Source organism: Nocardia sp. NPDC059236 (assembly GCF_042754085.1).
Classification (GTDB): domain Bacteria; phylum Actinomycetota; class Actinomycetes; order Mycobacteriales; family Mycobacteriaceae; genus Nocardia.
The window spans coordinates 230687-285319 of sequence record NZ_JBHZAF010000010.1 but is presented as its reverse complement, the minus strand read 5'-3'; the positions used below and the strand labels follow the sequence as shown (position 1 = coordinate 285319).

Sequence of the window (54633 nt, the reverse complement as noted above, 5' to 3'; positions counted from 1 at the left end):
CCACGGCCCGCCGGTGCCCGCCTGCGATGCCGGGAACGACTGCGCGACAGCAGCATTCAGGATATCCGACAGTCCCCGGTCGACCATCGACGGACGCCCGGGCCCGGTCGTGACCGGCACCGCCGAGCTACCGGCCGCGAACACGGACCGGTCCGAAGCGACAGCCGGCCGGCGCATGGTCTCCCCGGCACCACCGGGCGGCGCGAAATCCTGCACCAGCACCGCGGTCGTCGCCCCGATCACGGCCTGCCGCAGGATCGGCACGTGCTCGCCGATGATCCGTACCGCGTCCGCCGCGCCCGGCCCGGCCACCGCCAGCACCCGCGTCGCCCGCGCCGGATCCAGCCCGAGCAACCGCATGGCCCGCACGCGATCCTCACGCCGTTCCTTCTCCGACAGCACCACTTCCAGCAATGCGGGATCGTCCATCCGGAGCGGATTGGCCGCTTGCCGCACCGACACCACGCGCAGACAATGCCGCAGCCGATCCAGCACCACGCCGTCCAGCGGATGCGCCGCGGCCGGCGCCACCTGCCGCTCCAGCCAGACGGCGAGATCGGTCCCGACCGCGTCGGCGGGTGTGCCCGCGGCGGGCAGCAGGCGGCCCGCGGCGTCGTAGCGGATCACGGTCCCGGACGGCCAGCTCGCCCCGACCGGGCACTCGGCCAGCAGCGCGGCGGCTCGCACGACCGTGTCGGCATTGGCGGCGGACTCGTCGAAATCGTCGAAGTGCGCGATGACCCGCAATACCGCGGTCGAATCAGCGCCGAGCTCGGACAGTCGCAGCGGGTTCGGGGTCGGCGCAGGCTCCATCCCGCTGCTCCCTCCACTCTGATGGGATATCCCCCAGACTCGCAACCGCTCGGCCGAATTCGTCACGAATCAGTCGAACCGTCCAACTGAGTGGGACGCGACAACGCCGAGTGGTCAGGCGCGAAGGAACAGTCTGAGCGATTCGTCGACCACCGCATCGCGGGTGCGGTGGTCCGGGTCGGCCTCGGGGCGCAGCCAGATGGAGGCGTGGTTGAGGATGCCGTGCAGGCAGTGCAGGGCCACCGAGGGGTCGGGGCAGTCGAAGGCGCCGGAATCGATTCCGCGGTCGATGACCTCGCGGAAGAGGCGGTCGTGGCGGCGGCGCATGGTCTTGATGGCCTCGGAGTGCTCGCTCGGCCAGGGGGCGGGGAACGAGAAGAGCTTGCCGACCTCGGGATACAGCACGGTCAGCACATGCAGCTGGGCCCCGATCAGGACCCGCAGCTGCTCGGCGGGCGGCGCGTCGGCGGCGGTGTCCAGGGCCGCGCGGAGGCTGGTCAGGACATCGGCGGTGAGTTTCTCCAGGGCCGCGGACACCAGCGCGTCCTTGCTCGGAAAGTAGTGGTAGAGCGTGGCTTTGGCGATGTCGGTGCGCTCGGCGACGTCCTCGAACCGCATGCCCTGATAGCCACTGCTGGACAGGATCTGCAGCGCGGTCGCGATCATCTCCGCCTTGCGGCGGTCGCGCCGGCGTGCCGCGCGCCCGGCGGGGGCGGCGTCCGCGTCCACGGTCGAAGTCATCGCTCGATCATAGGCGGCGCTCGGGTCGGTTGTTCCGACCACAAAGATGGTTTACCGACTAGCCAGATCAAAACTCGACCCATAGGTTGGGAAACGTGACGGAGACGAGCGCACCCGAGTCCAGCTACTTCCGGCGAGTCGGCGAACACCGATTCGCCCCCACCCGCCACGCGGGCGGCGCATGGGCCGACGACGAACAGCACTTCAGCCCGGTCGGCGGCCTGATCGTGCACGAGATCCTGCGCGCCCGCGCCGATCGTCCGGGTCTGGTGCTGAGCCGCATCAGCTTCGACATCCTCGGCCGGATCGGGTTCGAGGAGTTCGAGATTCGCGTCGAGACCGTCCGGCCCGGCCGCACCATCGAGCTGGTGCAGGCCACGGTGACCATCGGCGGCCGCAGCGTGGTGAGCGCCCGGGCCTGGTTCCTGGGCGTCCAGGACACCGACAGCGTCGCCGGCGGTGAACCGGACCGGCTGCCCGCGCCCGATGAGCTGGAGTCCTGGGAGCTCGGTTCGCTCTGGTCGGGGGGCTACATCGCCTCCATCGACACCCGGCCGGTCGGTATCCCGCAGCCCGGCCGCACCACGGCCTGGATCACCACCTCCCTGAACCTGGTCGCGGGCGAGCGGTCCGAGGCTCTCGCCTCCTATATCGCACTGGTCGACACCGCCAACGGCATCGCGGTCCGGCAGGAGCCCACCAAGTGGATGTTCCCGAACGTGGACCTGACCATCCACCTCTACCGGCAGCCGGAGGGCGAGTGGACCGGCCTCGATACGACGGTCGCCTTCGGCCACACCGGGCAAGGACTGACCAGCACCGTTCTCCACGACGTCCGCGGCGCGGTCGGTTACGCCCAGCAGATCCTGACCGTGCGCCCGCAGCCCTGACCGATCGGGCCCTATAGTCGATGGGCATGACCTTCCAAAGCGACAGCAGCACAGTGCCGTCGATCGTCCTGAACGACGGAAACGCGATTCCGGCGCTCGGTTTCGGAGTGTTCCAGGTCGCCGACGCGGAGGCGTTCGACGCCGTCACCGCGGCACTCCAAACCGGTTACCGCAGTATCGATACCGCCGCGATCTACGGCAACGAGGTCGAGGTGGGCCGCGCCATCCGCGAGTACGGGCTGCCGCGCGAGCAGGTCTACGTCACCACCAAACTGTGGAACTCCGAACAGGGCTACGACTCCACCCTGCGCGCCTTCGACGCCAGCATGGCGCGGCTCGGAATGGACTATCTGGACCTGTATCTCATTCACTGGCCGGTGGCGCAGGCCGGTCGGTTCGTCGATACGTTCCGGGCCTTCCAGACCCTGAAGTCCGAGGGCCGGATCCGGTCGATCGGCGTCTCGAACTTCAACCGCGATCACCTCGAGCGCGTCATCGACGAGACCGGCGAAACCCCGGCGGTGAACCAGATCGAACTGCACCCGCACCTGGCGCAGACCGAGCTGCGGGCCTTCCACGCCGAGCACCGCATCGCGACCGAGGCCTGGAGTCCGCTCGGTCGGGGCGCGGATCTGAAGGATCCGGCCATCGTCGAGATCGCGGAGGAAACCGGCCGGACCCCGGCGCAGGTGATCATCCGCTGGCATCTGCAGCTCGGCACTGTGGTGATCCCGAAATCGGTGACCCCGTCCCGCATCCGGGAGAACTTCGATGTCTTCTCCTTCGAGCTGACGCCCGGCCAGCTGGCCCGCATCGACAGCGTCGACCGGGGCAATCGGATCGGCCCCGACCCGGCCACCCTCACCGCCGGCCTGGACGTCTGAGCCCGCCGGCTATCGAACGGCCTGCTGCTGGTGGGCGATTCGATAGCGGCCGGGGGTGGCGCCGACGAGGGCCGTGAAAGCGGTGATGAAGCCGCTGGGATTCGACCATCCGCACGCGTGCGCGACCTGCGTCGTGTCATGGCCGTCGGCGAGGAGGACGAGGGCGTGATAGACCCGCACCTGGGTGCGCCACTCGTAGAAGGTCATGCCGAGTTCGTTGCGGAACAGCCGACTCAGGGTGCGGGAGCCGGCTCCGGCCGCCCGGCCGAGATCCGCCAATGAGCTGTTGTCCCCTGGGTTTTCGTACAGCATCCGCGCAAGGGCCTGCAACCGATCATCGCGGGGCTCCGGCAGTTGCAGTGGCTGCTCGCGCGCTTCGCGCAGTTCGTCGACGAGGACGCGATGCAGCCGGGCCCGCGCGGCGCGGTCGTACTCGCGGGTGCCGGTGAGTGCGAGCACGACTTCGCGGGCCAGGTCGGAGGCCAGGAACACGGCGGGATGGTCCGGTATCAGCCCGGCGAGCGCGGGCGGCAGGAAGACGATCCGCATGTCGGTGTGGCCGTGGGCGCGGTGGTAGTGCGTGAATCCCGCCGGCGTCCAGGCGATTCGATTGGCCGGGACGATCGAGGTGCCGCGTTCGGTGTGCACCGACAGCACGCCGCGCGCCGCGTACACCAGGTGCCCACGCGAATGGGAATCGGCCGAACTCGCCGCCCCCGACGACCAGAGGTGGGCTCCGCCGGACGGCCACAGCCGCGACTCGAGAGGTTGGCGGCTATCGGGCATAGCTTGGCATTCTATCGGTAGCCCGCCAGCCCGCCGGTCGGCAACAGTGGATGCATGAACACGATGACGCGAGTGAATACGACTATGCGAGCGGCGATCTGCGGCCGGGCCGGCGACCCCGAGGTTCTGGAAATCCGCGAGCTGCCGATCCCCGAGGTCCGGGAGGGCTGGAGCCTGGTGCAGGTGAAGGGCGCGGGTCTGAACCGGTCGGAGCTGCGGACCCGGCAGGGGCATTCGCCCAGCGTGCGCTTCCCGCGGGTACTCGGCATCGAATGCGTCGGAATCATCGCCGCCTCCACCGATCCCGCGCTCCCGGAGGGCTCGACCGTCGCCGCGGTCATGGGCGAGATGGGCCGCGATTTCGACGGCGGCTACGCCGAGTACGCCCTCCTGCCGAACTCCCTCCTGATGCCGATCACCACCACCCTGCCGTGGGAGATCCTGGCCGCCCTCCCCGAGTCCTACCTGACCGCCCAGGGCTCACTCGACGCGCTGGGAATCGAGCCGGACACCAAGGGCCGGTTGCTGATTCGCGGCGGCACCTCCTCGGTGGGCATGGCCGCCGCGTCGATCGCCGTCGGCCACGGCATCGAGACCGCGACAACGACGCGGCAGCCCAGCAGGATCGACGCCCTGCGTGCGACCGGCGTCGACCATGTGCTCGTCGACGACGGCGAATCACTGGCCGCGAGCGTGCACGCGATCTGGCCCGACGGCCCGGACTACGTCCTGGACCTGGTCGGCGCCCGCACCGCGGTGGACTCGCTCCACCTGGTCCGGCGCGGCGGCACGGTCTGCGTGTCGGGCTCGCTCAGCGGATGGCTCATCTCCGATTTCGAACCGATCGCGATGATCCCCTCCGGCACCAGGCTCACGGCCTTCCACAGCAAGAACCGCGAAGGCGGTGCGGGAACGCCTGTGCTGCAACGGATCATCCACGACATCGAATCCGGCGCCTACCGCCCCACCATCGACCGCAGCTTCCGGCTCGACGAGATCGCCGCCGCCCATCGATACATGGAAAACAACCAGGCCACCGGCAAAGTCGTGATGCTGCCCTGAGCCGCCGCGCACCGATGTTCAGGCAGGCTGCCAGAGCTCGATCCGATTCCCCTCCGGATCGGTCACCCAGCCGAACCGCCCGACCCCCGCCATATCCTGCGTCTCCTCGGCCACCTCCGCCGCGCCCTACACGTCCCCGCCTCATCAACCGTTGGTGGCACGTCCACACGATTCAGTCGCCGCTGGGGCAAGATGCCTGGCATGAAGGTGATCCTCTTCGGAGCGACCGGCATGATCGGGCACGGGGTTCTCGACGAGTGCCTGCGGGACGAGCGGGTCGAGCAGGTCCTCGCCGTCGGGCGCAGCTCGCTCGGTATCGAGAACCCCAAGCTGCGCGAGCTGGTCCAGCCCGACCCGACCGATCTCTCCGCGATCGCCGGCGAGCTGCCGGAGTTCGACGCCTGCTTCTTCTGCCTCGGTGTTTCCTCCGTCGGCATGGAAGAGGAGGACTACCGCCGGATCACCCACGACCTGACCCTGAAGGTCGGTCGCACGCTGGCGGCCGCGAACCCGAAGCTCACGTTCATCTACGTCTCCGGCCAGGGCACCGACAGCAGCGAGAAGGGCCGCTCGATGTGGGCGCGAGTGAAGGGAAACACCGAGAACGACCTCCTCGCACTTCCCTTCCAGGCGTACATGTTCCGCCCCGGATTCGTCCAGCCCATGGACGGCGTGATCTCCAAAACCCCGCTGTACCGCGCCGCGTACGCGGTCACCGGCCCACTGATCCCGCTGCTGAAGCGGCTGGCCCCGAACGCATTCAACGACAATCGCGAAATCGGTCGCGCCATGATCACCATCGCAGCCTCCGGAGCGGACAGCCACGTCCTCACGCCCCGGCAGATCTCCGCACGAGCCGCGCAGTAGCGAGACCGTCCACTCCGGCCGGTTGCCGCGCGAGGCCACGACTTCGGCGGTCAACGAGGCCCTCGAACTGACCGCCGCCATGTCACCGGCGGCGGTGTGCCAGATCAGCCGTTGCACTGCGTGGTCACGGTGCGCCATTCGTCGTGCGTGCCGACCGCGCTGCCGACGGGCGGTAGGCCCGAGGGCCCGGTCGGCAGCGCCACACATGACCGGTCGTCAGCGGAAGCCGCCGTAGGGCACCGTGATGATCTCCAGTCCGTGGCCGTCGGGGTCGTTCCAATAGAGGCCGCGCCCACCGTCATTGGTGTTGATCTCACCCTCGAGGGTGTGGTGGGGGTCGGCCCACCAGGTGAGGCCGCGGTCCTTGATGCGGGCGTGGATGGCGTCGAACTCTGGCTCGGAGACCAGGAAGGCGTAGTGCTGGGGGTGCGGGGTGCCGCCGCCGTCGGCGAAGTCGAGGGAGACGCCGTTGTCCAGGACGACCATGAGGAACGGTCCGGCGACGACGGGGGCCGGGAGGCCGAGGATGTCGGTGTAGAAGTGGGATGAGACCTGCTTGTCCGAGCAGCGGACGATGGTGTGGTTGAGGTGAACACTCACAGTGCTTCTCCTGATCGTGTTGTGCCGGTTGGGTTCCCGGTTCATCTGGGTCGACGCCCTCATCCGCGCCCTGCAACTCGCGCCCCGAGCCGGCTTCGCGAAGCTCGGCGCCACGCTCGGCATGCACGAGCGCACCGCCACCCGCCGCTACCGCCGCCTCCGCCGGGGGGAGCCTTGCGTATCTTCGGCATGGTCGACCCGATGGCGGCCGCACATCAATTCTGGCAGGTCCGCGTCCGCTGCCGTCCCGACGCCTCGGAATCCCTGGCCACCGCACTGGCAGCCCGCGACGACATCACCTGGGCCGTGGTGACCGCCGCCTGTCCACCCTGATCCGCACCCGAACCAAGAAGTGGCCGAGTCTGGAACACGGACCGTTCGACACTGGTGATCAGCAAGAGTGGATGCTTGTCCAGTCGCGCTGGGCAGTGCGGTGGACGGGTGTTCGTCGTGCTGATCTCGGGCGTCAGTGGTTGCGGGGCAGAGGAGGACGTGCGTGGTAGGTGTGGATTTGGAAATTCAGCAGTGGCTTTCTCAGCACCGGACGCCGGTGCTGACGACGGTGGCACGGTGGGTCATGGATGCCGGGATGAGCGGCGCGGGCGTGGTTGCGGTGGGCGTGGCAGGGCTGGTGGTTGTGGTCATGAAACGCTGGTGGTGGCAAGGGATTACGGTCGGCGTGTCGGTGGTGGCGGCGCAGGCTGCGGCCAGGGCGCTGAAGCAGATGATCCAGCGGGGGCGTCCGTCGGGGGATCTCACGGTTGTTCAGGTTGGTGCGTTTTCGATGCCGTCGACCGTGGCTGCGATGACGGCGGCTGTCGCGGTCGCCGCGTATCTGGTGCTGCCCTGGCCGGCGGAACGGCGGCGCTGGGTCGCGGGACTGCTTGCCGCGTGGCTGGTATCGATCGGCGTCGCGATGGTTTATCTGGGGGCGCACTGGGCGACCGATGTGGTGGCCGGATGGGGTGTGGGGGCCGGAGTCGCCGGAGTTGTCGTGAGTCTGGCGCGAGTCGCCGCATCGAATGTCCGCGTAGACGGCGGGCAGGACGCTTCGGCCAGGGCCTGAGCCCGTCCGGCCTGCGGATATCAGAGATGCCACACCCGGCTGTCGATGAAGGACCGCCAAGCCTCCTCCGGGAACCAGAGTTCCGGGCCTACAGCCTTCGAGTCGCGGACGCCCACCTTCCCATCGCCGAGAAAAACCTCGACGCACTGTTTGGCGGCATCCGACCTGCTCGACTTGTACCACGTGCCGGTCAGCGGGAGCTTCGTCACAGCGCGTACTCCTTCGCGCGCCCGAGCACCAGCTCTCTGGTGTCCGTCTCCGACAACGCTACCGCCCGCATGGACGCGACCGCGCGCCGATATCGGTCGATCTCCGTGGCACGTTCGTGGTAGAGACTGCCGATCGCGCCCTCGACGAAAACGACTGTGGGCAAGGCTGTTCCGCTCGAACCGTGCGGGAATTCGAGCAGGGTGAAGGGCTGGATCGTGAGGCCGCGGTGCGGGCCGGCCGACCATGGGATGGCGCGAATGCTGATGTTCTCCCGTTCACCGATCTCGGCGAGCCAGCGCAACTGGGCCGCCATTGCCGCCGGAGTGGCCGGGCAGTGACGCAGAACGGCCTCGGAGATCAGCGCGTCGAGACGAAAGCCGGGCTCGCTCAGGCGAACTTGCCGGCGCGCGGTGAGTTCCAGCAGGCGTTCGACATTCACGGCCGACAGATCCGGTTCGTCGATCCGGATGATCGCGCGCCGGTAGTCGGGAGTTTGCAGGAGGCCGGGCACGATGACCGGCTGATGGACGAGGACTCGATTCGCCGCTCCCTCCAGGCGGAGGAATCGGGGAAAAGCCGGGACGACCTGATCGGTGTAGGCCTTCCAGAAGCCCTTCGAGTTCCCTTGCGCTTTGGCCATTTTGTCCTGTTCGGCGAGCTCCGACCACAGCCGGAGCGCCTCGTCACGAACCTCTGCCGACGCCCCGTAGTTGGCGAGCAGAAGTTTGATCAGCGGCCCGGTGAGTTTGGTGGGACTCCCCTCCTCCATTCGCATGATGACCTGCCGGGACACCTCGAGGCCCGCCGCGGCGGCGAGGAGCGTCTGATGTGCGTCTTCACGTACTCCGCGCATGAAGTTCCCGAAATCCATGCGAGAGACCGTCAATTCAGTCATTTCCTAGCCTCGCTATCAGGGAAATGTCCGCCACGGACACCGCCGAGACGGACTTTCATCGTATTTCGTGAAATGTCCGCGAGGGACTCACTCCGGCAACGCGTTTGGATGTCTACTTATCACAGAGCGTTCAGCAAATCAGATTCGACCGCAGGTTCATTCGCAATCCGAAGAAACAGTGGGAGTCGTAATGCCTTGGGATGCTTGGGTTTTGTCGCTGATGACCGTTTTGGGCGGAATATTGCTCGCCGCTTGCCTCGTCGAAGACATCAGGAGTTCCGCCGCTCGCCGCGCACGGGCGGGGCGGCACCGTGCGGAGCGGCGACAGGCGAGGAGCTGAGCCCCAGCGATGACGCCGGACACGCCACAGCCGGAGGTAGTCGGATACCTCCGGCCGGGCGGGTCAGGAGGGTTGCGAGCCGTTGAGCGAGCCGCCCGCGTGGGCGAACTCGGTCAACTGGCCGGCGAGAGCATCCGGGACGCGGGCGTGGACCCGGGTGCCGGACTCCTGGTGTTCGGAGCTGAGGATCTTGCCGTCGGCGTGGATGCGGGCGAGCAGGTCGCCGCGGGTGTACGGCAGCAGGACGCTGACCTCGACATCCAGACCGCCGAGGATCTGGCCCAGGAGGTCGCGGAGCTGGTCGAGACCCTCGCCGGTGCGGGCCGAGACGAAGGCCGCGTCCGGCAGCCAGCCGCGCAGCTGGGTCAGCTCCAGCGGATCGAGCGCGTCGATCTTGTTGACCACCAGGAACTCCGGCGGCGCGGGCAGCTTGGACTCGCGCAGCACGTCGGTGATGACCTCGCGGACCGCCTTGATCTGCTGATCCGGCAGCGGGTCGGAGCCGTCGACCACGTGCAGCAGCAGGTCGGCGCCCGTCACCTCTTCCAGGGTGGACCGGAACGCCTCGACCAGCTGGGTGGGCAGGTGGCGCACGAAACCGACGGTGTCGGTGAACACCACTTCGCGGCCGTCCTCCAGGGCGGCGCGGCGGGTGGTCGGATCCAGGGTGGCGAACAGCGCGTCCTGCACCAGGATTCCGGCATCGGTCAGCGCGTTCATCAGCGACGACTTGCCCGCGTTGGTGTAGCCGACAATGGCCACCTGCGGGATGCCGCTCTCCGAACGCTTGGCGCGCTTGGTGTCACGGGCGGTCTTCATTTCGCGAATCTCGCGGCGCAGCTTGGCCATTCGCTCACGAATGCGGCGACGGTCGGTCTCGATCTTGGTCTCACCGGGACCACGCAGACCCACACCGCCATTGCTGCCGGCGCGACCACCGGCCTGCCGGGACATGGACTCACCCCAGCCGCGCAGCCGCGGCAGCATGTACTCCATCTGCGCGAGCGAGACCTGCGCCTTGCCTTCGCGCGAGGTGGCGTGCTGGGCGAAGATGTCCAGGATCAGCGCGGTGCGGTCGATGACCTTCACCTTCACGACCTTCTCCAGCGCGGTCAGCTGCGCGGGGGTCAGTTCACCATCGCAGATGACGGTGTCGGCGCCGGACTCGAGAACGATGGCGCGTAGCTCCTCGGCCTTGCCGGAGCCGATATAGGTGGACTTGTCGGGACGGTCGCGACGCTGGATCATCGCGTCGAGCACCTCCGAACCCGCGGTCTCGGCCAACGCGGCCAGCTCGGCCATGCTCGCCTCGGCCTGCGTGGCCGTGCCCTCGGTCCAGACGCCGACCAGCACCACGCGCTCCAGGCGCAGCTGCCGGTACTCGACCTCGGTGACGTCGGTGAGTTCGGTGGACAGACCCGCGACACGGCGCAGGGCGCTGCGGTCCTCGAGCTGCAGTTCACCTACCGTCGGCGCGGCCGACCAGCCGTTGCGGCCGGTCTCGGTGGCGTCGTTGATCTCCTCGTCGAGGTCTTCGGCGGGAGTGAACTCATACGTTTCTGGCTTACTCATACACCTCCATGTTCCCACGTCTCAACGAATGACCGCATTCGGTTATTTCGCGGCGAAGCGTTCCCCGGCTCGCGAGATGACATCGTCGAGGACTTCGCGGGAGCGCAGGAGGTCGGCAATGGTGCGGTCGATGCGGTCGCGTTCGGCAACCAACTCGTCGACGAGCTCGGGCGTGGCTCGCTCGTTGGCGCCGCCGTCGGTGTCACGCATGCAGGGCAGGATCTCGAAGATCTTCTTGCTGTTGAGGCCGGCGGCGAAGAGTTCCTGGATGTGGATGACGCGGTCGACGGCGAGGTCCGGATAGTCGCGCTGGCCACCGGGGGTGCGGGCGGCGACGAGCAGGCCCTGCTCCTCGTAGTAGCGCAGCGATCGTTCGCTCACGCCGGTGCGTCTGGCCAGCTCACCGATTCGCATGCGGCACTCCGGATTCCGAGGCTTGCACCTCACATCAATGTCAGGTTCTACCTTACGGGCATGACGAACACGGACCTCTTCGACACCGGCCGGATCGGCCGGCTGGAACTCCCGAACCGGCTGGTCATGGCCCCTATGACCCGCAATCGCGCCGCCGCCGACGGGACCCCCACCGAGCTCATGGCGACCTACTACACGCAGCGCGCGGGAGCGGGACTGATCATCGCCGAGGCGGCCACCCCGAACCCGGCCGGGCTGACCTACCCGAACATCCCTGCCCTCTACACCGATTCGCACCTCGCCGGCTGGCGGCGCGTCACCGACTCGGTGCGGGCCGCGGGCGGGCGGATGTTCCTGCAACTCCAGCACGGCGGGCGGGTCGGGCACCCGGACAACAGCGGACTGACCCCGGTCGCACCCTCGCCCATCCCACTGCCGGAGACCATCCACACACCGTCCGGCCAGCAGGAGGCGGTGACTCCGCACGAGCTCACCCATGACGAAATCCAGCACACCATCGCCGATTTCGCGACGGCCGCCCGCAAGGCGGTGGCCGCCGGATTCGAGGGCGTCGAGATCCACAGCGCCAACGGCTATCTGCTGCACCAGTTCCTGTCGGGCAATACCAATCACCGCACCGACGCGTACGGCGGCTCGATCGAGAACCGGATCCGGTTCACCCTCGAGGTGGTGGACGCGGTGATCGCGGCCATCGGCGTGGAGCGGGTCGGGGTGCGGATCGCACCCGGCGTCACCGTCAACGGCATCGCCGAAACCGATACCGGCGAGCTGTATCCGGCACTGGTCGCGGCGCTGGCGCAGCGCCATCCGGCCTACCTGCACGTGGTGTTCGCGGACCCGGAGAGCGCGCTTTTCCAGCAGATTCGGAGCCTGTGGCCGACCACGCTGATCGCCAATCCGAACCTCGGCTGGGGCATCCCGCTGCCCGCCGACGGCGGCGCCGCCGCGGCCCGCGCGCTGCTCGCGGCGGGCGCGGACCTGGTGTCACTCGGCCGGTCGTTCCTGGCCAACCCGGATCTGGTGGACCGCCTGCGGATCGGTGCGCCGCTGAACCCGGTGCGCGACGCACATCTGATGTATGTCGGCGGCGCAGCGGGCTACACCGACTATCCGGCACTCGAATCCGCCGCCGACGCGGCGCTCGGCACCACTGCGGCGTGATCAGCGGGTCAGGCGTCCTGCCACCACTTGGCCGCGATGCGGCCCGTCGCCACCAGCTCCGACGGGCCGCGCAGCCAGGCCGCCCCGTTCTCGATGCCGACGGTCACCACGCCGCCGGGAATGCGGACCTTCACATGCCCGACATCGGAGGCCAGGTCGAAGCCGTCGCGGGCCAGGGCGGCGGCCGCCGCGGCCACGGTTCCCGTTCCGCAGGAGCGGGTTTCGCCGACGCCGCGCTCGTAGACGCGCATGTCGACGCCCCGCTCACCGTCCGAGCCCACGGCCAGCGCGGTGAGGATCTCGACGTTCACGCCGTTCGGGAACAGGGTGTGGTCGAAGCCCGGCAGCTGCTCGAGGTTCAGTTCGGCGAGCGCGGCCGTGGTCAGGTCCGGGTCCACGCAGGCCAGGTGCGGATTGCCGACATCGATGCCGAGGCCGGTGAATTCGCGTCCGCTCACCGTCGCGGTCGAGACGCCGAGCGTCTTCACCCGGCCCATGGCCACGGTCACCTCGCCGTGCACGGGATCGGCGTGGTGCACCACCACCGGCCGCGCGCCCGCGCGCGAACCGACCACGAATTCCGCGCTCTTCTCCATCCCGGTCGCGACCAGGTAATGCGCGAACACGCGCACCCCGTTGCCGCACATCTCGGCGATGGATCCGTCCGCATTGCGGTAGTCCATGAACCAGTCCCCGGCGCTGACGCCCTCGGGCAGCCCGGCCAGCACACCGGTTTCGATCAGCGCGCCCGCGCGCGCGACCCGCAGCACCCCGTCCGCGCCGAGCCCGCGCTGCCGGTCGCACAGCGTGGCGACCCGGGACGGCGTGAGCTCCAGCCACGCGTCCGGGTCGGGCAGCACCACGAAATCGTTCTGGGTGCCGTGGCCCTTGCTGAATTCGATGTCAGCGGCGCTGTTCTCGGTCGTCATAGTCCTCACCGTAGCGCCCGGCGCTGCCGGGATATTTCGTAGAGGGCCACCGCGGCCGCCGCGGGCGCACCGAGGGTGCCGTCGGTCGGGATGCAGATCAGCTCGTCGCACACCTGCCGCCAGGCGGGGGCGAGCGATTCGCTCTCGTCACCCAGGACCAGGACGGTGCCGCCGTCGAACTCGGCGTCGTCGAGGGCCAGGCCGCCGTGGTCGTCACTGCCGACGATACGGGTGGCGACGCCGCGGGCCCGCTGCCGGTCCCGGAACGCGCCCACCTGCGCCGGGCCCGAGGCGCGCAGCACGGGGACGGCGAAGAGCGCGCCGTCGGAGGCGCGCACGCTCTGCGGGTCGTAGTGGTCCACGCCGGAACCGGTCACGATCACCCCGCCCACCCCGAACGCCGCCGCCGAACGGATGAGCGCCCCCAGCCGGATCGCCGACGCGGGCCGGTCGATGACCACCACGCTGGCCGGATCCTCCGGCGTGCCCGGCGCGAAATCCTCCAGCTCGGGCCGCTGGGCCACCGCCACCGCCACCAGTTCCGGCACCGGCTCACCGAGTTCGGCCAGCCCGGCCATCACCTCCGGCACCAGCCCGACACTGGGCACGCCGCTCGAATCGAGCACCTGCCGCGCCCACGGCGACGGCTCGGGTAGCCGGTACACGAGAGTCTCCAGCGGCCAACGGCATTCGAGGGCGCGGCTGATGGGCCGCATGCCCTGCACCAGGAATCGATTGTCCCGGATCCGGGCGGCACGGGTGGTCAGGTAGGCCTGCCACACCTGAACCGCCGCGGTGCGAGTGTTCGCGCGACGCGTCACTGGGGTTCCTGTTCGTCCCTCATCGGTGAGGAGTTGACGAGGGCCAGCGCGGTGTCCGCCAAGGCGGGATCCGCGCCGTCCACCCATCGCACCCGCTGGTCTCGACGGAACCACGAACGTTGTCGCCGGACATAGCGCCGGGTGCCGATGAAGGTGCGCTCCTGAGCTTCGTTCAGCTCGTATTCGTTGTCCAGGAAATCGAGGACTTGCGCGTAACCGATGGCGCGCCGGGCGGTTTGGCCGTGGCGCAGGCCCAGCGCGATGAGGCCCTCGACCTCCGCGACGAGACCGGACTCGAACATGGTCGCGGTGCGCACCTCGATGCGGGCATCCAATTCGGCCGTGTCGCGATCGACGCCGATAATGACCGTCCCCCACCGTGGTTCACCGATCTGGGGCGCCGAGGCGGCGAACGGCTCACCGGTCAGCTCCACCACCTCCAGCGCGCGCACCATGCGGCGGCCGTCGGTGGGCAGGATGGTCTGCGCGGCCACCGGATCGGCCCGCTTCAATGCCTCGTGCACGGCGACGGTGCCGCGATCGGCCAGCACCGCTTCCCATTTGGCGCGGATCTCCGGGTCGGTGGCCGGGAAATCCCAATCGTCCAGCAGCGCTTGGACATACATCATGGAGCCGCCGACGATGACCGGGGTGCGCCCGCGCGCCATGATGGCCTCCACATCGGCGCGGGCCGCCGCCTGATATGAGGCGACGGTGGCGGTTTCGGTGATATCGAGGACGTCGAGCTGGTGGTGCGGGATGCCGCGGCGTTCGGACACCGGCAGTTTGGCGGTGCCGATGTCCATGCCGCGGTAGAGCTGCATGGCGTCGATATTGACGATCTCGCCGTCGAGCCGCTGCGCCAGATCCAGGGCCAGATCGGATTTCCCGGTGGCGGTGGGGCCGACCACGGCGATGGGCCGGGTCATGTGGCGGCTCCGCCGCGTTCACGCGGACGCCACACGCTGACGTGGTAGGCGACGCCGAACGGGGCTGCGGCGTAGAGGGTTTCGACGCCGGGGTCGGCGGAATCGGTGCCGAACAGCCCGGCCAGCACCTGGTAGGCGGGACGGCCCTGCACCTCGATCTCGGCGCACAGGCGCGTGTCCAGGGCGGCCAGGGCCTGCCGGTCCCCTGCGCTCAGCGCCCGGTCGATGGCCTCCTGCACGCCCGCGGCGCGCTCGTCCAGATAGCGGGGGGCCTTGAGCGACAGGGTTGCCGCGCCGTCGCCGACGACCAGCACGGCGATCGGTTCCGGCTCGGCGTCGAGGTCGGCCCGCAGCTGCCGGCCGAAGGTCAGGCTCTCGTCGACGGAGGCATCGGCCGAGATCAGACGGCATTCGGCGGTGGCCTCCGGCGCGACCTGCTCGCGCAGCCAGCCCGCGATCAAGGCCGGCAGCGGCAGCATCGGGTCCGCGACACGCTCGGCAACCACCCCAGACAAACCGACACGCAGGTCCACCCCGTATCCCCGGAATGTGCCCACCGCATCGGAACCGATCACGCGGCCGGAATCGCCGCCGCCGGAATCCTCCTCCGGCTCCGCCACGCCGACCACGATCCACCGCGACGCGCGGGCCGCCAACTCCCCCGCGGCCCGCAACACCGCAGCTCGCAGCTCCGCGACCGTTCCTTCGGCCGACGCACCGGCCGCGCCCCCGAGTTCGGGCACCAGCACGGGCGGCGAAGGGACCAGTGACGCAACACAGAACACGCCGACAACCGTAGCGCTAACGCACCTCACCAGCCCCACCCCCACCGATCGCCGCGCCGCCGAAGCGGGCTCAAAGACAGCATTTCCCATCTCAGCCTGGTTGAATGGGATGAGCTAGACCGATGAGCTAGGGCGTAACCAGGCAGCCGTGACGCGCGGCAGGGACGAGGAGCAATGACCGACAACAACGGAAACGAGAAGGCTACCCACCCGGAGTCGACCCCGACGCCCAAGCCCGGCGCGCCGATGCCCACCCCGAGCGAGGGCGCCAAGCCATCACCGGCGGCCGCCACCGCACCCCGTCCTGGGGGCCCGCGCCGCAAACCCGAATCCCCCAAACCCCATGCCGTCAAGCCCGCGCCCGGTGCGGCGGCACACCATCCTCATCCGGTCGTCGTACCGAGCGTGAGCGACCCCAGCCAGTGGGGAAGGGTCGACGACGACGGCACCGCCTGGGTGAAGACCGCCGACGGCGAACGCGTCATCGGCTCCTGGCAGGCGGGTGACGCCGCCGAGGGTCTGGCCCACTTCGGCCGCCGCTACGACGATCTGGCCACCGAGGTCGCCTTGCTCGAGGCCCGGCTCGCCGCCGGCACCGATGCCCGCAAGACCAAGACCGCCGCCACCGCGATTGCTGAAACGTTGCCAACGGCCGCAGTCATCGGCGATATCGATGGGTTGACGGCCCGGCTGCAGGCCATCATCGAACACTCCGACGAGGCGGCCGCGCACGCCAAGGAGGAGAAGGAACGCACCCGGCACGAGCAAACCGAGCGCAAAGAAGCCCTGGCCGCCGAGGCCGAGCAGATCGCCAACGACTCCACCCAGTGGAAGGTCGCCGGTGACCGGCTGCGGGAGATCCTGGACGAGTGGAAGACCATCCGCGGCGTGGACCGCAAGGTCGACGACGCGCTGTGGCGGCGCTTCTCCAAGGCCCGCGAGGCCTTCAACCGCCGCCGCGGCGCTCACTTCGCCGAACTCGACCGGGAGCGTGCCGCCGCCAAGGGCCGCAAGGAAGAGCTCTGTGTCCGCGCCGAGGAGCTGTCGGGTTCGACCGACTGGTCCGGCACCGCGGCCGTCTTCCGCGACCTGCTGACCGAGTGGAAGGCCGCCGGCCGCGCCCCGCGCGAGGCCGACGAGCAGCTGTGGCGTCGGTTCAAGGCCGCGCAGGACGTCTTCTTCGCCGCCCGCAATGCCGCCGCCAGCGAACGCGACCACGAGTTCGAGGAGAACGCGTCCGCCAAGGAAGCGCTGCTGCACGCCTACGAGCACATCAACCCCGATGCCGACCTGGACGCCGCCCGCAGCGCCCTGCGCGAGCTGCAGGAGAAGTGGGACGCCATCGGCAAGGTCCCGCGCGAGCGCATGCACGATCTCGAATCGCGCCTGCGCGCCATCGAGAGGAAGGTCCGCGAGGCCGTCGACGCCCAGTGGCGTCGCACCGACCCCGAGGCCATGGCCCGCGCCGCCCAGTTCCGCGAGCGCGTCGCCCAGTTCGAGGAGCAGGCCGCCAAGGCCCAGGCCGCCGGCAAGACCCGCGACGCCGAGAAGGCCCTCGAACAGGCGAAGCAGTGGCGCGAGTGGGCCGAGGCCGCCGAGGGCGCGGTCAGCCAGCGCTGAGCTGATCGCCTGGGTTCCCTTGTCGCCCAGGCGATCAGCATCCCGGGCGCGCGGTCGTGATCAGGCTCGGTGCATGGCACCGAGTCGCGAAGAGCTGATCGCGCACCTGGTGACCACCGGCATGGCCGGTCGGGTCGACCGGCCCTGACCCCCCGATGCCGAATCTGGTTGTGGCCGACCATGGTTGGTGTGGTGGCACAGCCATCCGCGGCCGGGGCTTCAGTTGAGCTGGGCAGGGGCGGGTTCGGTGATGATCTCGTGGCGGGTGGGGCGGTGGGAGCGGCGGTATTCGCTCGGGGGGAGGCCTACTTCGCGGTTGAAGTGGGTGCGGAGGTTGGCCGCGGTGCCGAGGCCGCAGCGGGCGGCGACGACGTCGACGGGGAGGTCGGTGAGTTCGAGGAGTTCGCGGGCTCGGATCAGGCGTTGGGTGAGCAGCCACTGGAGCGGGGTGCCGCCGAGTTCGGCGTGGAAACGGCGGGCCAGGGTGCGCTCGCTGAGGTTGGCATGGCCGGCGAGATCCGCGACGGTCAAGGGGTGTTCGAGATTGGTGAGAGCCCATTCGAGGGTGGCGGCGAGGCCGGTGTCGGTGGGCTGGGCGGGGACCGGGGACTGCAGGTATTGGGCCTGGCCGCCGGCGCGGTGCGGAGACACGACCAAATAGCGGGCGGCGGCATTGGCGGCCTGGGAGCCGAGGTCCTTGCGGATCAGGTGGATGCACAGGTCCATGCCGGCCATGGTGCCGGCGCTGGTGAGGATGCGGCCGTCGTCGATGTAGAGAACGCCGGGGTCGATGTCGAGGTGGGGGTGGCGCTCGCGCAGGGCGGCGATGTGCCGCCAGTGGGTGGTCATGCGGCGGCCGTCGAGCAGGCCCGCGGCGGCCAGCACGAAGGCGCCGGTGCACAGCGAGGCGATGCGGGCGCCGCGCTGGTAGGCGGCGCGGACCGCCTCGACCAGGTCGGCGGGCGGGTCCTCGCGGACGTTCGGGGTGGACGGCACGATCACGGTGTCGGCGCGGATCAGGTCGTCGTAGTCGTGATCGGTCAAGGCCACGAAGGGATCTCGCAGCGTGGCGTGCCGGGTGTCGCGCGGGCCGCAGAGCTGGAAGTCGTACCAGGCGGCGGGGTCGACGCCGAGAGGCGGCTCGTAGAAGACCTGGTACGGGATGGCCACCTCGAAGATCGGCATGCCGGGCGCGACGGCGACGGCCAGGGTTCCGGGACCGGTCGATTCCATGGCTCGAATCTAACGCCGCAGCGTGTCAGAAATCTAGCGCAGTGTGGCATTCCTGCCACTCGTGGATCGTGCTGCCGCTTCGCATAGTCGAAGACATGACCACGACGACCGACGCCACAACCGCACTCCCCCAACCGGATACGGCTCCCGACCCGCGCCGATGGCGGGTGCTGGCGATTGCCGCGATCGCCCAGTACCTGGCCATCCTGGATCTGTTCGCGGTCATCGTCGCCTTCCCGGCGCTGCAGCAGTCCTTCGGTCACGCCTCGACCGGCGCGGTGTCGTGGACGTTGAACGCGTACACCATCGTCATGGCCGCCCTGCTGGTTCCGGCCGGCCGGTTCGCCGACGACACCGGCCGCAAACGCGGATTCCTGCTCGGTATAGCGCTTTTCGGGCTGGCGTCCATCGCCTGCGGCCTCGCCCCGAACCTGGCCGTGCTGATCGTGGCCCGCGTGCTGCAGGCCGCGGCCGCCGCCCTGCTCATACCGACCGGGCTCGGCCTGGTGCTGCCGGTGTTCCCGAAGCGCGAGCACGCCACGGTCATGGGCATCTGGACCGCGATCGCCGCGGCGGGCGGCGCGAGCGGCCCGGTCATCGGCGGACTGCTGCTACAGGCCGGCTGGCGCTGGATCTTCCTGCTGAACGTGCCGTTCACGGTGGTGGCCTTCGCCTTCGGGCTGCGCGTGCTGCCCGATATCCAGCAGCGCGCCAGCCGGCGGCTGGACCTGCTGGGCGCGGCGCTGATCCTCGGGGCCACCGCCGCCTTCACCACGGTGTTCGTGCAGGCCACCGACTGGGGCTACACCGCCCCGGGCACCCTGGGCTGCCTGGTCGCCGCCCTCGCCCTGACGGCCCTGTTCGTCCGCCACGTCCGCCGCCACCCGGACCCGGTAGTGAGCCCGATCGTGTTGCGGCACCGCCTGTTCCGCACCGCCACCCTCGGCGTCTTCTGCTACTACCTGGCCTTCGCCGCCATGGTCCTGGAGGCCACGCTGTTCATGACCGAGGAGTGGCGGTATTCGACCCTGTGTGCCAGCCTGGGCGTGGCGGCCATGCCGATCAGCTGCCTGCTGCTGTCGCCGCTGTCCGGCCGCTTCGTCGCGCTGGTCGGGGCGCGCGCCTCGGCGGCGCTGGGCGGGGCGGCCATCGCACTGGGCTGCGCCTGGTGGGTACTGGCCAGCGGCTTCTCGAATTCCTATGCGGTGGTGATGGTTCCGGGCGCGATCCTGGCCGGGGCCAGCACCGCGCTGCTGCAACCGCCGCTGTTCGGCGCCTCGACCCTGCTGCCCGCCGACCAGATCTCGCTCGGCTCCGGGACCCTGATGATGGCCCGCCAGACCAGTTCCGCCCTCGGCGTCGCCATTCTGACCGCCATCCTCGGCGACGCCGCCCACCGCACCATGACCGAGTTCCGCACGGGCTGGCTGTACATGGTCGCGGCGGGCCTGGCGGCCATGGTCGCCGGACTCGCCTACCGCCCCGACCGCGCCGCCGCCTGACCTCGCCCGTGGTACGAAAAAGGCCCGGTGGCAACCGCATTCGGTTGCCACCGGGCCTGGAGCGGTTGCTCAGTCCTCGCCGAAGAGGCGGCGGCGCTGCTGTTCCTCGGCCTTGGCCTCGGCCAGGCGGCGCTGTTCCTCGGCGGCCAGCTGCACGGAGGTGCGCGCCCACACCACCCGGACCCAGTGGAAGGTCAGCACCACGATGGCGATGGTGGCCACGATCAGGCCGATGCCCGGGCCCGCACCGTGGTAGTTGCCGAGGCCCGGGGTCTGGCGGTGCCAGATGGACAGCACGCCGAACACGCTGCCGATGGCCGACCCCGCGACCGCGATCCAGGCCAGCAGCCAGCGGCGGGTGATGAGCGCCAGCACCGAGAACCCGATGCCGAACACCACGACGAACCAGACGAAGACCCGCGAGGGCAGGCCGATGTGGTCGGCCTGGGCGACCGTGTCGTACAGCAGCACGTCGAAGCCGCGGGTCTTGCCCGCGTGCGGCAGCACCAGCGAGGCGAGCAGCACGAACACCGAACCGGCCACGACCATGGCGCGCATGCCCGGGTCGATCTCGCCGGCGATCTTGCGTTCGACGGCCTCGAGGTCCGCGCGGAACTGCTCGAAGTCCTGACTGTTCTCGGCGGCCTGCATGCTCTCCTCGTTCGCCTCGGGCGTCGGTTCCGACGCCGGTTCCGATTGTGCTGCTTCGTCTTTCGGATGCTCCGGCCGGTCACGAGGCTCGTCCGGGCCGGTGGGCTGCTGCTCGGTCATACCACTCGAGATCCTTGCTGACGGCTAGCGCTCCCGCGCCGGGGATGTGGTCAGGCGGTGTGCGAGGAGTACCCGTGACAGGTCGATCCCTCGCACGTACCCCAGCGATCCTGCCCTATGACGCTGTGTAGTTGACAGCGACCCCACCATTCGCCGCCCGAGGTGGCGCCGACCGGCCCGGTAGCCGCGCGACGGACTACTCGCCGCAGGCCGGTCCGCAGCCCGCGGCCGCGGTCTCCACCACGACCGGCGCGCCGATGCTCGGCAGGCCCAGGCCGACGCCGATCGGCGCGGTCTTGGGGGTGACGCCACGCTCGTGCGCGTCCCCGGCAGGGGTGCGGCGGTGCGTCAGCACCTTGCCGTCGGCGATCAGGTAGTGCGGTGCCGCACCGGTGACATCGACGGTGATCACATCGCCGGGCCGAATCTCGTTGCCGGGAGCCGGATCCACCGGCGGGCGGAAGTGCACGAGCCGGCCGTCGCGGGCGCGACCGGACATGCGCGCGGTCTTGTCGTTCTTCTTGCCCGCGCCCTCGGCGACCAGCAGCTCGACGGTCGAGCCGATCAGCGCCTGATTGCCCTCCAGTGAAATCTGCTCCTGCAGCGCGATGAGCCGGTCGTACCGTTCCTGCACGACCTCCTTCGGCAGCTGATCGGGCATGGTCGCCGCGGGCGTGCCGGGCCGGATGGAGTACTGGAAGGTGAAGGCGCTGGTGAAACGCGCCTGCCGCACCACATCCAGGGTGGCCTGGAAGTCCTCCTCGGTCTCGCCCGGGAAGCCGACGATGATGTCGGTGGTGATGGCGGCGTGCGGCATGGCCGCGCGCACCTTCTCGATGATGCCGAGGAACTTGGCGCTGCGGTACGAGCGGCGCATGGCCTTGAGCACGCGGTCCGAACCGGACTGCAGCGGCATGTGCAGCTGCGGGCAGACATTCGACGTCTCGGCCATGGCCTCGATGACGTCGTCGGTGAACTCGGCCGGGTGCGGGGAGGTGAACCGCACCCGCTCGAGACCCTCGATGTTTCCGGTGGCGCGCAGCAGCTTCGCGAAGGCGCCACGGTCGCGCTGCTCCTCCGGATCGGCGAAGGAGACGCCGTAGGAGTTGACGTTCTGACCCAGCAGCGTCACCTCGAGCACGCCCTGCTCGACCAGTGCCTGCACCTCGGCGAGCACGTCGCCCGGACGCCGGTCGACCTCCTTGCCGCGCAACGCCGGAACGATGCAGAACGTGCAGGTGTTGTTGCAGCCCACCGAGATCGACACCCAGCCCGCGTACGCCGACTCGCGCTTGGCGGGCAGCGTCGACGGGAACGCCTCCAGCGATTCGATGATCTCGACCTGAGCCTGCTCGTTGTGGCGGGCCCGCTCCAGCAGCACCGGCAGCGAGCCGATGTTGTGGGTGCCGAACACCACATCCACCCAGGGCGCCTTCTTGACCACGGTGTCGCGGTCCTTCTGCGCCAGGCAGCCGCCGACGGCGATCTGCATGCCCGGGCGGTCGGCCTTGATGGGCGCGAGGTGTCCGAGGGTGCCGTACAGCTTGTTGTCGGCGTTCTCGCGCACCGCGCAGGTATTGAAGACGACCAGGTCAGCGGTATCACCGGCCACGGCCTTGACGTAACCGGCGTCCTCGAGCAGACCCGAGAGGCGCTCGGAGTCGTGCACGTTCATCTGGCAGCCGTAAGTGCGTACCTCGTAGGTCCGGGCCGGGGAATTCACCCAACCAGGGTAATAGGTGCCCGGCGCAGGCCATAAACCCCGTCCGCGCCGGGTGACCCGAGGATCGCGGCGGCCGGGTGTACGCCCGGACGGATGGTCGTCGAATTGTCGGCGAATCATCGTCCGACCGGGCGATGGTGGTCTCAGCAGCATCAATCGCTGGTTACGTGGGGGTGTCGGGTCCTGCCACAGTTCGAGCCGCCCTGGCAAAGACGAGCATTTCGGGCAGGACATGATTAGGGTCACTGGTCATGACCGACGTGGCCGATTCCATCAGCACTCCCGCGCCGATGATCTCGATGCGGAATGTGGACAAGCACTTCGGCTCGCTGCACGTGTTGCGTGACATCAATCTCGAAGTGCCCAAAGGGCAGGTCGTGATCGTGGTGGGGCCCTCCGGCTCCGGCAAGTCGACCCTGTGCCGAACCATCAACCGGCTCGAGACCATCGACTCCGGTGAGATCGCCGTCGACGGCGTGAAACTGCCCGACGAGGGCAAGGCCCTCGCGAAGCTGCGCGCCGATGTGGGGATGGTGTTCCAGCAGTTCAATCTATTCGCGCACAAGACGATTCTCGAGAACGTGATGCTGGCGCCAGTGAAGGTGCGGCGCGTCGACAAGACCCAGGCGCGCGCCCGGGCACTGGAACTGCTCGACCGGGTCGGCATCGCCAATCAGGCCGACAAGTATCCGGCGCAACTGTCGGGCGGTCAGCAACAGCGCGTGGCCATCGCGCGGGCGCTGGCCATGAACCCCAAGGTGATGCTGTTCGACGAGCCGACCTCCGCGCTCGACCCGGAGATGGTGTCCGAGGTGCTCGAGGTCATGGTCGGGCTGGCCAAGGACGGCATGACCATGCTCGTCGTCACCCACGAGATGGGCTTCGCGCGGCGCGCGGGCAATCGGGTGCTGTTCATGGCCGACGGCCAGATCGTCGAGGACACCGAGCCCGAATCCTTCTTCACCGCACCGAAATCGGATCGCGCCAGGGACTTCCTGGGCAAGATCCTCTCCCACTGACTCCACTCCACTAGGGAACACTCCCGCACTCCACGAGAGAACAGGACGTTCGATGAGGATCAACCACGCAATCCGGATCGCCGCCGGAGTGGCTGCCCTGGCACTCGCCGTCACCGCATGCGGCGGCGGCAGCAACAAGACCGCCAGCCAGCACGCGGCCGACGGCAAACTCACCATCGGCATCAAGTTCGACCAGCCGGGCCTGGGACTGCTCAACAAGGACGGCAGCTACAGCGGTTTCGACGTCGACGTCGCCAAGTACGTGGCCGACAAGATGGGCGTGAAGCCGGAGAACATCACCTTCAAGGAATCGCCGTCGGCGCAGCGCGAGACGCTGATCCAGAACGGGCAGGTCGACTTCATCGTCGCCACCTACTCCATCACCGACGCCCGCAAGCAGAAGGTCGACTTCGCGGGCCCGTACTTCGTGACCGGGCAGTCGCTGCTGGTGCGGTCGGACAACACCGACGTCACCGGGCCGGAATCGCTGACCGGCAACAAGAAGCTGTGCTCGGTCAAGGGCTCCACCCCGGCGCAGAACGTGAAGGACAAGTACGCCAAGGAAGTTCAGCTGCAGGAGTACGACACCTACTCGCTGTGCGTGGAGGCGCTGAAGTCGGGCGCGGTGGACGCGGTCACCACCGATGACATCATCCTGCGCGGTTACGCGGCGCAGTCGCCGGGCGCGCTGAAGGTGGTCGGCAAGACCTTCTCCGTCGAGAACTACGGCATCGGCGTGAAGAAGGGCGACACCGAATCGCGCGGCAAGATCAACGACGCCATCGACGCCATGATCACCTCCGGCGCGTGGAAGGCGGCGCTGGAGAAGGAATTCGGCAGCACCGGCTTCCAGATCCCGGAACCGCCCAAGGTCGACCGGTACTGATTCGCGGGCGCGCCAGGTGATTTCAGGTCTCGCGAAATCACCCGGCGTGCTTCGTCTTCCGATCGGAGGAATGGGGCAGTCGTGTTCGACTTGATCTCCAACTATCACACCAAACTGCTCGACGCGTTCTGGGTGACGATCAAACTGACGCTGTATTCGGCGTTCTTCGCGCTGATTCTCGGCACCATCGTGGCGGCCATGCGGGTGTCGCCGATTCCGATCGCACGCTGGATCGGCGCGCTGTACGTCAACATCATTCGCAATACGCCGCTCACGCTGATCATCGTCTTCTGCTCGCTGGGCCTGTACCAGACCCTCGGGTGGCGGCTGGCTTCCGAGGGGCCGAACAGCATCGCGGAGAACAGTTTTCGCTTCGCCATCGTCGGATTGAGCGTCTACACAGCGGCTTTCGTGTGTGAGTCGCTGCGGGCGGGTATCAATACGGTGCCGTTCGGGCAGTCGGAGGCGGGGCGCTCGCTGGGACTCACCTTCGGGCAGAATCTGCGGCTCGTGGTGCTGCCGCAGGCGTTCCAGGCGGTCATCGCACCGCTGGGCAGTGTGTTCATCGCCCTGACCAAGAACTCGACCATCGCCTCGGCCATCGGCGTCGGTGAGGCCGCGCTGCTCATGTCGGAGATGAACGAGAACGAGGCGGCGCCGCTGAGTGTCGGCGCCATCTTCGCGCTCGGGTTCGTGATCCTGACATTGCCGACCGGTCTGTTCTTCGGTTGGCTGGCCAAGCGATTCGAGGTGGCGCGATGACCACGTCCGTGCTCTACGACGCGCCGGGACCCCGCGCGCGCCTGCGCTACCGCGTCTACTCGGTCGTCGTCATCGCGGCCGCGGTGGCGGCGGTTTGGTTCGTCTATCACGGGCTGGCCGACAAGGGGCAGTTCACCGCCGACAAGTGGAAGCCCTTCACCGAGGGCGATACCTGGCGCACCTACCTCCTGCCGGGTCTGCGCGGCACACTCGAGGCGGCGGCGCTGTCGATCGTGCTGGCGCTGGTCCTCGGAATGGTGTTCGGCATTCTGCGACTGTCGGACCACCGCGCGGTGCGCTGGTTGGCCGGTGTGGTGGTGGAGATCTCGCGGGCCATACCCGTGCTGATCCTGATGCTGTTCCTGTTCACCCTGTTCGCCCAGCAGAACGTCTTCCCCTCCGACCAGCTGGCGCTCGCGGCCGCGGTGGCGGCGCTGACCATCTACAACGGATCGGTCATCGCCGAGATCGTGCGTTCGGGTATCCGGGCGCTGCCCCGGGGACAGACCGAGGCCGCCGTCGCCCTGGGCATGCGCAAAACCCAGGTGATGGTGACGATTCTGCTGCCGCAGGCCGTCACCGCCATGCTGCCGGCGCTCATCTCGCAGATGGTGGTGGCGCTGAAGGACTCCGCGCTGGCTTACCAGATCACCTATCTGGAAATCGTGCGCAGAGGCACGCAGCTCGGTGCGGCGGAAAAGAATCCGATCCCGTCGCTGATCGTGGTGGCCATCATCATGATCGTCATCAACTACGCGCTGACCGTGATCGCCACCCGGGTCGAGAAGTGGCTGCGCACCCGCAAGCGCGGCTCCCGGGCCGTGCTCGCAGCGGGTGCCGTCACCCCTCCCCCGGGCATGGATGTCGTCATGGGGGACCAGTCCGCATCCGGCGTGTGATCGGCGACGCGTGGTCGGGGAGCTGACCTCGGACCCCGGTTCGGGAGCCGTGACTGCCGAACCGGGACCGGGCGTTCCGGGAATGCTCAGCCGACCCCGGGACAATTGCTCCATCCAGCTCGCATACTGGTCTTCATGAACGAAGACGACAGCGCTCGAAGAGAATTCGTCTTCGGGCTGTTCCTGACCACCATCGTCACCCCCCTCCTCGCCGGCCTCACCGCCTTCGCCGCCGTCATCGGCACGCTCGCCATCCACGAGGCCGCAGGCCGCCTCCTGGCCTCCCGCCGCGACAAACCGCCCCGCCCATCCGCACCCCACATGGCCACCCCCCGCACCCTCCGCCACACCAACCACCGCCACACCCGCCGCGCCCTCTCCACCCGCCGCCCAGGCGGCGTCCTGCACTGAAGCCAGTACGTACGGCTCGAGCGTGACGCGATCCCGAATCCAGTTGTTTTCGCCCTCGTATACCCCTCATATCTGTAGTCGTGCCGCATTACCCAATCCTCTTTCTCGACATCGACGGACCACTACTGCCGTTCGGCGGACCGCCCGGGAATGACGCACCGACCGGGCAGGACGGGACCAACCCGCTGGTGACACGACTCGATCCGGCACTCGGGCCGCTGCTGTCCGCACTCCCCTGCGAATTGGTGTGGGCGACGACGTGGACGCACGAGGCCAACCGGGTCGTCGGTCCGCTGCTGGGATTGCCGGACCTGGCGGTGGTGGAATGGCCGGAACGGGCGGATGAGCAGGTCGACGAGTGGTTCGGACTGCACTGGAAGACGCGGACGGTGGTCGAGTGGGCGGCGGGACGGCCTTTCATCTGGGTCGACGACGAGATTCGGGACCACGACCGGGAGTGGGTGTCGGCGCAGCACGGCAGATCGGCTCTCCTGTACCGCGTGGACCCTCGGACAGGGCTGCGGCGCAAGGACTTCGCTGTATTCACCGAGTGGGTCAATGGTGGTTTCAGGTCACAGTGACCACACGTGTGAGGACGTGAGTACGGGGCTGTCAATTCGGCTCGGAACTCGCTCGTGCGGGCGATTGAACCGACTCGGGGGCCGGCGCGTATTCCTCGGTGGGACGGGAAGACACGTTGTTTCATCAACCGGCTTCATCACACGAAGTGGGACGTCATGACCACCAACGTCACCGATAGCAACGTCAAGAAGGATCCGGGCAAGAATATCGATTCCATTGGGGTCGATGTGGGGCTGCTGGTGTTACGTGTGTTCTTCGGCGGGTTGTTGTTCGTGCACGGCAGCCAGAAACTGTTCGGGTGGTTCAATGGCGAGGGCTGGCACCAGACCACCGCGGGGTTCGAGAAGCTCGGGTATCACCCTGGCAAGGTGTTCGGCACGCTGGCGGGGCTGTGTGAATTCACCGGCGGCGCGCTGCTGTTCCTCGGGCTGTTCACGCCGCTCGCGGCGGCGATCGCCATCGGCACCATGATCAACGCGATGAATGTGACCTGGCATCACGGGCTGATGGGCTACGAGAGTGCCCTGCTGTTCGCCGTGGCCGCGCTGACGCTGGCGATCGCCGGGCCGGGCCGATTCTCCCTCGACCACAACCGGCCATGGGCACGCCACGGCGTCCTATGGGGCGCCGCCGCCCTCGCCCTCGCCGCGGTGGCCGCGGTGATCACCCTGGTCATCAAGTGGTCGGGATAGACGCCGAGTTCTCGGATCGAGCCGAGAGCGCAGTCAGGCATCGAATCCATTGGCGGCCAGTTCGGATTTCACCACCGAGTAGGCGGTGGATTGGCTGAAACCGCGGCGGGCCAGGAGACCGATCAGACGGCGGATGGCTTTGTCGCGGTCCAAGCCTCGGGGCAGGGTGCGGAGTTTGGCGCGCACCAGTTCGGCGGCACGATCCTGCTCGTCTTCCGGCGAGTCGGTCTCTGACGCCGACTCTTCGGAGTCGCTTTCGCCGAGGGCGCGACCGCCCAGCACGGTCCTGCCACGCGGCCCGGCCTTCGCGCGACGCATCGGCGATGAGGCCATATGGTCGGAGTTGTTCTCGTCCTGGCTGTCGTAGTTCTGCTCACGATGAGCGTCGATCCGCTCGCTCATGTGAAGTGCACCCCACGCTGCAAGCTCCGCCGCCACCACCTGATACGCGGTGCCGGGACTGTAGCCGCGACGCGCCAGCAGGCCGACCAGCCGGCGGGTGGCCGTGTCGCGGTCGAGTCCGGGCGACAAGGTACGGAGCTTGGTACGGACCAATGCGGCCGCGGAATCGGTGTCGTCAGCGGCGAATTCGCGGCGGGATGCGGTGGGCTTCGCACGCGCTGCAGGGGCGGACGGAGCGGGCGCGGGCGGTGTCCGGGTATCGGGTGGCTGTTCCTGGGCGCGTCGGGTCGCGAGCGCGGCGAGTTCGCCTGTCACCACCTCGTAGGCTGTGCCCGGAGTGTAGCCGCGGCGCGCGAGCATGGCGACCAGGCGACTGATCGCCTTGTCGCGGTCCAGGTCCGGGGACAGCGTGGTCAATTTCCGCCGCACCAGCTCTCCGGCGCGGCCATTCTCGTCCTCGGCGGTCACCGACTCGAGCGCCGGTTCGGCGTCCTCCGGCGCAATGCCCTTGCGCCGCAATTCCTCGGCGAGAACCTTCTTGCCCTTACCCGAGTAGGTGTGCCGTGACCGCACCCACTGCTGCGCGAACGCCGCATCATCGATCAGCCCGACCTCGGTCAGCCGATCCAGCACCCGCTTCGCCACGGCAGCAGTGAAACCCCGATCCGCCAACCGATCCGCCAACTCGACCCGGCTCCGAGCCCGATCGGTCAGCAACCGCAGGCACACGTCCTTCGCCTGCGCCTCGGTCCCCCCGCCGCTGACACCAACCGATCCCCCCGGCTCCCCTCCGGATTCCGAATGCCGACGACCACGTCCACGCCGCCGCCCACCCCGATCGAACTCCTCCCCCCGATCAGCCGAGACTTCCGAACCGACATCGGCCGAATTACCACGACCGCCGTCGTCCCCACCCCTTGACTCATCTCCACGTCTCGGCTCGTCCCCGCCGATCGACTCGTCCCCGCCACGTCGCCGCCGGGCCCGACGACCTCGCCGATCCGATTGCGCGCCACTTCGTTCCGAGAAATCTGCTCCACGACCTGCGCCGCCTACCGCGTCCCCTCGCCTCGAGAGCTCATTCAACTCACCCAACTCGCCGTAGGAGTCCGTAGACACCCGCTCGACCGAAGTTGAGCCGGACCCGCGAGTATTTCGACGACCGCGCTTCTCCGTACTCGCCCCGCTCGCTGCCGCTTTCGCAGCCACGACCGCATTCGCCTCGGCCAATGCTGCCCGCGCGGCCGCCAGCCTGTCCCGCGGAGCACCGCCGACCGAGTTCTGGGCCGTACCACCGGCAACCCCCACAGTCGCGGCCGCGCAGTCACCGAGCCGGCGCTGGCCGGAGTCCGACCCGGCGTCGAGCTCGTTCGATCGAGCCTCGCCATTCGCCGCCCGACCGAGACGTGCGGAATCAGCGGCATTCGCCTCAGCCGATTCGGCCCCGGTGGTGTCCCGGCTGGCCGGGGGTGCGATCGGCCCGGTCACCGCATCCGAAACGGTTGCGGTCGAAGAGAACCCACTGCTCGGACCCTTGATCGCGAGGTCACCTCGGGCGACAGAATCCCGCTGCTGCCACGGCGCGATCGCGCTCTCGGCCGCTTCGGCCGGCTGCGATCGACCGGCATCCTTGGGCTCGGCAACCGTCGAGATCGGTTCTGCGGTTGGGCGGTTCGACGCGCCGGAGAGCTCCGGTCGGTGCGATGGGGGCGATTCGGCGGGGGTGGTCGCGTCGCCGGTGGTGCGCCAGGTGGAGTGATCGGTGTCCGGCGAATTGTCTTCGGGGACAGGGTGATAGGACGCGGCGGGGGTGGATGGACCGTAGTTCCAGGTGCCGACGCCGGCGGTGTAGGGGTCGGCGGAGCCGAAGAGGTCGTGGCCGGGCTCGGGGGTTCGGGGCCTGGGAGCGGTGGGGCGGGACGCGCGGCCGGCGGCTCGGGCGGCGGAGGACTCCAGTTGGCGGCGGAGGCGTTCCACCGCGTCCAGGCGAGCGGGCCCCGGCGAATCAGGCCGGGGCCCTTCGGGTTCCCGAGGGGTCATGGATCAGAAGTCGGCGGGGGCCTCTTCGGCGGTGACGTCCGCGCCGATGCCGAGCTTCTCCTTGATCTTCTTCTCGATCTCGTCGCGGACATCGGTGTTCTCGAGGAGGAACTTGCGGGCGTTCTCCTTGCCCTGGCCGAGCTGGTCGCCCTCGTAGGTGTACCAGGAGCCGGACTTGCGGATGAAGCCCTGATCGACACCCATGTCGATGATCGAGCCCTCCTTGGAGATGCCGATGCCGTAGAGGATGTCGAACTCGGCCTGCTTGAACGGCGGGCTCACCTTGTTCTTGACGACCTTCACGCGGGTGCGGTTACCGACCGCGTCCGAACCGTCCTTGAGGGTCTCGATACGGCGGACGTCCAGGCGGACCGAGGCGTAGAACTTCAGCGCCTTACCACCGGTGGTGGTCTCGGGGGAGCCGAACATGACGCCGATCTTCTCGCGCAGCTGGTTGATGAAGATGGCGGTGGTGCCGGAGTTGTTGAGCGCGCTGGTCATCTTGCGCAGCGCCTGGCTCATCAGGCGGGCCTGCAGACCGACGTGGCTGTCACCCATCTCGCCCTCGATCTCGGCGCGCGGCACCAGGGCGGCGACGGAGTCGATGACGATGATGTCGATGGCGCCGGAACGCACCAGCATGTCGGCGATTTCGAGGGCCTGCTCACCGGTGTCCGGCTGGGAGACCAGCAGCGCGTCGGTGTCGACACCCAGCTTGCGGGCGTAGTCGGGATCCAGCGCGTGCTCGGCGTCGATGAAGGCGGCGACACCGCCGGCGGCCTGCGCGTTGGCGACCGCGTGCAGGGCGACGGTGGTCTTACCCGAGGATTCCGGACCGTAGATCTCGACGATGCGGCCGCGCGGCAGGCCACCCAGGCCCAGCGCCACATCCAGCGCGATGGAGCCGGTCGGAATCACCGAAATGGGCTGACGCGCCTCTTCGCCCAGACGCATGACCGCGCCCTTGCCGAAGCTCTTCTCCACCTGCGCGAGCGCGAGCTCGAGCGCCTTGTCACGATCGAAAGCCTGTGGTGCCATCGTCTGATCCCCTTCTCAACGGGTATGTCTCATGCTGTGGTTGGCGCCCACGTTAGAGGGCGGCACCGACAAGTTCCGACGACGAGCTTAGACGAACAGATGTTCGATGCAAGCGACGCGCTGGGCGACACGCGAAACACCTGGTGGCAAGCATTCGGCAATCAGGGCAGCACCGCGAGTTTTTGCGCGTCTACCAGCGTCTGCGACTGTTTGAACACCCGCAACGCCGTCGTCACCTCGATATCCCGGATGCCGGGCAACGCACCGAGCCGTTCGGTCACGTAGCGGTACAGATGGGCATTGTCCCGGCAGACCAGCGACGCGGTCAGATTGGCCGGCCCGGTGATCGCCGCCAGGTAGGCGACCTCCGAATGCTCCGAGATGGCCTTGCCCACCTCCTCCAGCCGCGCCGGATCCACCCGCATCCACAGCACCGCGCGACACGTGTAACCCATGAGCTGCAAAGCGAAGTCGAGGTCGAAGTAGAGCACGCCGGACTCGATGAGCTCGCTCATCCGCCGGGCCACCCGGGTCGCGCTCCAGCCGGTGGCGGCCGCCAGCCGCGCGTAGGGCGCGCGCCCGTCCCGAGCCAGGATGGCCATCATCGCCTCGTCCTCGCGCGACAGCGTGACCTGGGTTTCCGGACCCACGGGCTCCCACATCGGCGGCCGCGGGCCGAGTTCGCGCAGCTGCTCCGCGGTGAAGAACCGGTCGTAGCGGGGCCACTCCTCGGGGAACGGAAACTGCCGCATCACCTCGTGCACCGTCAGCCCGACCACCGAGCTGGCACGCGGAATCACGCGCAGCAGCAACTCGTCCCGCCGCTCGATCGACCGCGTGCGGCCCGCGCACATGATCTCGAAACCACTGGTCAGCAGTGATACCCAGCTCAATTCCGGTACCCGCGCGAGAGATTCGGCCAGGGCGACGGCCTTGGCGGGCGTCGAGGTGATGCGCATGACCCAGCGCGGCTGCCCCAGCGGCACCGTGTTCACCTGGCCCGCCACATGAATCATGCCGCGCGAGCGCAGTGACCGATACCGCCGCGCCACCGTCTGCTCGGAGACGCCGAGGATCGCCCCCAGCCGTGCGAACGGGATGCGCGCATCGGTGACCAGACCGTGCACGATCTGTTTGTCGAGCACGTCCAGGACGGAGGAATCATCCAGCTCTTCCTCGAACATAGGAGGAATCTACCGCATCGACGGAGATAGCTAGGTGGATCCAAGCGCCTATCTCATGCTTGGAGACGAAATCGTTCGTTCTCTGGAGGTTCTCATGCGGAAGTGGTTGCCCCTCTTCGCCGCGTGCCTGGGCTCACTGATGCTGCTCATCGACGTCACCATCGTGAATGTCGCGCTGCCGGACATCGCCGCCGACCTGGGCACCGGCCTGTCCGGGCTGCAATGGGTCATCGACGGCTACGCGCTGGCGCTGGCCGCACTGCTGCTCATGCTCGGCTCGCTCGCCGACCGGTTCGGCGCGAAACCCACCTATCTGATCGGCCTGGCCCTGTTCGCGGCCGCCAGCCTGGCCTGCGGTGTCGCCGGGTCGGCGGGCGTGCTGGTGGCGGCACGCGCGGCGCAGGGCATCGGCGGCGCGGCCATGCTGGCCACCACGCTGTCGCTGCTGCACGCCACGTACACCGGTCGTGATCGCGGCATCGCCTTCAGCGCGTGGGGCGCGGTGTCGGGTGCGGCGGCCGGTATCGGCGTGGTGCTGGGCGGCGTGCTGACCGATCTGCTGTCGTGGCGGTGGATCTTCTTCGTCAACCTGCCGATCGCCGCGATCGCGATCGTGTTGTCCGCCTTGGCGTTCGGGCCGTCGCCGCGGCACGCGGACCGGCGCATCGATATCGGCGGGATGCTGAGTTTCACCGTCGCGGCGACAGCCGTCACCTACGGCATCATCCGGGGCGGCGAGCACGGCTGGGGTGATCGCGGGGCGGCGGTGGCACTGATCGCCGGCGCGTTCTCGCTGATCGCGTTCATCATGCTCGAATCCCGCAGTGCGGCACCGATGTTGCCGCTGCCCCTGCTGCGCAGCGCGGGCTTCACCGCGACACTGATCGCCGCGGTCGGCATGAGCTTCGCCGCCTTCGCGTCCAGCCCGCTGGTGTCGCTGTGGCTGCAGCAGTACCTGCACCTGACCCCGCTGCGGGCCGGGTTGTCGATGCTGCCGATGTCGGTGTGCGCCTTCCTGACCTCGGGCATCTTCGGCCGGTTCCTGCACGAGGTGGCGCCGAAGTGGACGATCGGCGGCGGCCTGCTGACGATCGGCGCGGGCAGCTCTCTGCTGACCCTCATCGACTCCGGATCCTCCTGGACCGCCGCCATTCCCGGCTTCCTGGCGATCGGTGTCGGCGTGGGCGTGATGGCTCCGCCGCTGATGGCGGTAGGCATGGCGGCGGTCCCGCCGCGTCAGAGCGGCACCGCCGCCGGTGCGATCAACACCGCGCGGCAGCTGGGCCTGGCGCTGGGTGTCGCGGTGCTGGGCACCGTCTTCCGCAACACGAGCGATGCGCATTCGATGACTCACGGCTTCGTGGACGGCCTGAACTCGGCAACGCTCACTGCGGGCGTCTTCGGAATCGTCTCAGCCGCAGTGGTTTTCGCCCTCTACACCCGCGCCTCCCGCCCCACCCCCGAGACCCCGGTCCTCGCCCCGCCCGAGCCCGCGGCGGTCGCCTGACCGGCAGATCAAGATCAGGGAGCTCTCACGGTGGAATTCGCCCGAATTCCCGCAGTGAGAGCTCCCTGATCTTGTTGTCACCGGAGGGGGAAGCCCAGGGCGTCCTCGTCGGGGGTGCGGGGGCCGAAGATGCGGCGGTCGGACTCGGCGATGGGGACGTCGTTGATGCTGGCCTCGCGGCGGGACATGCGGCCGTCGGGAGCGAATTCCCAGAGTTCGTTGCCGTAGCTGCGGTGCCACTGGCCCTCGTCGTCGTGCCATTCGTATTGGAAGCGGACGGCGATGCGATTCTCGGTGAAGGACCACAGGTCCTTGCGCAGGGCGTAGCCGTTCTCCTTGGCCCACTTGCGCTTCAGGAAATCGACGATTTCGGCGCGGCCGGTGAGGAATTCGTCGCGGTTACGCCAGACGGAGTCCTCGGTGTACGCCTGGGCGACCGTCTCGGGATCGCGCGTGTTCCAGGCGTTTTCGGCAGCGCGGACTTTGAGTTTGGCGGATTCCAGGTCGAAGGGAGGAAGCGGAGGACGCATGAGGGAGACCTTTCGATTCGGTGCGGGCGGGCTTGGCGCCTTGCCGGCGCGCGGCGTGAGGCGGTGGATGGGTGCAGGACCGCTGGATGCAGGCGGAGTCGATGACCGGGGACGGAGTTGCCAGGCAGCACGGCGGATGCGCACGGTATCGGCTATGGGTTGGCCGGGGACAGTTCGGGTTCACTCCAGCGCAAGGGTGTGGCGTTCGTGATTTCGACGACGTCGGTGAGGGTGAAGTCGATGGCGCATTGGGCACCGGCCGTGAAAGCGGCTTCCTCCCAGGTGATCTCGGCGGTACCGGTGAGTTGCAGGGTGGTGCCGGTACGCCAGTCCGGAATCAGGAGGCCGCAGCGCGGGTCGGCGGCGATATTGCCGAGGGTCATGAACATGGAGTTGCCACGGTAGTCGGGCCAGCGCAGGCGGGTCGGGGAAAGCACCTGCAGGAAGCCGGGATTGCCGCCGCGATGGGACGCGTCGGCATCGCCGTCGACATCGGCGGACGCGATGAAGAACGCGTCGGCGCGGGCGATGAGCTGCCGCTGAGACTCGTCCAGCGCGCTGGTCCGGCGCACCGTGGGAGCCCCGCCCGTCGCCCACTCCTCGATGCCGCGGCGGGAGATGTACTTCGGGCAGTTCGAATACACCTGCTCGGTATCGATGTGCAGCCCGGTCGCGGTGGGTGCGATCACGCCATTGACGCGCATCCGCCGCCGCAGTTGCGGCTGCAACGCGATCATGCCGACATGCCGTGCGCCGCGCAGCGATTCGGCGAGCGGGTCACCGGCCACCGGCAATGCCTCGACCTCGATCGCCCGCTCCCCGGAGGCGTACACGAACCCGGGCGGCCCAACCAACTGGCCCGCCCACATCCGACCACCGTCATCGGCAGCAGCCACCACGATCATCGGCTGCTCCGCCAGGAATTCCGCAGCCGCAGCCGGAATATCAGCGCGAATCATCCGCCCGACCCGCTGAGCAATATCTTCCTGCCCCATACGCCGCTGCACGGCCAATTCCCCAGGGTGATAGCCGATCCCGCTCGCCGCCACGGCACCGCCCTTCGGCATGGCGCCACGGGCAGTCACCGAGTCGGTGGCCGATCCGGGCTCGGAGGCCTGCGCGCCGGGCTCATCTGTGGCCGACGCCTTGCCGCCGTGCTGCGCATCGCGTGTCGAGACGGCGTTCATGTGAGCTCCCATCGGGCCGCCTGCGGAGGTGACCGGTCTTCTCGGGTGAATTCTGGTGCTGGTGGCGGTATTCCGGATCAGAAGAAGCCGCAGGTGGGGGCGGCGCCGGAGGGGGCCGGGGCGTGGTCGGCGCCGGAGGGGGCATAGATCTCGAGGCGGATGCCGTCGGGGTCGATGAAGAAGATGCCGCCGGAGGAGGCGCCCTCACCATGGGCGACCACGCCGTCGTGGGCGAAGGCGACATTCAGGGCCTTCAGGACGGATTCCACCTCCCGGACCTGGTCGATGGTGTCCACCTGGAACGAGAGATGGTGCAGGCCGGGGGTTTTGCCGGAGAACTCGCCGTCACTCTGCTGCCAGAGGGTCACCTGAAGTTTGCCGTCGCGGCCGAGGAAGGCGAAGCGCTGGGCGCCCTCGCCGCCGGCGCCGAGCTGTTCGAAACCGAGGGCGCGGCGGTAGAAGTCCACCGAGCGGTCGAGGTCGGTGACATTGAGGCCGACGTGCCCGGTGGCGAGAACAGGTGCGGTCATGGGAACCCCTTAGGAAGTTTTAACCATCATAGTTCATTTGACAGGTTAGAAGTTAGTGGCGGCGCACACCTGCCGTCAACCCCTATAGTTGGTTTTGCCGGTTAGAAAGGAGTCGTCGGGCCGATGCGCGCACTACGGCGGTTACCCTCAGGCGTGCCAGAACCACGCCCCCACCTCGGTGAACCGCTCGCCCTGGACCTGCTCAACACCCGCTGGATCGCGGCGACGGGACCCCAGGACCTGCTCACCGACGTGTCCGGGCTGAGCCAGTGGCTGGCCGACAACGACCTCGACCTGCCCGCCGACGAGGCGACGCTGCACGCGCTCGTGACGGCCCGGGAAGCGATCCTGCGCGCGGTACGCGGCGAGACCGCCGACGACCTCAATACCGTCCTGGCGCACGGCCGCATCCGCCGTGCCCTCACCCCGGACGGCCCGGCCGCGCTCCCCGAGGTCGCCGATCCGGCCTGGCTACCCGGCTGGCTCGCCGCCGACAACCTGCTCCATCTGCTGGCGAGCACCCCGGACCGCATCAAGCAGTGCGCGCACCCGCAGTGCATCCTGTACTTCCTGGACACCTCGAAGAACGGCACCCGCCGCTGGCATTCCATGGCGGCCTGCGGCAACCGCGCCAAGGCCACCCGGCACTACGCGAAGAAGACGCACGCGGAGTAGGCGAACCCGCTGCGGCTCGGAACAATTCGTCGAGCAGGCGGTAGTAGTCCAGCCGCGCCGGATCGGGATCGGGCAGGCCGTAGGCGGCGAAGAAGGCCTCCACCTCGCCGGCGCCGAAATCATCGCCGAGATCCCGTGCGGCCAACGCCAGATCGCGGTAGCGGTCCGCGACCCCCAGCCGTCCCACATCGATGAGAATCCCGCCCGCCAGCACATTCGGCGGCGTGTAATCACCGTGCGCCACAACGAGATCCTCGGCCTCGGGCCGTTCGGCGACCAGCTGTGCGTACACCTGCGCTGCCGTCCGCCCGAGATTGTCCGCATCGAAATCGTCGACGTCGACCAGACCTTCGGCAACCCGCCGAGACGCCTCCGCCAGGGTGATGTCGAGCCGGCCGTCGAACGGACAGCCCACCACCGGCAGCGCGTGCAACCGCCGCAACGTCCCGCCCATCAACACGCCCGGCGAATCCGGCTGCGCCGAGGCCACACTCGGCACTCCCGCATCGACGAGCACCAGCATGTCGTCCTCGAAAACCGCGATCTCCGGCACCGCCATCGACCGCTCCCCCAGCCACCGATACCGCGGAAACTCCGCCACCGCAATCGCACCACGCTTGACCCAATGCGTTCCATTGGCCCGGACGACCCCGCCACTGCACCCCTCGTGATCGTCCGACCACACTGGGTTCGGCCCGAGCAGCTCCGCCACGCGCGGCGGTAGCCGCAGCCTCACGCGGATCTGCTCACCATCGCGACTTCGGCACATCGAATTCCGCGCACAGCGCCCGCCACACATCGCGGGGATCCACCCCCGCCTCGATGGCCTGGGCTCCTGTCCGCCCCATGGACGGCAGTACATGATCGGTCAGCAGCACGTCTCCCCGCGCCGTCCCGAACTCGGTATGCAACAGCTCCTGGAACTCCGTCAACCGCACGGCCGCGAGCCTACGCCACCGCCCCGCACCCGGGCCAAACCCAGCCGCGGCCGCCCATCGCCTCCGACAACCGCCTCGCGGTGTACTACCAACCTGCGTCGCGAGCGAAAGTCAGGCGGCGGGTGGGGATTCGACGGCGGCGTGGCAGATTTCGACCGGGTCGGTGACCACGGTGATGCCGGTGGCGGCGGAGTGGGCGGCGGCGGTGTAGGCGGGGTCGTCGAGGATGCGTTTGACGGCGTCCCGGACGGCTTCGGGGGTGACGGGGCGGACCAGGATCGAACTGCCCTGGCGGGCGGCGCGATTGGCGAGTTCCCACTGGTCGCCGCCGCCGGGGACGGTGACGATGGGGACACCGGCCAGCAGGGATTTGGCGAGCAGGCCGTGGCCGCCGCCGCCGATCACGACCGAGGTGTGGCGCAGGATCTCGTCCTGGCGGCCCAAACCGGCTGTGGCCCAGGACGGGAGGCCGGCGGGCGGGGTGTCGAGCATGGAGACTGCGACCCGGACGCCTGCGCCTTCGAGCGCCTCGAGGGCGATGTCGGCCAGGCCCGCCGTACCGGTCTGGGCGGTCGAGGGGGCGACCATGACCAGGGGGGCGTCACCGGGCGGTAGATCCAGGATGTGGTCGGTCGGCTCCCAGAGCAGCGGGCCGACGAGGTGCGCATTGTCCGGCCAGTCGGGGCGCGGCACCTCGAGGGCGGGCAGGGTGGCGACCAGGCGGGCGGTCGGGCCCGGGTCCTCCGGTGGCAGGCCGATACTCGCGCGCGCCTGCTCGCGTTGCAGTTCCCCGCGCCGGATGGCCCGCGACGTCAGCCCGCGCAGGACCGAGTCCCGGGCGCGCCCGCGCATGCCCTCTCCCGCGGCGAGCCCACTCCCGATGGGCGGCAAGCCCTTCGACGGCAGGTACAGCGGGTGCGGCGACAGCTCCACCCAGGGCAGCCGCAGCCGCTCCGCCGCCATCCCGCCCCCGACGGTGAGCACGTCCGACACCACCAGTTCCGGCAGCATGGCGCTCAGATCGGGCAGGATCTCGGTCGAAATGTGAGCGGCTCGTTGATGAATCCTGGCACCCGCGTCACTGTCGTCGTCCTCGGCCCGGGGTGCGAGGCCCTTCAGCCGCCGCACCCCGATCCCGGCCTCCCGGGCCGCGTCGAACCACCGCGGGCTGGTGAACAGCACCGGCTCGTCGCCCGCGGCCAGCAACCGCTGACACAACGCCATCGCCGGAAACGCATGCCCCGGATCAGGCCCGGCCACCACCGCTACTCGCACGGCCCCAGGGTGCCACACCCGGCCGACGCCCCCGGTACCTTCACCCACTGTGGTGGCCCGTGTCACTCGACCACAGCGCGCCCGGCGCTGGGACCGGTCGTCGGGCCCGGCCGCTCAGCCCGCGAAGTGGTAGAGCTCGAAGGTCAGGGCGTGGGCACCTGGGACGCCTTCCTTGGGGCCGGCGGTCATTTCCAGGACGGCGCGGGCCTGGATTTCGGCCGGGTCGGGGCTGAGGGCCTCGAGGTAGCGGCGGTGGGCGGTGAGGGATTCGACGGCGGTCTCGAAGGTGTCGGTGACGTCGAGCCCGTGGCTGCCGTCCGGGACGCCGTAGACGGCGGCCCAGCGTGGCGACCAGGCGGGCAGCTCGGCGAGCTCGGGGTGGATCCATTCGTTGCCGGCGTCGGACACCGCGTCCAGGGCGGCGCGGCCGACGGCGCGGTGGTCGGCGGAGTTGGCGTAGCCACGGGCCCAGGTGTCGCCGAAGTTGAACAGCACCACCATGTCCGGGCGGTGGCGGCGGATGGCGGCGGCCAGATCCCGGCGCAGGGCCAGGGATTCCTCGATCCGCCCGTCCGGGCGCCCGAGGAATTCCACCTCGCTGACGCCGACGATCTTGGCCGAGGCCCGCTCCTCGTCCTCCCGCAGCGGCCCGCACTCGGCCGGCGGCAGCCCCGCGATGCCCGCCTCGCCACTGCTGACCAGCACGTAGCGAATGTCCTTGCCCTGCCTGGTCCAGCGCGCGACCGCGGCGGCCGCACCGTATTCGATGTCATCGGGATGCGCGGCGATGACGATCCCGCGCTGCCAGTCCTCGGGAAGCTGCTCCATGTCCTGCATTCAACACCAGCCGCCACCGCCCAGACATGGCCGACGCGAACTTCGCACCCCACCGCCACGCCGGGGCGTCACAGCATGGCGAGTACGCCCTCGAAGGCCGCTTCCGCCGCCCCGAGCAGCTTCAGATCCGGGCCCAGACGCGACTTTTCGATGCGAACCCCGCCGAAGGCACGGCTCACCATGCTGCGGCCGTGGACCTGATCGCGGACCCGGGTGATGGCCGGTTCGGGGAGCGCGGTGAAGAGGTCGCCGAGCACCACCAGTTCGGGCCCGAGGATATTGACGACATTGACCAGGCCCAGGGTCATCCAGTCGAGGTAATCGGCGAGCCTGGTTTCCCAATCACCCTGCAGCTCACGGAGTTCGGCGACGATCGCCCCGCGCGGGCCGTGCTCGGGTATGCCGAGGGCACGGCACAGCGCAGCCTCGCCCACCTCGGTCTCCCAGCAGCCTTCGTTGCCGCAGTAGCACTTTCGCCCACCGGGCCGCACCGTCATGTGGCCGATCTCGCCGAGATACCCCGCGGATCCGCGCAGCAGCTCGCGCTGGGCGATGAGCCCGCCGCCGACCCCGACATCGGCGGAGACGAAGACCGCATCGGCGGCCGCGCGCCCGACACCCCTGACATGCTCTGCGAGCGCACCGAATTCGGCGTCGTTACCGACGGTGACGGGCAGGTCCAGCACCGCGTGCAGCCGCTGACCCAGCGCCACCTCACCCCAGCGCAGGTTGGCGGCATTGTGCACCAGGCCGTCCGCGCGCCGCACCACACCGGGAACGCCCACGCCCGCCGCCACCGGGCGCAGGCCCAGATCCTCCGCGAGCATGGCCGCCGATTCCGCGACGTGGGTGATCACCTCGTCCGGTTCCCGTTGCCGCCCACGCAGATTCCAGCTGTTGCGTCCCATGACCTGCCCGCCGAAGCCGACCAGCGCGATCCCCACGTGCTCGACCTGCACATCGACCGCCAGCACCACCGCCGCCTGCGGTTGCGGCAGCACCAGCAGCGAGGGCCGTCCGGCGCCGCGCGCCAGCCGCGGCACCTTCTCCTCCACGACCCCGTCCTCGGCGAGCCCGTCGACGAGCATCTTGATGGTGGACCGATTGAGCCCGAGCTCGACCGCCAGCGCCGCCCGGGTTGCGGGGCCTCCGATGTGTAGCAGCCGCAGGAGGCTCGACCGGTTGAACCGGCGCACCTCGTCCGGTCGGGCGACGGTCATGGACTCGGTAATACCATTGCGCGGCTCAACGGCCCGTTATCGCCACGCGGCGTCTCGAGAGCGCGTCGACGGTCGCGGCGAGCAGCAGCACCAGCCCGGTCACGATGGACACCACCGCCGCGGGCTGCCGCAGCAGGCCCAGCCCGTTCGACACCACGGCCAGCACCGCGCCACCGATCACCGCGTCGGCCACCCGGCCCCGGCCGCCGAACAGGGAGGTGCCGCCGATGACGGCCGCGCCGACCGCGAACAGCAAGGTGTTGAGCCCGCCCGCCTGCGGATCGACCGAGCCGACCTTCGAGGAGTAGACGATGGCGCCGACCGCTGCGCAGGCCGAGCAGATGACGAAAACGCTTGCCCGCAACTGGGTTACGTTGATGCCCGCGCGCCGGGCCGCCTCCAGGTTCCCGCCGACGGCATAGATGTGACGGCCGTAGGTGGTGCGGGTCAGCACATAGGTCCCCGCGACCAGCAGCACCAGCACGATCGGAACCACATACGGCACACCGGAGATCACGATCAGCTTGCTGGGTGAACGATTCACGGTGAGCAGCGCCGTCACCACGATCGCGAAACCGCTGAGCGCCACCACTTTCGCGACCACCAGCGGCGTCGGCGACGTGACCAGCCCGCGACGCCGGCGCCGCAGATGCCCGCCCAGCGTGACTGTCGCATAGCCACCGGCCGCCACCACGCACAGGACCCAGCTCCCGGCCGTGGACAGATTCCCGTTCGCCACCGCATTGAGCACGTGCGACGAACTGATCCCCAGCACCCCGCCCTCGCCGATGAGCTGCAGGATCACCCCCTGCCACGCCAGGAACAGCGCCAGCGTCACCACGAACGACGGCATCCCGATCTTCGCGATCAGGAACCCGGTGATGCATCCGATGGCCGCGCCCACACATACCGCGAGCAGCATCTCGATCCACGGATTCGCCTGAAAACCGATGACCGTCAGCACGATCCCCAGCACCGAGAACACCACCCCCGGCCAGATCCGCAGCAGCCCCGCCAGGATCGCGGCCAGCACCAGCATGGCGTTGAACACGAAGAACACCGTGGATCCCATGCCGGTCAACAGGTTCCCGTTGTCGACGTAGTGCATGGCCAGCACCGCCCCCGCCACCCCGGACGCCGTGCCCGCCGACAGATCGATCTCCCCGATCAGTAGCACGAACACGATCCCGATGGCGATGATGGTCTGCCCCGCCCCCTGCGCCAGCAGGTTCGCAATATTGTTGAGCGAGAAGAACACATCCGACATCAGCGAGAACAACACCACCAGCGCGATCAGACCGAGGATCGCGGGCAGGGACCCGATATCCCCGGCGCGCAGCCGGGCCGCGTAGTCGCGCACGGCTTCTCGCGTCGACCGGGTCGTGGTGTCGATCCCGAAGTCGGTGATGGCAGTACCCGGTTCGGCCGCCGCCGATTCCGAAACATTGGTCATAGCAGTGGCTTCCTCACAGCACCGCGGCTTCCGGCCGCGCCAAGCCCAGATCGCCGGAACGCCCGGCGGTGATCAACTCCACCACCTGGCCGGTGGTGACATCGGCGGTCCGCACCTGCGCGGCCATCCGGCCCAGGTACAGCACCGCGATCCGATCGGCGACCTCGAACACGTCGGCCAGGTTGTGGCTGATCAGCACCACCCCCAGCCCCTGTTCGGCCAGCCGCCGCACCAGATCCAGCACCTGCCGGGTCTGCGCCACCCCGAGCGCCGCGGTGGGTTCGTCCAGCAGCACCAGATTGCTGTTCCACAGCACGGCTTTCGCGATGGCCACGGTCTGGCGTTGCCCGCCGGACAGGGCTGCGACCGGGGTGCGCACCGATTTCACGGTGCGCACCCCCAACGAGGCCAGGGTGCGCCGCGCCGCCTCCTCCATGCTCGCCTCGTCCAGCAGCCACGGCTTGCCGCGCTCCCGGCCGAGGAACATATTGGCCACGATGTCGAGATTGTCGGCCAGGGCCAGGTCCTGGTAGACGACCTCGATGCCGAGCGCCGCCGCATCCTTGGCGCCACGCAGGTGTACGGGTTCGCCACGGAATCGCACTTCGCCGGAGTCGGCGGCGTGGATTCCGGCAACACATTTCACCAGCGTGGATTTGCCCGCGCCATTGTCGCCGACGAGTGCGGTGACCTCTCCCGCCGGCACGGTGAGGTCCACGTCGTGCAGCACGTGCACCGGTCCGAAACTCTTGTTCAGGCCGGTGATCTGGAGCAGCGGCTCACTCATGTCTCTCGATCCTCAGGCGATGCCGAGTTCGGTGCAGGCGGACTTCACGTCGCCCGAGCAGACATCGGAGGCCTTCACGAAGCCCGAGTCCACCACCTGTTTGACCTCTGCCCTGGTGATCAACTGCGGTTGCAGCAGCACCGATTTCACGTCGCGCTTGCCCTTGGGATCCTGACTCACGCCCTGCGCCAGGGCATCCGCGGCGGGCTTGTCGCCCTTGGCCAGGGCCACAGCGAGTTTCGCGGCGTTCTCGGCCTCCTCCTTGATGGGCTTGAACACGGTCATGTACTGGTCCCCGCGCAGCACCGCCTTGAGGCCGTCCACTGTGGCGTCCTGACCGGTCACCGGCACCTTGCCATTGAGGCCGTTCTTCTTCAGCACCGTGATCACCGCACCGGCCAGGCCGTCATTGGCGGCGACCACGCCGTCGACCTTGCCGTTGGCGCCGGTGAGGATCTGCTCGAAGGTGGTGCCGCCCTTCTGGTTGTTCCAGTCGTCGATGGCCTGGCTGCGCACCAGCTTCAGCGCGCCCGAATCGTAGAGGGGCTGGAGCACCTGCTCCTGGCCCTGGTGGAACAGGGTGGCGTTGTTGTCGGTCGGCGCGCCCTCGATCTCGACGACCTGCGCGCCCGGCTTGTCCTTCAGCGCGGTGGCCAGCCCCTGGCCCTGCAGGGCACCGACCTTCACATTGTCGAAAGACACGTAGTAGTCGGAGGATCCGCCGAGGTTGAGGCGGTCGTAGTCGATGGTCGGAATCCCGGCCTGTTTGGCCTTGGCCGCGACCGCGCTGCCCACCTCGCTGTTGATGGAGGCGATGAGCAGCACCTTCACGCCCTTGGCGATCATGCCGTCGGCCAGGCTGGAGAACTTCTGGACATCGCCCTGCGCGTTCTGCACATCGGCGTCGAATCCGGCCTCGTTCAAGGCTTTCTGCAGCAGCGGCTTGTCGAAGGATTCCCAGCGGGCCGAGGTGGCGGTCTCGGGGAGGATGACCCCGACCGTCCCATTGGCGCCGCCGCCCGACGGCGCGCTCGACGAGGAGGTTGTGCTGCTGGAATTGGATCCGCAGGCGGTGAGGGTGAGCAGGCCGGACAGTGCGAGCGCGGCGGCGGCGTAACCCCGTCGGCGTCCGGACTTCGTCGGCGGGAGCGCGCTTTTCGTCCTCATCAGGGTGACCTTTCACGCGGCGGTCGCTGGGTTGCGACAGCACACACGGCATATGTTGTGGGCAACAACATATGCCGTGTGAGTCACTCATATGGGACGTTTCGCCAAATCGATGCGGCCCGGTTCAGGGCAGCAGGATCACCTTTCCACCCGCATGCCCCTCGATGACGAGCTCGTGCGCCGCGGCCGCCTCCGACAGGGGGAACGTCTTGGCGATCGCCAGATCCAGCTTGCCCGTGGACAATAGCGGCAACAACTCACGCCAGGCATTGCCGCGGATCTCGGTGCCCGGATCGGCCCCGGGACCCATACCCAGGGCCTTGAACCCCTCCGCGGCCGCCCGATCGAACGCCACGATGGTCGCGATCCGGCTCCGGTCGGCCACCAGTTCCAAGGAGACGTCGATCGCCTCCTCGGTGGCCACCGTGTCGAGGGCAACATCGATTCCGTTGGGGGCCAACGCCTTGACGCGATCAGCCAGTCCCGGGCCGTACTCGACCGGCTCGACACCGTAGGCGCGCAAGCGTTCATGCCGGCTCGGCGAGGCCGTGCCGATCACCCGCGCGCCCCGCGCCACCGCCAATTGCGCGGCCAGCGCGCCGACGCTGCCCGCGGCACCGTGGATCAGCACGGTGTCCCCCGGCCCGACGCCGGTCGCGGCGAGCAGATGCACCGCGGTCCCGCCGACACTGAGCACCCCGGCCGCATGCTTCCAGTCCACATCGGCGGGTTTGGGCACGACCCGGGCGGCCGGCACGGTGACGGCGGTGACGTAGCCGCCGCCCACCGTCGCGATCACCTCGTCGCCGACCGAGATCGGCCCGGCCGGCCCCGCGGCGTCGGGACCCACCGCGGTGACCACTCCGGCCACCTCCAGGCCCAGCCGGATGGGCAATTTGCTGGGATCGGTGCCGAACGCACCGCTGTAGAGCTTGTAGTCGAAGGGATTCACCCCGGCGGCCCGCACCGCGATGCTGACCTCACCCGGCCCCGGCTCGGGCACCTCGACCTCGACCAGCGACAAGACTTCCGGTCCACCGTAAGCGGTGGCAACGACAGCAGTAGCCATCCCGCGATCATACGAAAAAAGACCGCCCGTCCCCGCTACCCGGGGCCGGACGGTCCGAAATTTTCGACCGATCAGAACTTGCTCAGCGGCGACTTGTCCTTCGAACCCGACACCGCCTTGTACAGCACGTACAGACCGAAGACGATGGCGCTCACCAGCAGAATCGGGAACAGTGCCTTGATCAGCCACCCGAGCACTGCGAAGGCGATCCACACGAGGACGACGACGCCGAGAATCTTCCAGAACATTACTGACCTCCCTAGTCTCCGAACCGCCGTCCGCGCGATCCGACACCTTCCATACTGCGTCGCCCGCCTGAGAAAATCACCAGGTCAGCAGTGAAATCCGGGACAGATCAGGGTTCTCCCCGAGTCCCCCGACCGAGGCGGCAGGCCGCGTTCGCCAGGGCCGCAGCCCGCCGACCTGCAACAGCCCGAGCCACGCCCCGGGAAAGCCCGGTTCGCAGCGGTACGGACAGGTCAGGGATTGGCGCGGAAGCGCTGATCGGCCAGATCGGTGAGGGCCTGGGCCCAGCCGTCGAGGCGGTCGGCGGCGTCGCGCAGGCCGACCATGGCCCAGCCGAGATCGTCGGCGATGGCCGCGCTCTCGGGGACCGCCAGCACCCGGGCCGCGGCCGCGACCATGCCCTCGTATTCGACGACTCCGCCGTCAAGGCGGATGGAAACGGCCTGAACGTGCTCGCCCAGTGGCGAATTCGCGCCGAGCGCACCGGCGGCCCGCTCCATGGCGACCACATCCTGTGCCAGCGCGTGCAGTGCGGCGGCCCCGGACGCGGCTGTTTCCAGGGTGTCGTTGAGATCGTCCGCGGGAAGCCGGCCCGTCCGTGCGATCTGCGAGTGCAGCCCGTGCAGCGCCCGCTCGGCCCGGACCAATCGGGCGATCGACGCTCGCGCCGCGGACCGGATCGGCGGCAGCTTCCGAGGCACGAAAGCGGCCTGCGGCAACGGCTCCCGGCGCATCTCCAGATACCGCCGGGCCGTCACCGCGGTCCCGGTGACCAGCGCGACCGCACCACCACCGACCACGACCACCGCCCAGGCCGGCGCCGAAATCAGCACCAGTCCAACGGTTCCGGCCGTCGTCAACCCCGAAGCCGTTCCCAGCCGGAAACTCCGACGCCGTGCCCGCCGCCGCTTCCGCAGCTCACGCTCCCGCGGATCCGCCCACTTCCGCACGGCCACCAATGCCTGCTCCCCTACACCCCGCAACGTATCCGGCAGCCGCTGCGCCAACTCCTCGGGTTCGAACCCGGTGGGCGCCAACACTTCTCGCACCGCCTCGGTCGCCCGCTCCCGCCGCGCCCGCTTCCGCCGGCCGCCACCCGCAGCACCGGCGGGATTACCTGCGCGGGCGCCGCGTCCGGACACGGGTTGCGAGTGAAGCGGTGGCTGCACCATGGATTCACGCGGCGCGTGACCGGCACCCAGTGGCGATCCGCGGTCGATTCGCGGCGGCGTGGATGGCTGCGGCACCGGCGTAACGGGCGCCGAGTGATCAGTGAACCCGGCCGAATGGGGCGAGTGGTGCTCCGGCGCTGACGAAATACTCGCTGCCGGTGTGGAAGCCGTTTCAGGCCCGGCGTTTTCGGAGTGCGCCGGAGGCTGCGCGGTTGCGGGCGGCGGGAACAGGGAGGGGAAACCCGGGATGAGGTCGGCGGTTCTGGTGCGGGTGCGGCGCAGAAAACGGGCAGGGGAGGTCGCGGGACTGTTGTCGGCCCGCGATCTCCCCATCGTGCACTACCTTTCGCGCAGCAGTTACTGCTGGGCGGCCTGGCCCTTGTTGAAGTTGGGCTGGGCGGCCGGCTGCGCGGGCTGGCCCTGCGGGATCTGCTGCTGGGTGCCACCGGCGGGCAGCGAGTCGCCGCGCATGGAGGCGCGGATCTGCTCGAGGCGGTTGTGGCCCGCCATCTGGACGCTGGCCTGCTGGACCTCGAGCATGCGGCCCTGGACCGAGTTGCCCGCCAGCTCGGCGGCACCGAGCGCGTTGGCGTAGCGGCGTTCGATCTTCTCGCGCACCGCGTCCAGGCTGGGGACGGCGCCGGGGGCCGACAGGGTGGAGTCCATCTGCTGCAGCGAGGCCGAGACCTGCTCCTGCATCTTGGCCTGCTCCAGCTGCGAGAGCAGCTTGGTGCGCTCGGCGACCTTCTGCTGCAGCAGCATGGCGTTCTGCTCGACCGCCTTCTTGGCCTGCGCGGCGGCCTGCAACGACTGGTCGTGCAGCACCTTCAGGTCCTCGACGGACTGTTCGGCGGTCACCAGCTGGGCGGCGAAAGCCTCAGCGGCATTGGTGTATTGGATGGCCTTCTCGGTGTCACCGGCACCGCTGGCCTGGTCGGCCAGCATAACCGCCTGGCGCGCATTGGCATTGAGCTTCTCGACCTCGTCCAGCTGGCGGTTGAGCTTCATCTCCAGCTGGCGCTGGTTGCCGATCACCGAAGCGGCCTGCTGCGACAGGGCCTGATGCTGGCGCTGGGCTTCCTCGATGGCCTGCTGGATCTGAACCTTCGGATCCGCATGCTCCTCGATCTTCGAATCGAAGAGGGCCATCAGGTACTTCCAGGCCTTCACGAACGGATTAGCCATCGATTGATCCCGCCTCCATATGACGTGCCGCGCCCGGTAGCGCGACAGTAGTGCGCGACCGTCGCGCACCCCTGTTGTCCCATATCTCCACTGTGCAACGGCCGTTCCGGAGATTTCGGCAACAGCACGACGCCTCCGGCACGAAGCCTACAGAGAATTTATCCCTTTCGGCTCCACAGCACAGTGATCACTTGGCAGCCACCAGCACCAGACGATCCGACTTCGGGGCCGGAATCACAATGCGGGGGCCGAAAGTTCCATCCGCGGCCAGGGCACCGTCGCCGTCGCCACCCCTCGGGGTAACCTTCGCGGCAACCTTGGCGAGCCCGGCTTTGGCGGGCACTTTGCCGGCTCCCACCCCCGCGGTGGCCTTGTCGGCGGCCAGCGCGGTGGCCTTGTCGGCGTCGGCCATGGTGGAACTCACGTCGAAGAGCACCTGCGCCAGTGGCACGTCCAGCGCCTGGCAGATGGCGGCCAGCAGTTCACTGGACGCCTCCTTGCGGCCGCGCTCGACCTCGGACAGGTACCCCAGACTCACGCGCGCGGAGGTGGAGACCTCACGCAGCGTCCGGCTCTGGGCAACCCGAGCGCGCCGCAGGCTTTCCCCGATGGCTTCTCGCAGCAGCGTCATCTCGTTCTCCTCACACTCGTCTCGCCGGACCCAGCGTTTGACTGGACAACGTCCGGCGTCGGCCGCGCGTTCCCGGCCTCGTCACTCGTCCCTGACGATGCGGACGAGCTCGGTGACCGCGGCGCGAACCGCGCCCACCCTGATCGTCCACCGGTCCCCCGACAACTTCAACCGAAGTACCTCGGTGGACTCCGGACCCGCTATACCAAGGAATACCGTGCCGACCGGTCGCCCGTCCTGTGGTTCGGGTCCGGCGACTCCGGTGAGCCCGATTCCCCAGTCCGCTTCGCAGCGATGACGGGCCCCGACGGCGAGCTGTTCGGCGGTGGTCGCGGCTACCGGTCCGTCGGCGGCCAGGGTGTCGGCACTCACACCGGCGAGCGACTGTTTGAGGTCGGTGGCGTAGACGATCAGTCCACCCCGCAACACTGTGCTGGCGCCCGGAATTCCCGCGATGGTGGCGCTGAGCAGTCCCGCGGTCAGCGATTCCGCAGTAGCCACGGTCTGACCGGCGGCGGCGAGCGCGGCCACCAACTCGGCGGCAGGCGCCGAGGTGACGAGCGGGTCGGGCGGAATGGGCGGAACGGTCGCTACGCGGGACAGCGCGGCCTCGATGTCGGGCCGCACGTCACGCGGCACGGCTGCCGCCCGGCGACCGGAACCAGAGCCGGGCCGCTTGCACGACGTAGTCGAGACCGGTGACGACCGTCAGCACGACGGCCACATACATCAAGTCCATTCCGGCCGAAGCGAATCCGCCGGAGAGCGGCAGCAACAGCACGGCAATGGCGACAGACTGCACCAGCGTCTTGAGCTTGCCGCCCCGGCCCGCGGGAATCACCCCGCGCCGGACCACGGCCAGCCGCAGCAGAGTCACGCCCAGTTCGCGGGCCACGATGACGATCGTGATCCACCAGGGCAGATCGTGCAGCATCGACAATCCGACGAGCGCGGCTCCGACGAGTGCCTTGTCCGCGATCGGGTCGGCCAGCTTGCCGAAGTCGGTGACCAGGCCGTATTTGCGAGCCAGTTGCCCGTCGATGCGGTCGGTGATGGCGGCGACACCGAACAGCCCGGCCGCGATCCAGCGCCACTCGGTGTCGTGCCCGCCGTGGGCGAACAGCGCCAGCAGGAACAGCGGCACGATCAGGATGCGCAGCACCGTCAGCACATTGGCGATGTTCAGCAGTGGCACGGCCGGCGGCTCCGCCGCTGCCTCCGGACGGGGCACGGGGGCGAATCCCGGACGCGCCGCGGGACCGGCATCGGTCCAGCGACCCTCCAACTCGTCACGTTGCACGGTCACCAGCGCCCCCACCGGCCGAGACACCGGCCATGGTTTCCGGACCATGCCGGTATATGGGAGAGCTGGATGTGCGACACACCGATAAGCCTATCGGTACGCGGGCCGACTACTGTGCACCCCATGACAACACGGGCACCTGACAGTGGTTCGATCGGCGGGCATGCGGCGATGGCGCCGATCGTCCGCCGAGCGCGAACCTCTGACGTGCCCGAGATCAAGAGCCTCATCGACATCTACGCCGGCCGGATCCTGCTCGAGAAGAACCTGGTGACACTGTACGAGGCGGTCCAGGAATTCTGGGTGGCCGAGCACGACGGCCAGATCCTCGGCTGCGGCGCGCTGCACGTGCTGTGGGCCGACCTCGGCGAGGTGCGCACCGTTGCGGTGCACCCGGACATCAAGGGCACGGGTGCGGGGCGGCTGATCGTGGAGCAGCTCATCGCGGTCGCCCGCGAGCTGGAGCTGAAGCGGGTGTTCGTGCTGACCTTCGAGGTGGATTTCTTCGCCCGGCACGGGTTCGCGGAGATCGAGGGCACACCGGTGACCGCGGAGGTGTACGCCGAGATGTGCCGGTCCTACGACACCGGTGTCGCCGAGTTCCTGGATCTGTCCTACGTCAAGCCGAACACGCTCGGGAATACCCGAATGCTGTTGACGCTCTGACCTTCTCCGTATCCGTACCGACTTAGATCAGGAGCGAGAGCCCATGGCCGTCTTCGCCGTCCACTACGTCTACTCCGAGGCCACCGTCCCCGGCCGCGACATCCACCGGCCCGACCACCGGGCCTGGCTGAACAGCCTGGTCGACGCGGGCACCGTGCTCACCAGCGGTCCGTACCCGGACGGGTCGGGCGCGCTGATCCTGGTCCAGGCCGACGACCTGGAGGCGGTGACCACGCTGTTCGAGAACGACCCGTTCAACCGCGAGGGTCTGCTGACCGACAAGCGCATCGTCGAATGGCAGCCGACCATGGGCGCGTTCGTGTCCTGATCAGGCTTCGACCGCCTCGCGCCGGCCGGAGTCGGCGCTGCAGCGGATGGCGTCCAGGACGCGGTGCATGTGCAGGCCGGTCCCGAAGGACGGGACCAGGTGGAGATTGCGGCGGAGGTCGCTCGCCAGACGGTCGTAAAGCCTTGCCACATTGCGGGATTCGATCGGCAGCGTCGCGAAGGGTCCGGCTTCCTCGGGGGTCAGGTCCTGCCACGCGCCGCCCGGGCCGTTGGATCCCAGCAGGCGCAGGTCGCTCATCTGGATGCCGCCCGCTCCCGAGGGGCCGTCGCTGACAATCACCAGATCGCCGTCGGTGCCGGAGATTTCGATGCGGGTGCGGCCGTCGGTGACCTTGCCGTCGTGGATGTGGGCCGATACCGGTATGCCGGTATCGGTGCGGCCGGTCAGCAGCAGGTGGTCCGGGCTGGTGACCGATATCCGCTCGCCGGTCTCGTCGATGATGGCGAGCGGGTGGCGGATCGCGAGCTCGGCCGAGACCTCGGTGAGCGGGCCGACCAGGGATTCGACAGTCGCGAGGGTGTGGCCGCCCGCGACCTCCAGCATGCCCGCGCCGTTGTCGCGGTCCAGGGTGTAGGCCGCCCACTGCGGGATGCGGCCGCCCGCGCCCTTGCCGCGGGCCGCGTAGACCGTGACCGAAACCACCTTGCCCACATAGCGACTGTTGACCATCAAGGTTCGCGCCCGCTGGACGGCGGGGGCGAGCCCGGCCTGCAGTCCGACGACGTGCAGTCCGGGAACGTCGGCGGCCGCGGCCACGATGGCCTCGGCTTCAGCGGTGGTCCGGGTGAGCGGCCATTCGGAGTAGACGTGCTTGCCCGCGGTCAGCGCGGCGCGGATCAGTTCGGCGTGCGCGGGGACCTTCACGGTGATGACGACCAGGTCGACGTCGGGATGCTCGGCCAGTTCGCGCGCGTCGGTGAAGGCGTGGTCCGCGCCGAAGCGGCGGGCGGCGCGTTCAGCACTCTCGCGGCGGCTGGTGCCGACCGCGGTCAGCTCGTAGTCCGGCAGGGCGCGCAGGGCCGGGATGTGGGCGCGGGTGGCCCAGCCCCGGTCCGGGTTCGCGCCGATGATTCCCACTCGGATGCGGTCCGACATCACTCACTCCTATATCAAACGGACTCGATGCGTCCGTTTTGGACGCTAGTCAAACGGACTCGGAAAGTCCACTTTTGCTAGAGTGCGGCCATGACCGCCGTCGATCGCCTGCTGGCCCGGGATGCCGCGCCGACTCCCCGCGCCGATGCCCGCCGCAATCTCGAACGGCTGGTCACGGCCGCGCGGGCGGCGGTGGCGGAGGTCGGGGTGGCGGTCACCGCGCAGGAGATCGCGCAGCGGGCCGGGGTGGGCAAGGGGACCTTCTATCGGCGGGTGCCCTCGCTCGACGCACTGCTGACGGCGGTGCTGGAGGAGGTCCTCGACGAGGGCATCGCGGCCGCCGACCGCGCCCTCGCCCAGCCGGATCCGTGGCAGGGGTTCACCGAATTCGCCGGCGTGTACGTGGGTTTGCGGGCGGAGAGCTGCGGGGTCAACGACGCACTGGGCGGCGCGGGCAGTGCCGAGGTGGACCGCTGCATCGGCGATCTGCGCGACCGGCTGCGCGAATTGGTCGGCAGGGCACAGCAGAACGGCTCGATGCGGGCCGATATCGCCTGGGAGGACGTCGCTTTCGCGCTGGCCGGGGTCGGCACCGCCGATCACACCGTCGGCCTGCGCGCGGCCCCGGATCAATGGCAGCGCACGCTGCGCATCGTGCTGGACGGGCTGTCCGCACGCCGGTGACCACCGGTCCGGCGGTGGCGCGATACGACCGGCGGTCTACCGTCGATCTCGTGCGATCGGATGATGCCACGGCTCTGTCCAGGTTCCGCGCCGCCCGGGTGGCCCGGCTGGCCACCGCCGATGCCACCGGCGTACCGCACCTGGTTCCCGTCACGTTCGCGGTCTCCCCCGCCGATTCGCCGCTGCTGGTCGTGATCGCGATCGACAACAAACCGAAGACCACCACCGATCTCCGCCGCCTCCGCAATATCGCCGCCAACCCTCGCGTCTCGCTCCTCGCCGATCACTACGACGAAGACTGGACACGGCTGTGGTGGACGCGTCTCGACGGCACCGCCGACATCCTCGACGACACGGTGGACCGTGAGCTGCCGCTCGGCTGGCTGATCGCCAAATATCCGCAGTACCAAGCAGATCCGCCCGCGGGGCCGATCATTCGGATCACAGTCGACTCGGTGCGCGGCTGGTCGTACGCCTGATGACGTATCCGCTCGCCAGGATGTGGAGCAGCACATAGCAGCCCGCGTAGGTCGGCACCGTGATGTAGGCGAACCACACCGAGTTGTCGGCGCGCGGCATCATGAACAGGCCGATTCCGATGGGGTGCGGCGAATCCTCCATGGGCGGCCGGTCGGAGAAGGTCCACCACCAGCTGAAGGCGACCAGGACGACGACGGTCGGGGCAAGCCAGGTCCAGCGGGTAGCGGCGGTACGGGCGTGCTGCCAGGCGAGAATCAGCAAGGGCACGAACCACACCCAGTGATGGCCCCACGAGAACGGTGACGCGCACGCGGCGGTCATGCCGGTGACCGTGATCGCCGGCAACTCCTGGCGGGCGCGATGGGCAAGGGTTGCCGCGGTGAGCCCGAGGGCCACGACCGGGAGCAGCGCGAGCAGCCACATCCAGGTGGGCGGCTGGAACACGGTCGCCCCGAACGCATTCGACGCGTAGCGCTCGACGTCGAAGAACCGCAGCAGCTGCGCGAGCAGACCGTTGACGGACTGGTTGCCCGGCGAATCGACCGCCCCGACCCGGCCGGCGGCGGCGACCTGTCCGCGCCAGTACGAGTACGCGTCGCCGGGCCGGGCGAGGAAGCCGAGGGCGATGGTCGCGGCGAACGCCCCGGCCGCCATACCCAGCGTCCGCCATTGCCGGGTGCAGGCGAGATAGACGAGGAAGAACGCGGGGGTCAGTTTGATCCCGGCGGCGATGCCGACCCCGAGACCGCGCAGCCGGGCCGCGGGCGGGCGGGTGAGGTCCCAGACGATGAGCAGGACCAGGAACACATTGATCTGCCCGAGCCAGATCGTGGAACGCACCGGTTCGAGCACGGTGCAGATCACCGCCAGCACCAGTGCGAACATCCAGGTGCGCAACGTATTCGGGTATTTCAGAGTGCGCAGGCAGCACCCGGTCAGCGCGATCAGGGCCAGTACGGTCGCGGCCGACCACAGCGCCTTGGCGGTGACCAGCGAGATGCTCGTGAGCGGAACGAAGACCAGGGCCGCGAACGGGGTGTAGGTGAACTCCATGCCGAACACGACGGGCCCGTCGTAGAGCCCGGTCCGATTCCGCA

At 68.9% G+C, this 54633-nt stretch carries 59 protein-coding genes and 3 pseudogenes (2 of these 62 only partly in view); 23 read left to right on the top strand and 39 right to left on the bottom strand.

The window, feature by feature from the left end; all coding sequences use genetic code 11:
- On the bottom strand, window positions 1-813 hold the 5' portion of the coding sequence (locus ACFXIV_RS26935; RefSeq protein ID WP_379398736.1) for a PucR family transcriptional regulator. 468 nt of this gene lie to the left of the window's left edge; the window shows 813 of its 1281 coding nt (coding positions 1-813); it begins with the start codon at window positions 811-813; the stop codon falls past the left edge of the window.
- 114 nt (window positions 814-927) lie between these two features.
- Complete coding sequence (locus ACFXIV_RS26930) at window positions 928-1554, bottom strand: TetR/AcrR family transcriptional regulator (RefSeq protein WP_379398734.1); 627 nt, start codon at window positions 1552-1554, stop codon at window positions 928-930.
- 95 nt (window positions 1555-1649) lie between these two features.
- Between ACFXIV_RS26930 and ACFXIV_RS26925 the strand changes: the two genes are divergently transcribed.
- Both ACFXIV_RS26925 and ACFXIV_RS26920 read left to right on the top strand, forming a co-directional pair.
- Window positions 1650-2444: a thioesterase family protein gene (locus ACFXIV_RS26925; protein WP_379398732.1), complete on the top strand. Its 795-nt coding sequence runs from the start codon at window positions 1650-1652 to the stop codon at window positions 2442-2444.
- A 26-nt stretch (window positions 2445-2470) separates the two neighbouring features.
- Window positions 2471-3328: an aldo/keto reductase gene (locus tag ACFXIV_RS26920; RefSeq protein WP_379398730.1), complete on the top strand. Its 858-nt coding sequence runs from the start codon at window positions 2471-2473 to the stop codon at window positions 3326-3328.
- A gap of 9 nt (window positions 3329-3337) precedes the next feature.
- On the opposite strand, the gene ACFXIV_RS26915 is transcribed toward ACFXIV_RS26920, so the two are convergent.
- Window positions 3338-4114, bottom strand: coding sequence for a helix-turn-helix domain-containing protein (locus tag ACFXIV_RS26915; protein WP_379398728.1), 777 nt, complete (start codon window positions 4112-4114; stop codon window positions 3338-3340).
- A 54-nt stretch (window positions 4115-4168) separates the two neighbouring features.
- Here ACFXIV_RS26915 and ACFXIV_RS26910 point away from each other — a divergent pair, with 54 nt between their 5' ends.
- Together ACFXIV_RS26910 and ACFXIV_RS26905 are read left to right on the top strand one after the other, a co-directional pair.
- Entirely contained in the window at window positions 4169-5176 is a 1008-nt protein-coding gene (locus ACFXIV_RS26910; protein WP_379398726.1) for a zinc-binding dehydrogenase, read from the top strand.
- A 201-nt stretch (window positions 5177-5377) separates the two neighbouring features.
- Complete coding sequence (locus ACFXIV_RS26905) at window positions 5378-6043, top strand: epimerase (protein WP_379398725.1); 666 nt, start codon at window positions 5378-5380, stop codon at window positions 6041-6043.
- A 216-nt stretch (window positions 6044-6259) separates the two neighbouring features.
- Here ACFXIV_RS26905 and ACFXIV_RS26900 read toward each other — a convergent pair whose 3' ends face one another.
- Entirely contained in the window at window positions 6260-6643 is a 384-nt protein-coding gene (locus ACFXIV_RS26900) for a VOC family protein (protein ID WP_379398723.1), read from the bottom strand.
- A 1-nt stretch (window position 6644) separates the two neighbouring features.
- Here ACFXIV_RS26900 and ACFXIV_RS26895 point away from each other — a divergent pair.
- The 3 genes and pseudogenes from ACFXIV_RS26895 to ACFXIV_RS26885 form a co-directional block, all read left to right on the top strand.
- A pseudogene (locus ACFXIV_RS26895) lies at window positions 6645-6794 on the top strand (hypothetical protein); the annotation flags it as partial.
- A 50-nt stretch (window positions 6795-6844) separates the two neighbouring features.
- A complete protein-coding gene (locus tag ACFXIV_RS26890) occupies window positions 6845-6976 on the top strand; it encodes a hypothetical protein (RefSeq protein WP_379398796.1) in 132 nt (43 codons plus the stop codon).
- Between the two features lie 163 nt (window positions 6977-7139).
- Window positions 7140-7709, top strand: coding sequence for a phosphatase PAP2 family protein (locus tag ACFXIV_RS26885; protein WP_379398721.1), 570 nt, complete (start codon window positions 7140-7142; stop codon window positions 7707-7709).
- Window positions 7710-7729: 20 nt separating this feature from the next.
- Here ACFXIV_RS26885 and ACFXIV_RS26880 read toward each other — a convergent pair whose 3' ends face one another.
- The 4 genes from ACFXIV_RS26880 to ACFXIV_RS26865 form a co-directional block, all read right to left on the bottom strand.
- Window positions 7730-7918, bottom strand: a complete 189-nt coding sequence (locus ACFXIV_RS26880; protein ID WP_379398719.1) for a DUF397 domain-containing protein — start codon at window positions 7916-7918, stop codon at window positions 7730-7732.
- Window positions 7915-8814: a DUF5753 domain-containing protein gene (locus ACFXIV_RS26875; protein WP_379398717.1), complete on the bottom strand. Its 900-nt coding sequence runs from the start codon at window positions 8812-8814 to the stop codon at window positions 7915-7917. Before ACFXIV_RS26875 ends, ACFXIV_RS26880 begins: the two co-directional genes overlap by 4 nt.
- 403 nt (window positions 8815-9217) lie before the next feature.
- Window positions 9218-10726 carry a GTPase HflX gene (gene hflX / locus ACFXIV_RS26870; protein ID WP_379398715.1) on the bottom strand — a complete coding sequence of 503 codons (1509 nt, stop codon included), beginning with the start codon at window positions 10724-10726 and terminating at the stop codon, window positions 9218-9220.
- 42 nt (window positions 10727-10768) lie between these two features.
- Entirely contained in the window at window positions 10769-11140 is a 372-nt protein-coding gene (locus tag ACFXIV_RS26865) for a MerR family transcriptional regulator (protein WP_379383957.1), read from the bottom strand.
- Between the two features lie 60 nt (window positions 11141-11200).
- On the opposite strand from ACFXIV_RS26865, the gene ACFXIV_RS26860 reads away from it, so the two are divergent.
- The gene (locus ACFXIV_RS26860; RefSeq protein ID WP_379398713.1) at window positions 11201-12322 is read left to right on the top strand and encodes an alkene reductase; all 1122 of its coding nucleotides are present in this window, start codon (window positions 11201-11203) and stop codon (window positions 12320-12322) included.
- Window positions 12323-12330: 8 nt separating this feature from the next.
- Here ACFXIV_RS26860 and dapF read toward each other — a convergent pair whose 3' ends face one another.
- The 4 genes from dapF to ACFXIV_RS26840 are packed head-to-tail and all read right to left on the bottom strand — an operon-like array spanning window position 12331 to window position 15786.
- Window positions 12331-13251 carry a diaminopimelate epimerase gene (gene dapF / locus ACFXIV_RS26855; RefSeq protein WP_379398711.1) on the bottom strand — a complete coding sequence of 307 codons (921 nt, stop codon included), beginning with the start codon at window positions 13249-13251 and terminating at the stop codon, window positions 12331-12333.
- Between the two features lie 5 nt (window positions 13252-13256).
- The gene (locus tag ACFXIV_RS26850) at window positions 13257-14072 is read right to left on the bottom strand and encodes a TrmH family RNA methyltransferase (protein WP_379398709.1); all 816 of its coding nucleotides are present in this window, start codon (window positions 14070-14072) and stop codon (window positions 13257-13259) included.
- The gene (gene miaA / locus ACFXIV_RS26845; RefSeq protein ID WP_379398708.1) at window positions 14069-15001 is read right to left on the bottom strand and encodes a tRNA (adenosine(37)-N6)-dimethylallyltransferase MiaA; all 933 of its coding nucleotides are present in this window, start codon (window positions 14999-15001) and stop codon (window positions 14069-14071) included. Before miaA ends, ACFXIV_RS26850 begins: the two co-directional genes overlap by 4 nt.
- Window positions 14998-15786 carry a hypothetical protein gene (locus ACFXIV_RS26840; protein ID WP_379398706.1) on the bottom strand — a complete coding sequence of 263 codons (789 nt, stop codon included), beginning with the start codon at window positions 15784-15786 and terminating at the stop codon, window positions 14998-15000. Before ACFXIV_RS26840 ends, miaA begins: the two co-directional genes overlap by 4 nt.
- 174 nt (window positions 15787-15960) lie before the next feature.
- Between ACFXIV_RS26840 and ACFXIV_RS26835 the strand changes: the two genes are divergently transcribed.
- On the top strand, window positions 15961-17406 hold the full coding sequence (locus ACFXIV_RS26835; RefSeq protein WP_379398704.1) for a DUF349 domain-containing protein: 1446 nt from the start codon (window positions 15961-15963) through the stop codon (window positions 17404-17406).
- A gap of 219 nt (window positions 17407-17625) precedes the next feature.
- Here ACFXIV_RS26835 and ACFXIV_RS26830 read toward each other — a convergent pair whose 3' ends face one another.
- Window positions 17626-18639 (bottom strand): GlxA family transcriptional regulator, encoded by a 1014-nt coding sequence (locus ACFXIV_RS26830; RefSeq protein ID WP_379398702.1) that lies wholly within the window; start codon window positions 18637-18639, stop codon window positions 17626-17628.
- A 95-nt stretch (window positions 18640-18734) separates the two neighbouring features.
- Here ACFXIV_RS26830 and ACFXIV_RS26825 point away from each other — a divergent pair, with 95 nt between their 5' ends.
- Complete coding sequence (locus tag ACFXIV_RS26825; RefSeq protein WP_379398701.1) at window positions 18735-20141, top strand: MFS transporter; 1407 nt, start codon at window positions 18735-18737, stop codon at window positions 20139-20141.
- A gap of 69 nt (window positions 20142-20210) precedes the next feature.
- On the opposite strand, the gene ACFXIV_RS26820 is transcribed toward ACFXIV_RS26825, so the two are convergent.
- A complete protein-coding gene (locus ACFXIV_RS26820; protein ID WP_379398793.1) occupies window positions 20211-20792 on the bottom strand; it encodes a hypothetical protein in 582 nt (193 codons plus the stop codon).
- Between the two features lie 316 nt (window positions 20793-21108).
- Complete coding sequence (gene miaB, locus ACFXIV_RS26815) at window positions 21109-22755, bottom strand: tRNA (N6-isopentenyl adenosine(37)-C2)-methylthiotransferase MiaB (protein WP_379398699.1); 1647 nt, start codon at window positions 22753-22755, stop codon at window positions 21109-21111.
- A gap of 170 nt (window positions 22756-22925) precedes the next feature.
- On the opposite strand from miaB, the gene ACFXIV_RS26810 reads away from it, so the two are divergent.
- From ACFXIV_RS26810 to ACFXIV_RS26780, 7 genes are all read left to right on the top strand, one after another.
- Window positions 22926-23654, top strand: coding sequence for an amino acid ABC transporter ATP-binding protein (locus ACFXIV_RS26810; RefSeq protein WP_379398792.1), 729 nt, complete (start codon window positions 22926-22928; stop codon window positions 23652-23654).
- Window positions 23655-23706: 52 nt separating this feature from the next.
- Window positions 23707-24540: a glutamate ABC transporter substrate-binding protein gene (locus ACFXIV_RS26805; protein WP_354839620.1), complete on the top strand. Its 834-nt coding sequence runs from the start codon at window positions 23707-23709 to the stop codon at window positions 24538-24540.
- Between the two features lie 81 nt (window positions 24541-24621).
- Window positions 24622-25302 carry an amino acid ABC transporter permease gene (locus ACFXIV_RS26800; RefSeq protein WP_379398697.1) on the top strand — a complete coding sequence of 227 codons (681 nt, stop codon included), beginning with the start codon at window positions 24622-24624 and terminating at the stop codon, window positions 25300-25302.
- Window positions 25299-26201 (top strand): amino acid ABC transporter permease, encoded by a 903-nt coding sequence (locus ACFXIV_RS26795; RefSeq protein ID WP_379398695.1) that lies wholly within the window; start codon window positions 25299-25301, stop codon window positions 26199-26201. Before ACFXIV_RS26800 ends, ACFXIV_RS26795 begins: the two co-directional genes overlap by 4 nt.
- A gap of 135 nt (window positions 26202-26336) precedes the next feature.
- A complete protein-coding gene (locus tag ACFXIV_RS26790; protein ID WP_379398693.1) occupies window positions 26337-26612 on the top strand; it encodes a hypothetical protein in 276 nt (91 codons plus the stop codon).
- Window positions 26613-26692: 80 nt separating this feature from the next.
- A complete protein-coding gene (locus ACFXIV_RS26785; RefSeq protein WP_379398691.1) occupies window positions 26693-27193 on the top strand; it encodes an HAD domain-containing protein in 501 nt (166 codons plus the stop codon).
- 156 nt (window positions 27194-27349) lie between these two features.
- Window positions 27350-27886, top strand: a complete 537-nt coding sequence (locus ACFXIV_RS26780) for a DoxX family protein (RefSeq protein WP_379398689.1) — start codon at window positions 27350-27352, stop codon at window positions 27884-27886.
- Between the two features lie 33 nt (window positions 27887-27919).
- Here the strand turns inward: ACFXIV_RS26780 and ACFXIV_RS26775 are convergent, their stop codons facing one another.
- The 4 genes and pseudogenes from ACFXIV_RS26775 to ACFXIV_RS26760 form a co-directional block, all read right to left on the bottom strand.
- On the bottom strand, window positions 27920-28204 hold the full coding sequence (locus ACFXIV_RS26775; RefSeq protein ID WP_379398791.1) for a hypothetical protein: 285 nt from the start codon (window positions 28202-28204) through the stop codon (window positions 27920-27922).
- Window positions 28205-28579: 375 nt separating this feature from the next.
- Window positions 28580-29044 (bottom strand): annotated as a pseudogene (gene recX / locus ACFXIV_RS26770) (recombination regulator RecX); the annotation flags it as partial.
- 1287 nt (window positions 29045-30331) lie between these two features.
- Complete coding sequence (gene recA, locus ACFXIV_RS26765; RefSeq protein ID WP_354839607.1) at window positions 30332-31366, bottom strand: recombinase RecA; 1035 nt, start codon at window positions 31364-31366, stop codon at window positions 30332-30334.
- A 161-nt stretch (window positions 31367-31527) separates the two neighbouring features.
- Window positions 31528-32550 carry an Lrp/AsnC family transcriptional regulator gene (locus ACFXIV_RS26760; RefSeq protein WP_364615129.1) on the bottom strand — a complete coding sequence of 341 codons (1023 nt, stop codon included), beginning with the start codon at window positions 32548-32550 and terminating at the stop codon, window positions 31528-31530.
- A gap of 94 nt (window positions 32551-32644) precedes the next feature.
- Here ACFXIV_RS26760 and ACFXIV_RS26755 point away from each other — a divergent pair, with 94 nt between their 5' ends.
- Window positions 32645-34057: an MFS transporter gene (locus tag ACFXIV_RS26755; protein WP_379398687.1), complete on the top strand. Its 1413-nt coding sequence runs from the start codon at window positions 32645-32647 to the stop codon at window positions 34055-34057.
- A gap of 77 nt (window positions 34058-34134) precedes the next feature.
- Here ACFXIV_RS26755 and ACFXIV_RS26750 read toward each other — a convergent pair whose 3' ends face one another.
- The 3 genes from ACFXIV_RS26750 to ACFXIV_RS26740 all read right to left on the bottom strand — a co-directional run bounded on the left by ACFXIV_RS26750 (window position 34135) and on the right by ACFXIV_RS26740 (window position 36304).
- Window positions 34135-34587, bottom strand: a complete 453-nt coding sequence (locus ACFXIV_RS26750; RefSeq protein ID WP_379398685.1) for a nuclear transport factor 2 family protein — start codon at window positions 34585-34587, stop codon at window positions 34135-34137.
- A 152-nt stretch (window positions 34588-34739) separates the two neighbouring features.
- Window positions 34740-35621, bottom strand: a complete 882-nt coding sequence (locus tag ACFXIV_RS26745; RefSeq protein ID WP_379398790.1) for a pyridoxamine 5'-phosphate oxidase family protein — start codon at window positions 35619-35621, stop codon at window positions 34740-34742.
- 230 nt (window positions 35622-35851) lie between these two features.
- Window positions 35852-36304, bottom strand: a complete 453-nt coding sequence (locus ACFXIV_RS26740; protein ID WP_379398683.1) for a VOC family protein — start codon at window positions 36302-36304, stop codon at window positions 35852-35854.
- Between the two features lie 153 nt (window positions 36305-36457).
- On the opposite strand from ACFXIV_RS26740, the gene ACFXIV_RS26735 reads away from it, so the two are divergent.
- On the top strand, window positions 36458-36979 hold the full coding sequence (locus ACFXIV_RS26735; RefSeq protein WP_379398681.1) for a CGNR zinc finger domain-containing protein: 522 nt from the start codon (window positions 36458-36460) through the stop codon (window positions 36977-36979).
- A 61-nt stretch (window positions 36980-37040) separates the two neighbouring features.
- Here the strand turns inward: ACFXIV_RS26735 and ACFXIV_RS26730 are convergent.
- The 15 genes and pseudogenes from ACFXIV_RS26730 to pgsA all read right to left on the bottom strand — a co-directional run.
- Window positions 37041-37502 (bottom strand): annotated as a pseudogene (locus tag ACFXIV_RS26730) (phosphotransferase); the annotation flags it as partial.
- Between the two features lie 223 nt (window positions 37503-37725).
- Window positions 37726-37917 carry a DUF3046 domain-containing protein gene (locus ACFXIV_RS26725; protein ID WP_040859434.1) on the bottom strand — a complete coding sequence of 64 codons (192 nt, stop codon included), beginning with the start codon at window positions 37915-37917 and terminating at the stop codon, window positions 37726-37728.
- A 111-nt stretch (window positions 37918-38028) separates the two neighbouring features.
- Entirely contained in the window at window positions 38029-39192 is a 1164-nt protein-coding gene (locus ACFXIV_RS26720; RefSeq protein ID WP_379398679.1) for a glycosyltransferase, read from the bottom strand.
- A gap of 114 nt (window positions 39193-39306) precedes the next feature.
- Window positions 39307-40020 (bottom strand): PIG-L deacetylase family protein, encoded by a 714-nt coding sequence (locus tag ACFXIV_RS26715; protein WP_379398677.1) that lies wholly within the window; start codon window positions 40018-40020, stop codon window positions 39307-39309.
- Window positions 40021-40097: 77 nt separating this feature from the next.
- Complete coding sequence (locus ACFXIV_RS26710; protein WP_379398675.1) at window positions 40098-41249, bottom strand: ROK family protein; 1152 nt, start codon at window positions 41247-41249, stop codon at window positions 40098-40100.
- Between the two features lie 25 nt (window positions 41250-41274).
- On the bottom strand, window positions 41275-42702 hold the full coding sequence (locus tag ACFXIV_RS26705) for a sugar ABC transporter permease (protein ID WP_379398673.1): 1428 nt from the start codon (window positions 42700-42702) through the stop codon (window positions 41275-41277).
- A 13-nt stretch (window positions 42703-42715) separates the two neighbouring features.
- Entirely contained in the window at window positions 42716-43489 is a 774-nt protein-coding gene (locus tag ACFXIV_RS26700; protein WP_040859440.1) for an ATP-binding cassette domain-containing protein, read from the bottom strand.
- A 12-nt stretch (window positions 43490-43501) separates the two neighbouring features.
- Window positions 43502-44656: a sugar ABC transporter substrate-binding protein gene (locus tag ACFXIV_RS26695; protein WP_379398671.1), complete on the bottom strand. Its 1155-nt coding sequence runs from the start codon at window positions 44654-44656 to the stop codon at window positions 43502-43504.
- A 124-nt stretch (window positions 44657-44780) separates the two neighbouring features.
- Window positions 44781-45725 (bottom strand): zinc-binding alcohol dehydrogenase family protein, encoded by a 945-nt coding sequence (locus ACFXIV_RS26690; RefSeq protein WP_379398669.1) that lies wholly within the window; start codon window positions 45723-45725, stop codon window positions 44781-44783.
- Between the two features lie 71 nt (window positions 45726-45796).
- Window positions 45797-45973: a hypothetical protein gene (locus ACFXIV_RS26685; RefSeq protein ID WP_379383904.1), complete on the bottom strand. Its 177-nt coding sequence runs from the start codon at window positions 45971-45973 to the stop codon at window positions 45797-45799.
- Between the two features lie 231 nt (window positions 45974-46204).
- Window positions 46205-47113, bottom strand: a complete 909-nt coding sequence (locus ACFXIV_RS26680; protein ID WP_379398667.1) for a hypothetical protein — start codon at window positions 47111-47113, stop codon at window positions 46205-46207.
- A gap of 387 nt (window positions 47114-47500) precedes the next feature.
- Window positions 47501-48328 (bottom strand): phage shock protein PspA, encoded by an 828-nt coding sequence (gene pspA / locus ACFXIV_RS26675; RefSeq protein WP_379383900.1) that lies wholly within the window; start codon window positions 48326-48328, stop codon window positions 47501-47503.
- Window positions 48329-48515: 187 nt separating this feature from the next.
- A complete protein-coding gene (locus ACFXIV_RS26670; RefSeq protein WP_379398665.1) occupies window positions 48516-48959 on the bottom strand; it encodes a helix-turn-helix domain-containing protein in 444 nt (147 codons plus the stop codon).
- An 81-nt stretch (window positions 48960-49040) separates the two neighbouring features.
- The gene (locus ACFXIV_RS26665) at window positions 49041-49535 is read right to left on the bottom strand and encodes a CinA family protein (protein WP_354839737.1); all 495 of its coding nucleotides are present in this window, start codon (window positions 49533-49535) and stop codon (window positions 49041-49043) included.
- A gap of 52 nt (window positions 49536-49587) precedes the next feature.
- Window positions 49588-50265 carry a CDP-diacylglycerol--glycerol-3-phosphate 3-phosphatidyltransferase gene (gene pgsA / locus ACFXIV_RS26660; protein ID WP_379398663.1) on the bottom strand — a complete coding sequence of 226 codons (678 nt, stop codon included), beginning with the start codon at window positions 50263-50265 and terminating at the stop codon, window positions 49588-49590.
- 120 nt (window positions 50266-50385) lie between these two features.
- Between pgsA and ACFXIV_RS26655 the strand changes: the two genes are divergently transcribed.
- Together ACFXIV_RS26655 and ACFXIV_RS26650 are read left to right on the top strand one after the other, a co-directional pair.
- Window positions 50386-50928: an amino-acid N-acetyltransferase gene (locus tag ACFXIV_RS26655; protein WP_379398661.1), complete on the top strand. Its 543-nt coding sequence runs from the start codon at window positions 50386-50388 to the stop codon at window positions 50926-50928.
- A 43-nt stretch (window positions 50929-50971) separates the two neighbouring features.
- A complete protein-coding gene (locus ACFXIV_RS26650) occupies window positions 50972-51256 on the top strand; it encodes a YciI family protein (RefSeq protein ID WP_354839554.1) in 285 nt (94 codons plus the stop codon).
- Here ACFXIV_RS26650 and ACFXIV_RS26645 read toward each other — a convergent pair whose 3' ends face one another.
- Window positions 51257-52372 (bottom strand): Gfo/Idh/MocA family protein, encoded by a 1116-nt coding sequence (locus tag ACFXIV_RS26645; RefSeq protein ID WP_379398659.1) that lies wholly within the window; start codon window positions 52370-52372, stop codon window positions 51257-51259.
- 90 nt (window positions 52373-52462) lie between these two features.
- Between ACFXIV_RS26645 and ACFXIV_RS26640 the strand changes: the two genes are divergently transcribed.
- Complete coding sequence (locus tag ACFXIV_RS26640) at window positions 52463-53056, top strand: TetR/AcrR family transcriptional regulator (protein ID WP_379398658.1); 594 nt, start codon at window positions 52463-52465, stop codon at window positions 53054-53056.
- A gap of 50 nt (window positions 53057-53106) precedes the next feature.
- Complete coding sequence (locus ACFXIV_RS26635) at window positions 53107-53535, top strand: TIGR03668 family PPOX class F420-dependent oxidoreductase (RefSeq protein WP_379398656.1); 429 nt, start codon at window positions 53107-53109, stop codon at window positions 53533-53535.
- On the opposite strand, the gene ACFXIV_RS26630 is transcribed toward ACFXIV_RS26635, so the two are convergent.
- A protein-coding gene (locus ACFXIV_RS26630) for a glycosyltransferase 87 family protein (protein WP_379398654.1) crosses the window boundary here: on the bottom strand, window positions 53498-54633 show its 3' portion. The gene runs 235 nt beyond the window's last position; 1136 of the gene's 1371 nt are visible here — the last part of the coding sequence; its start codon lies beyond the right edge, outside the window; its stop codon occupies window positions 53498-53500. The two genes, ACFXIV_RS26635 and ACFXIV_RS26630, sit on opposite strands and share 38 nt — an antisense overlap.

What these genes read in the sequence shown, in the direction of transcription:
- ACFXIV_RS26930 (WP_379398734.1), bottom strand. Translation starts at nt 1,554, where the DNA reads ATGACTTCGACCGTGGACGCGGACGCCGCCCCCGCCGGGCGCGCGGCA.
- ACFXIV_RS26920 (WP_379398730.1), top strand. Translation starts at nt 2,471, where the DNA reads ATGACCTTCCAAAGCGACAGCAGCACAGTGCCGTCGATCGTCCTGAAC.
- ACFXIV_RS26915 (WP_379398728.1), bottom strand. Translation starts at nt 4,114, where the DNA reads ATGCCCGATAGCCGCCAACCTCTCGAGTCGCGGCTGTGGCCGTCCGGC.
- ACFXIV_RS26910 (WP_379398726.1), top strand. Translation starts at nt 4,169, where the DNA reads ATGAACACGATGACGCGAGTGAATACGACTATGCGAGCGGCGATCTGC.
- ACFXIV_RS26905 (WP_379398725.1), top strand. Translation starts at nt 5,378, where the DNA reads ATGAAGGTGATCCTCTTCGGAGCGACCGGCATGATCGGGCACGGGGTT.
- ACFXIV_RS26890 (WP_379398796.1), top strand. Translation starts at nt 6,845, where the DNA reads ATGGCGGCCGCACATCAATTCTGGCAGGTCCGCGTCCGCTGCCGTCCC.
- ACFXIV_RS26875 (WP_379398717.1), bottom strand. Translation starts at nt 8,814, where the DNA reads ATGACTGAATTGACGGTCTCTCGCATGGATTTCGGGAACTTCATGCGC.
- hflX (WP_379398715.1), bottom strand. Translation starts at nt 10,726, where the DNA reads ATGAGTAAGCCAGAAACGTATGAGTTCACTCCCGCCGAAGACCTCGAC.
- ACFXIV_RS26865 (WP_379383957.1), bottom strand. Translation starts at nt 11,140, where the DNA reads ATGCGAATCGGTGAGCTGGCCAGACGCACCGGCGTGAGCGAACGATCG.
- ACFXIV_RS26860 (WP_379398713.1), top strand. Translation starts at nt 11,201, where the DNA reads ATGACGAACACGGACCTCTTCGACACCGGCCGGATCGGCCGGCTGGAA.
- dapF (WP_379398711.1), bottom strand. Translation starts at nt 13,251, where the DNA reads ATGACGACCGAGAACAGCGCCGCTGACATCGAATTCAGCAAGGGCCAC.
- miaA (WP_379398708.1), bottom strand. Translation starts at nt 15,001, where the DNA reads ATGACCCGGCCCATCGCCGTGGTCGGCCCCACCGCCACCGGGAAATCC.
- ACFXIV_RS26835 (WP_379398704.1), top strand. Translation starts at nt 15,961, where the DNA reads ATGACCGACAACAACGGAAACGAGAAGGCTACCCACCCGGAGTCGACC.
- ACFXIV_RS26830 (WP_379398702.1), bottom strand. Translation starts at nt 18,639, where the DNA reads ATGGAATCGACCGGTCCCGGAACCCTGGCCGTCGCCGTCGCGCCCGGC.
- ACFXIV_RS26825 (WP_379398701.1), top strand. Translation starts at nt 18,735, where the DNA reads ATGACCACGACGACCGACGCCACAACCGCACTCCCCCAACCGGATACG.
- ACFXIV_RS26820 (WP_379398793.1), bottom strand. Translation starts at nt 20,792, where the DNA reads ATGCAGGCCGCCGAGAACAGTCAGGACTTCGAGCAGTTCCGCGCGGAC.
- miaB (WP_379398699.1), bottom strand. Translation starts at nt 22,755, where the DNA reads ATGATTCGCCGACAATTCGACGACCATCCGTCCGGGCGTACACCCGGC.
- ACFXIV_RS26810 (WP_379398792.1), top strand. Translation starts at nt 22,926, where the DNA reads ATGATCTCGATGCGGAATGTGGACAAGCACTTCGGCTCGCTGCACGTG.
- ACFXIV_RS26805 (WP_354839620.1), top strand. Translation starts at nt 23,707, where the DNA reads ATGAGGATCAACCACGCAATCCGGATCGCCGCCGGAGTGGCTGCCCTG.
- ACFXIV_RS26795 (WP_379398695.1), top strand. Translation starts at nt 25,299, where the DNA reads ATGACCACGTCCGTGCTCTACGACGCGCCGGGACCCCGCGCGCGCCTG.
- ACFXIV_RS26790 (WP_379398693.1), top strand. Translation starts at nt 26,337, where the DNA reads ATGAACGAAGACGACAGCGCTCGAAGAGAATTCGTCTTCGGGCTGTTC.
- ACFXIV_RS26780 (WP_379398689.1), top strand. Translation starts at nt 27,350, where the DNA reads ATGACCACCAACGTCACCGATAGCAACGTCAAGAAGGATCCGGGCAAG.
- ACFXIV_RS26775 (WP_379398791.1), bottom strand. Translation starts at nt 28,204, where the DNA reads ATGCGTCGCGCGAAGGCCGGGCCGCGTGGCAGGACCGTGCTGGGCGGT.
- recA (WP_354839607.1), bottom strand. Translation starts at nt 31,366, where the DNA reads ATGGCACCACAGGCTTTCGATCGTGACAAGGCGCTCGAGCTCGCGCTC.
- ACFXIV_RS26760 (WP_364615129.1), bottom strand. Translation starts at nt 32,550, where the DNA reads ATGTTCGAGGAAGAGCTGGATGATTCCTCCGTCCTGGACGTGCTCGAC.
- ACFXIV_RS26755 (WP_379398687.1), top strand. Translation starts at nt 32,645, where the DNA reads ATGCGGAAGTGGTTGCCCCTCTTCGCCGCGTGCCTGGGCTCACTGATG.
- ACFXIV_RS26750 (WP_379398685.1), bottom strand. Translation starts at nt 34,587, where the DNA reads ATGCGTCCTCCGCTTCCTCCCTTCGACCTGGAATCCGCCAAACTCAAA.
- ACFXIV_RS26740 (WP_379398683.1), bottom strand. Translation starts at nt 36,304, where the DNA reads ATGACCGCACCTGTTCTCGCCACCGGGCACGTCGGCCTCAATGTCACC.
- ACFXIV_RS26715 (WP_379398677.1), bottom strand. Translation starts at nt 40,020, where the DNA reads ATGGAGCAGCTTCCCGAGGACTGGCAGCGCGGGATCGTCATCGCCGCG.
- ACFXIV_RS26710 (WP_379398675.1), bottom strand. Translation starts at nt 41,249, where the DNA reads ATGACCGTCGCCCGACCGGACGAGGTGCGCCGGTTCAACCGGTCGAGC.
- ACFXIV_RS26705 (WP_379398673.1), bottom strand. Translation starts at nt 42,702, where the DNA reads ATGACCAATGTTTCGGAATCGGCGGCGGCCGAACCGGGTACTGCCATC.
- ACFXIV_RS26700 (WP_040859440.1), bottom strand. Translation starts at nt 43,489, where the DNA reads ATGAGTGAGCCGCTGCTCCAGATCACCGGCCTGAACAAGAGTTTCGGA.
- ACFXIV_RS26695 (WP_379398671.1), bottom strand. Translation starts at nt 44,656, where the DNA reads ATGAGGACGAAAAGCGCGCTCCCGCCGACGAAGTCCGGACGCCGACGG.
- ACFXIV_RS26690 (WP_379398669.1), bottom strand. Translation starts at nt 45,725, where the DNA reads ATGGCTACTGCTGTCGTTGCCACCGCTTACGGTGGACCGGAAGTCTTG.
- ACFXIV_RS26685 (WP_379383904.1), bottom strand. Translation starts at nt 45,973, where the DNA reads ATGTTCTGGAAGATTCTCGGCGTCGTCGTCCTCGTGTGGATCGCCTTC.
- pspA (WP_379383900.1), bottom strand. Translation starts at nt 48,328, where the DNA reads ATGGCTAATCCGTTCGTGAAGGCCTGGAAGTACCTGATGGCCCTCTTC.
- ACFXIV_RS26670 (WP_379398665.1), bottom strand. Translation starts at nt 48,959, where the DNA reads ATGACGCTGCTGCGAGAAGCCATCGGGGAAAGCCTGCGGCGCGCTCGG.
- ACFXIV_RS26655 (WP_379398661.1), top strand. Translation starts at nt 50,386, where the DNA reads ATGACAACACGGGCACCTGACAGTGGTTCGATCGGCGGGCATGCGGCG.
- ACFXIV_RS26650 (WP_354839554.1), top strand. Translation starts at nt 50,972, where the DNA reads ATGGCCGTCTTCGCCGTCCACTACGTCTACTCCGAGGCCACCGTCCCC.
- ACFXIV_RS26645 (WP_379398659.1), bottom strand. Translation starts at nt 52,372, where the DNA reads ATGTCGGACCGCATCCGAGTGGGAATCATCGGCGCGAACCCGGACCGG.
- ACFXIV_RS26640 (WP_379398658.1), top strand. Translation starts at nt 52,463, where the DNA reads ATGACCGCCGTCGATCGCCTGCTGGCCCGGGATGCCGCGCCGACTCCC.